This window comes from Nostoc sp. LEGE 06077, assembly GCF_015207705.1.
In the GTDB taxonomy this organism is placed as follows: domain Bacteria; phylum Cyanobacteriota; class Cyanobacteriia; order Cyanobacteriales; family Nostocaceae; genus Nostoc_B.
In genome coordinates this window covers 1-57,671 of the sequence record NZ_JADEWI010000022.1, presented here as the reverse complement: position 1 = coordinate 57,671, position 57,671 = coordinate 1, and the positions used below count along the sequence as shown (strand labels likewise).

The 57,671-nt window shown below is 41.5% G+C and carries 44 protein-coding genes and 1 tRNA gene (1 of these 45 running past the window's edge); 15 read left to right on the top strand and 30 right to left on the bottom strand.

All coding sequences use genetic code 11. From position 1 onward, the window contains the following. On the top strand, positions 1 to 1,713 hold the 3' portion of the coding sequence (locus IQ244_RS15925) for an AAA family ATPase (RefSeq protein ID WP_193895714.1). It extends 711 nt beyond the left edge of the window; the window shows 1,713 of its 2,424 coding nt (coding positions 712–2,424); the start codon falls outside the window, past its left edge; the stop codon is at positions 1,711 to 1,713. A gap of 518 nt (positions 1,714 to 2,231) precedes the next feature. On the opposite strand, the gene IQ244_RS15920 is transcribed toward IQ244_RS15925, so the two are convergent. Next, a complete protein-coding gene (locus IQ244_RS15920) occupies positions 2,232 to 3,920 on the bottom strand; it encodes an NAD-binding protein (RefSeq protein WP_193895712.1) in 1,689 nt (562 codons plus the stop codon). A 168-nt stretch (positions 3,921 to 4,088) separates the two neighbouring features. On the opposite strand from IQ244_RS15920, the gene IQ244_RS15915 reads away from it, so the two are divergent. Beyond that, a complete protein-coding gene (locus IQ244_RS15915; RefSeq protein ID WP_193895710.1) occupies positions 4,089 to 4,580 on the top strand; it encodes a hypothetical protein in 492 nt (163 codons plus the stop codon). Positions 4,581 to 4,752: 172 nt separating this feature from the next. On the opposite strand, the gene IQ244_RS15910 is transcribed toward IQ244_RS15915, so the two are convergent. The 7 genes from IQ244_RS15910 to IQ244_RS15880 form a co-directional block, all read right to left on the bottom strand. Beyond that, positions 4,753 to 5,937, bottom strand: a complete 1,185-nt coding sequence (locus tag IQ244_RS15910; RefSeq protein ID WP_193895708.1) for a low temperature requirement protein A — start codon at positions 5,935 to 5,937, stop codon at positions 4,753 to 4,755. A gap of 1,033 nt (positions 5,938 to 6,970) precedes the next feature. Beyond that, a complete protein-coding gene (locus tag IQ244_RS15905; protein WP_193895706.1) occupies positions 6,971 to 7,462 on the bottom strand; it encodes an orange carotenoid protein N-terminal domain-containing protein in 492 nt (163 codons plus the stop codon). A gap of 359 nt (positions 7,463 to 7,821) precedes the next feature. Continuing rightward, a complete protein-coding gene (locus IQ244_RS15900; RefSeq protein WP_193895704.1) occupies positions 7,822 to 10,620 on the bottom strand; it encodes a CHAT domain-containing protein in 2,799 nt (932 codons plus the stop codon). A gap of 131 nt (positions 10,621 to 10,751) precedes the next feature. Beyond that, the gene (locus tag IQ244_RS15895; RefSeq protein ID WP_193895702.1) at positions 10,752 to 12,548 is read right to left on the bottom strand and encodes a ShlB/FhaC/HecB family hemolysin secretion/activation protein; all 1,797 of its coding nucleotides are present in this window, start codon (positions 12,546 to 12,548) and stop codon (positions 10,752 to 10,754) included. An 828-nt stretch (positions 12,549 to 13,376) separates the two neighbouring features. Beyond that, positions 13,377 to 14,048: a tetratricopeptide repeat protein gene (locus IQ244_RS15890; protein WP_193895700.1), complete on the bottom strand. Its 672-nt coding sequence runs from the start codon at positions 14,046 to 14,048 to the stop codon at positions 13,377 to 13,379. 878 nt (positions 14,049 to 14,926) lie between these two features. Then, a complete protein-coding gene (locus tag IQ244_RS15885; protein ID WP_193895698.1) occupies positions 14,927 to 17,053 on the bottom strand; it encodes a CHASE2 domain-containing protein in 2,127 nt (708 codons plus the stop codon). 201 nt (positions 17,054 to 17,254) lie between these two features. Further along, complete coding sequence (locus IQ244_RS15880) at positions 17,255 to 17,821, bottom strand: superoxide dismutase family protein (protein ID WP_193895696.1); 567 nt, start codon at positions 17,819 to 17,821, stop codon at positions 17,255 to 17,257. Positions 17,822 to 17,892: 71 nt separating this feature from the next. On the opposite strand from IQ244_RS15880, the gene IQ244_RS15875 reads away from it, so the two are divergent. Further along, positions 17,893 to 18,879, top strand: coding sequence for a pentapeptide repeat-containing protein (locus IQ244_RS15875; protein WP_193895694.1), 987 nt, complete (start codon positions 17,893 to 17,895; stop codon positions 18,877 to 18,879). Between the two features lie 18 nt (positions 18,880 to 18,897). Here the strand turns inward: IQ244_RS15875 and IQ244_RS15870 are convergent, their stop codons facing one another. From IQ244_RS15870 to IQ244_RS15860, 3 genes are all read right to left on the bottom strand, one after another. Then, entirely contained in the window at positions 18,898 to 20,646 is a 1,749-nt protein-coding gene (locus IQ244_RS15870) for an FAD-binding oxidoreductase (protein WP_193895692.1), read from the bottom strand. Positions 20,647 to 20,816: 170 nt separating this feature from the next. Further along, complete coding sequence (locus IQ244_RS15865) at positions 20,817 to 24,143, bottom strand: FHA domain-containing protein (protein WP_193895690.1); 3,327 nt, start codon at positions 24,141 to 24,143, stop codon at positions 20,817 to 20,819. 384 nt (positions 24,144 to 24,527) lie between these two features. Continuing rightward, a complete protein-coding gene (locus IQ244_RS15860) occupies positions 24,528 to 25,445 on the bottom strand; it encodes a DUF928 domain-containing protein (RefSeq protein WP_193895688.1) in 918 nt (305 codons plus the stop codon). 491 nt (positions 25,446 to 25,936) lie between these two features. On the opposite strand from IQ244_RS15860, the gene IQ244_RS15855 reads away from it, so the two are divergent. After that, on the top strand, positions 25,937 to 27,508 hold the full coding sequence (locus IQ244_RS15855) for a metallophosphoesterase family protein (RefSeq protein ID WP_193895686.1): 1,572 nt from the start codon (positions 25,937 to 25,939) through the stop codon (positions 27,506 to 27,508). Between the two features lie 61 nt (positions 27,509 to 27,569). Here IQ244_RS15855 and IQ244_RS15850 read toward each other — a convergent pair whose 3' ends face one another. From IQ244_RS15850 to recN, 4 genes are all read right to left on the bottom strand, one after another. Next, positions 27,570 to 29,144 carry a mechanosensitive ion channel family protein gene (locus tag IQ244_RS15850; RefSeq protein WP_193895684.1) on the bottom strand — a complete coding sequence of 525 codons (1,575 nt, stop codon included), beginning with the start codon at positions 29,142 to 29,144 and terminating at the stop codon, positions 27,570 to 27,572. Between the two features lie 42 nt (positions 29,145 to 29,186). Further along, positions 29,187 to 30,617 (bottom strand): carotenoid oxygenase family protein, encoded by a 1,431-nt coding sequence (locus IQ244_RS15845; RefSeq protein ID WP_193895682.1) that lies wholly within the window; start codon positions 30,615 to 30,617, stop codon positions 29,187 to 29,189. A 240-nt stretch (positions 30,618 to 30,857) separates the two neighbouring features. Next, positions 30,858 to 31,349 (bottom strand): TerB family tellurite resistance protein, encoded by a 492-nt coding sequence (locus IQ244_RS15840; RefSeq protein ID WP_193895681.1) that lies wholly within the window; start codon positions 31,347 to 31,349, stop codon positions 30,858 to 30,860. A gap of 427 nt (positions 31,350 to 31,776) precedes the next feature. Next, a complete protein-coding gene (recN, locus tag IQ244_RS15835; protein ID WP_193895679.1) occupies positions 31,777 to 33,540 on the bottom strand; it encodes a DNA repair protein RecN in 1,764 nt (587 codons plus the stop codon). 387 nt (positions 33,541 to 33,927) lie between these two features. Here recN and IQ244_RS15830 point away from each other — a divergent pair, with 387 nt between their 5' ends. Further along, positions 33,928 to 35,955 (top strand): ABC1 kinase family protein, encoded by a 2,028-nt coding sequence (locus IQ244_RS15830; RefSeq protein ID WP_193895677.1) that lies wholly within the window; start codon positions 33,928 to 33,930, stop codon positions 35,953 to 35,955. 385 nt (positions 35,956 to 36,340) lie between these two features. Next, a complete protein-coding gene (locus IQ244_RS15825) occupies positions 36,341 to 37,261 on the top strand; it encodes a manganese catalase family protein (RefSeq protein ID WP_193895675.1) in 921 nt (306 codons plus the stop codon). Between the two features lie 57 nt (positions 37,262 to 37,318). Here the strand turns inward: IQ244_RS15825 and glmM are convergent, their stop codons facing one another. Continuing rightward, positions 37,319 to 38,788: a phosphoglucosamine mutase gene (gene glmM, locus IQ244_RS15820; RefSeq protein WP_193895672.1), complete on the bottom strand. Its 1,470-nt coding sequence runs from the start codon at positions 38,786 to 38,788 to the stop codon at positions 37,319 to 37,321. 473 nt (positions 38,789 to 39,261) lie between these two features. Between glmM and IQ244_RS15815 the strand changes: the two genes are divergently transcribed. The 3 genes from IQ244_RS15815 (at position 39,262) to IQ244_RS15805 (ending at position 41,851) form a co-directional block, all read left to right on the top strand. Further along, on the top strand, positions 39,262 to 39,978 hold the full coding sequence (locus IQ244_RS15815; protein WP_193895670.1) for a heme oxygenase (biliverdin-producing): 717 nt from the start codon (positions 39,262 to 39,264) through the stop codon (positions 39,976 to 39,978). A 144-nt stretch (positions 39,979 to 40,122) separates the two neighbouring features. Then, positions 40,123 to 41,163, top strand: a complete 1,041-nt coding sequence (cobW, locus tag IQ244_RS15810; protein WP_193895668.1) for a cobalamin biosynthesis protein CobW — start codon at positions 40,123 to 40,125, stop codon at positions 41,161 to 41,163. 205 nt (positions 41,164 to 41,368) lie between these two features. Further along, positions 41,369 to 41,851 (top strand): ABA4-like family protein, encoded by a 483-nt coding sequence (locus IQ244_RS15805; protein ID WP_193895666.1) that lies wholly within the window; start codon positions 41,369 to 41,371, stop codon positions 41,849 to 41,851. 143 nt (positions 41,852 to 41,994) lie between these two features. Here IQ244_RS15805 and IQ244_RS15800 read toward each other — a convergent pair whose 3' ends face one another. Then, complete coding sequence (locus tag IQ244_RS15800; RefSeq protein ID WP_193895664.1) at positions 41,995 to 42,276, bottom strand: hypothetical protein; 282 nt, start codon at positions 42,274 to 42,276, stop codon at positions 41,995 to 41,997. 47 nt (positions 42,277 to 42,323) lie between these two features. After that, on the bottom strand, positions 42,324 to 42,794 hold the full coding sequence (locus IQ244_RS15795; protein ID WP_193895662.1) for a VOC family protein: 471 nt from the start codon (positions 42,792 to 42,794) through the stop codon (positions 42,324 to 42,326). Between the two features lie 83 nt (positions 42,795 to 42,877). Here IQ244_RS15795 and IQ244_RS15790 point away from each other — a divergent pair, with 83 nt between their 5' ends. Continuing rightward, entirely contained in the window at positions 42,878 to 43,351 is a 474-nt protein-coding gene (locus IQ244_RS15790) for a DUF4385 domain-containing protein (RefSeq protein ID WP_193895660.1), read from the top strand. A 15-nt stretch (positions 43,352 to 43,366) separates the two neighbouring features. On the opposite strand, the gene IQ244_RS15785 is transcribed toward IQ244_RS15790, so the two are convergent. Both IQ244_RS15785 and petJ read right to left on the bottom strand, forming a co-directional pair. Next, positions 43,367 to 44,386 carry an aldo/keto reductase gene (locus tag IQ244_RS15785; RefSeq protein ID WP_193895658.1) on the bottom strand — a complete coding sequence of 340 codons (1,020 nt, stop codon included), beginning with the start codon at positions 44,384 to 44,386 and terminating at the stop codon, positions 43,367 to 43,369. A gap of 24 nt (positions 44,387 to 44,410) precedes the next feature. After that, complete coding sequence (gene petJ / locus IQ244_RS15780; RefSeq protein ID WP_416209780.1) at positions 44,411 to 44,734, bottom strand: cytochrome c6 PetJ; 324 nt, start codon at positions 44,732 to 44,734, stop codon at positions 44,411 to 44,413. 286 nt (positions 44,735 to 45,020) lie between these two features. On the opposite strand from petJ, the gene IQ244_RS15775 reads away from it, so the two are divergent. Next, entirely contained in the window at positions 45,021 to 45,803 is a 783-nt protein-coding gene (locus IQ244_RS15775) for a histidine kinase (protein WP_193895656.1), read from the top strand. Between the two features lie 90 nt (positions 45,804 to 45,893). Here the strand turns inward: IQ244_RS15775 and IQ244_RS15770 are convergent, their stop codons facing one another. The 8 genes from IQ244_RS15770 to IQ244_RS15735 all read right to left on the bottom strand — a co-directional run bounded on the left by IQ244_RS15770 (position 45,894) and on the right by IQ244_RS15735 (position 52,281). Next, the gene (locus tag IQ244_RS15770) at positions 45,894 to 46,409 is read right to left on the bottom strand and encodes a Uma2 family endonuclease (protein ID WP_228058947.1); all 516 of its coding nucleotides are present in this window, start codon (positions 46,407 to 46,409) and stop codon (positions 45,894 to 45,896) included. A 230-nt stretch (positions 46,410 to 46,639) separates the two neighbouring features. Next, a complete protein-coding gene (locus IQ244_RS15765) occupies positions 46,640 to 46,825 on the bottom strand; it encodes a YqaE/Pmp3 family membrane protein (protein ID WP_193895655.1) in 186 nt (61 codons plus the stop codon). Between the two features lie 120 nt (positions 46,826 to 46,945). After that, positions 46,946 to 47,353: a phage holin family protein gene (locus tag IQ244_RS15760; RefSeq protein ID WP_193895653.1), complete on the bottom strand. Its 408-nt coding sequence runs from the start codon at positions 47,351 to 47,353 to the stop codon at positions 46,946 to 46,948. 296 nt (positions 47,354 to 47,649) lie between these two features. Then, the gene (locus tag IQ244_RS15755; RefSeq protein ID WP_193895650.1) at positions 47,650 to 48,114 is read right to left on the bottom strand and encodes an SRPBCC family protein; all 465 of its coding nucleotides are present in this window, start codon (positions 48,112 to 48,114) and stop codon (positions 47,650 to 47,652) included. A gap of 78 nt (positions 48,115 to 48,192) precedes the next feature. Next, positions 48,193 to 48,384 carry a CPXCG motif-containing cysteine-rich protein gene (locus IQ244_RS15750; protein ID WP_193895648.1) on the bottom strand — a complete coding sequence of 64 codons (192 nt, stop codon included), beginning with the start codon at positions 48,382 to 48,384 and terminating at the stop codon, positions 48,193 to 48,195. Positions 48,385 to 48,395: 11 nt separating this feature from the next. Continuing rightward, a complete protein-coding gene (locus IQ244_RS15745; RefSeq protein WP_193895646.1) occupies positions 48,396 to 50,042 on the bottom strand; it encodes a B12-binding domain-containing radical SAM protein in 1,647 nt (548 codons plus the stop codon). 626 nt (positions 50,043 to 50,668) lie between these two features. Then, a complete protein-coding gene (locus IQ244_RS15740) occupies positions 50,669 to 50,902 on the bottom strand; it encodes an EF-hand domain-containing protein (RefSeq protein ID WP_193895644.1) in 234 nt (77 codons plus the stop codon). A gap of 290 nt (positions 50,903 to 51,192) precedes the next feature. Next, entirely contained in the window at positions 51,193 to 52,281 is a 1,089-nt protein-coding gene (locus IQ244_RS15735) for a glycoside hydrolase family 3 N-terminal domain-containing protein (protein ID WP_193895642.1), read from the bottom strand. Between the two features lie 286 nt (positions 52,282 to 52,567). Here IQ244_RS15735 and pds point away from each other — a divergent pair, with 286 nt between their 5' ends. The 4 genes from pds to IQ244_RS15715 all read left to right on the top strand — a co-directional run bounded on the left by pds (position 52,568) and on the right by IQ244_RS15715 (position 56,604). Beyond that, entirely contained in the window at positions 52,568 to 54,007 is a 1,440-nt protein-coding gene (pds, locus tag IQ244_RS15730) for a 15-cis-phytoene desaturase (protein WP_193895640.1), read from the top strand. After that, a complete protein-coding gene (crtB, locus tag IQ244_RS15725; protein ID WP_193895638.1) occupies positions 53,991 to 54,923 on the top strand; it encodes a 15-cis-phytoene synthase CrtB in 933 nt (310 codons plus the stop codon). The genes pds and crtB overlap by 17 nt, the downstream gene beginning before the upstream one ends. Positions 54,924 to 55,003: 80 nt before the next feature. After that, positions 55,004 to 55,095, top strand: a tRNA-Ser gene (locus tag IQ244_RS15720). A gap of 195 nt (positions 55,096 to 55,290) precedes the next feature. Then, positions 55,291 to 56,604, top strand: coding sequence for an ABC transporter substrate-binding protein (locus tag IQ244_RS15715; protein WP_193895636.1), 1,314 nt, complete (start codon positions 55,291 to 55,293; stop codon positions 56,602 to 56,604). A gap of 235 nt (positions 56,605 to 56,839) precedes the next feature. Here IQ244_RS15715 and IQ244_RS33240 read toward each other — a convergent pair whose 3' ends face one another. Continuing rightward, entirely contained in the window at positions 56,840 to 56,980 is a 141-nt protein-coding gene (locus IQ244_RS33240; protein WP_322746072.1) for a hypothetical protein, read from the bottom strand. A gap of 64 nt (positions 56,981 to 57,044) precedes the next feature. Further along, positions 57,045 to 57,539 (bottom strand): hypothetical protein, encoded by a 495-nt coding sequence (locus IQ244_RS15710; protein ID WP_322746071.1) that lies wholly within the window; start codon positions 57,537 to 57,539, stop codon positions 57,045 to 57,047. Positions 57,540 to 57,671 lie beyond the last annotated feature (132 nt).

Below are 57,671 nucleotides of genomic sequence, written 5' to 3'. Positions count from 1 at the left end.
GTGGCGGGAGGCGTGGCGTGGGTTTTTGGTGTACTCAGAGTTTACTTTTGGTTGCCGGAATTGGTTTGGATGTTGATTACTTTTTTTATTTCTCGGTGGAAAAGTTCAGGAAGTTATTTACAATATTTACCTCCTTGGTTTGATGAATTGATTATTTTACCTTTGCCTTTCATGGATTGGATGATTGTAGAGGCTTACGCAGAAAACCCCGTAATTGCTCGTAAAACTATTGATTATTTAATTACATCTACAAACAAACAAAAAGTTGCAACACAAGCAATCATCAAAATTGCTATAGATATTCTCACCCAATGCCGAAGATTAGGAGATATTGCCGATATCTCCTATCAACTAACATGGATTCCGTCACCACCTCCACCAGAAATTGGTACAATTCTGCCCCAATTGTTAGATATTAGCCAAGGCGTAAAAGCATCACAAGAGGCAACTACATCATATAGACAATATGAATTATTAAAACCTCCTATCAATGCTTTGAAGGAACTTAAAAACACTCTAACTTTTGCAAAAAACGCTGCATTGGCTACTCAATTTGGCAGCATTACAAACCGTTGGCTAACAATATTAGAAACAGCACAACGCACTTTAGCAGAAACAGCAAAACAATCACAAGAGATTCGGCAAGTTTACATTGCTGGTAATTCTTTAGACCCCGCCACAGCTACAAATCGCTTTAAAGGGCGAATTGATATATTTCGAGAAATTGAAACTTTAACACTTTCCGATCAGCCACCAGTTTTATTACTATACGGTGGGCGCAGAACTGGTAAAACCTCTGCACTAAAATATTTACCTGACAAAGTTGTTCCTAATATCGTTCCTTTGTTGGTAGATTTACAAGGTGCAGCTTCAGCCACAACACTTAAAGGATTCGCCGAAAATCTATCACAACAAATTATCAATACTGCACGCCGCTTACCCCGCAAAATACACTTACCAACTCCAGATGCTTATAAATTAGCGGAAGATCCATTTCCCGCATTGCAAACTTGGTTAGCAGAAATCGAACGTAGCAATTCTGGTAAGCGATTTCTTTTATGTTTAGACGAATATGAACGCTTGAGTGAGGTGGTTACAGCCACAAACAGCCGTGCGCCACTCAACTTTATTCGCAATTTGCTGCAACATCAAAAACAATGGATTTTGCTCTTTAGTGGTTCCCATTTGTTATCTGAACTTGAACCTTACTGGACTGATTATCTAATTAACACCCGCGCTTTGCGAATGAGTTATTTGCAAGAATCCGAAGCCCGTGAATTAATTACCCGTCCTATCGAAGATTTTTTTAATATTTATGAATCAAGTGCTGTAGATTTAATTATTCAACAAACTTGCTGTCAACCTTATCTTGTGCAGTTGATGTGTTATGAGTTAGTAGAATTTTTAAACAAGGATATTAGAGCGAATCGCCGAAAACGAGAGACAATCAAAGCCACCGCGCAGGATGTACAAGAAATTATTGCTATTGTGCTAGAGCGAGGCGATCAATATTTTCGGGAAATCTGGAATAATTTAACAGATAATGACCGCAATTTACTTCAGCGAATAATTCAAGGTCAAACTCCCACACCACAAGATAAAGGAACAGTACGAAGACTCATCCGCAAAGAAATTCTGACTCAAGAAGGTAATGCTTTTCAAGTGCCTTTAGTACAAAAATATATTGAACAATTACTAGAAGAAGAAAATTAGGAGTATTCATCGTACACATAAGTCTACAATTTGCAGTATGAAATCGCATCCCGCCTAGAACTAAAGTTCCAGGCTCATAGCCAAAGTCCACTTAAGTGGACTGGAATGAGGTTCGGGTTTAGTCCTCTTCAGAGGACTTGCGCTATGAGACTCGGAATTGATTCCGAGGCGGGATAGATGTACTTAACCCAAATTTATTTGTACACCTAAGAAGTGCTATATTTTACCCTTACAATAACAATGTGAGCGATCGCAATTCATCTTTTAACCCTCACAATCATAATGTGAGCGATCGCAATTCATCTTTCACCCTCACAATCACAATGTGAGCGATCGCAATTCTTATTTCAACCCTCGCAATTACAATGTGAGCGATCGCAATTCATCTTTCTACTCTCACAATAGCAATGAGAGCGATCGCATTTCATATTTTCACCATCACAATCATAATGAGAGCGATCGCAAAACTTACACCCTAACACCCCTACACCCCTTACACCCTAACACCCTTTCTTCTACTAACTCTTATGCGATACTCGTTCTTCCCGCCACAATTGATATAACCGATTTGCTGGCATTGTTAAATATAAAATATCTCCATCAGCCAGTTGTGTTGTCAATAATTCCCAACCTTGGATACGTTGAGTGTTAATTTCCACATATAGCGGTACAAAGTCAGCAGACATGGCTATTTCTTTGACCAATAAACCGCAAAAGGGATGTGATAGTGTAATTAGTGTGGCGAAGGCTACCCAAAGCTTATCAGCAGTGATGCCATTACCGAGAATGCGTCCCCCTAAAGCCGCCGCCGCAAAGGCTGGCGCTGCTAGTTCTGCGGGGCTGAGGACGGCTTCAAAATCAAATACTTGTTGCGCCATCCCGGCAAAATCTGGGTCAGCATAATGGACAATTACGGGAATTTTTGGGGCTAAACCTTTGGTTTTAAGGGCAATTTCTAGGTTAGTCGCATCGTTGTTAGTTACCGCTAACACCGCCGCCGCAGAGGTAACATTAATGGTTTGCAAAATGGTACGGAAACTAGCATCACCTTGAATTACTGGAATACCCAACCCGCGCACGGAGTTAACATATTTATTATTCGAGTCAGTTTCAATCACAATGACTTCATAACCACTGGTATGGAGTTGCTGGACAATTTTGCTGCCGATACCGCTTAAACCGCAGACAATATAATGATGGCGTTGGGGAATTCTCGCTGCATCCCAAAATTGCTTGAAGCGGTTCCCTAAGACAAAATCCGTTAGCATGGCGTACCAAATCCCAATCACCACTGCGCCAATTAGCATGATCACAATGGTGAATAACTTGATACTATTAGGGGCATTTTCTATAACTTTATCGTTACCGCCTGCGCCAGTAATCATACCAACAGAAAAATACAAAGCATCAATCACAGATAAACTCAGTTCTGTAGACCGATAAGTAAGTGTGGCGATCGCAATAATTACCATCAACACAATCGCACCAATCACCACTGACTTGCCATGTTGTTGAAACTGGCGCAGACTGGTACAAACCTTCAATACTTTTTTAATTAACGACCTGCGAATAGAACGAATCCGGGGTTGAATGGCGACAATTAAGCGATCGCCTACTTGTAATTCTTGCCCAGACAACACCCCATGTATTAAATTCATCTCCCCGTGCATGGGCAAATAATAAATCGGCATTCGTGCGGGTTCTTCCCACAAATCACTCAAATTCCACCCCAACCAAGGATGGTTTTCATCAATATATTCTTCTTGGACAGGCCAAGTTTGATCAAATAACTTGATTTGTCCGATGGCTTGATTACCTAAAGCCGCAAATGTAAATAATGGTGCGGCTAATCCCACAACACTCATACTCAAATGATCTGGAAGAGTTTGATCTAAACGCTCACCGAGATTTGTATTATAAAAGCGATTAATAATGCGAATTCGCGGATTTAATACCCGCGCCTGCATCAGAATTGACAAATTCAACGTATCTTCAGAACCAGCTATCACCAAAGTATGTGCTTGGTGAATTCCCGCAGCTGTTAGAGTAGCCGCCGCGTGTAAATTGCCAATAATTACATCTGGTGAACATTCGCCAGGGATTGGTTTGTGATGGATACCAATAACCGATGCGCCCTGCTGTCTCAGCAGACGAAAGATTTTATATCCAGTACGCCCTAAGCCGCAAACAATGATTCGAGGTTTCATGAGACAGCAGGTGGTATGAATGCGTAATTAACAATATTGTGGCGTTGTTTCTTAGGGTGTAACTGTAACTGAAAACACGTTAGCGATAAATCAAATTAATTAGGCACTTTTGCTACATTTGCCGAGTCAATTTATGAGTAATAGTTAGCATGACAAACATTCCCAGTTATGAATAAGTTGGCGAAATTGACAATTTTAGGTGGGATTTTATGCCCTTTAGTAGTAGCGAGTGCGATCGCCTCTACAGCGCAAGCACAACCTTCACAAAGTCCACTGGCTGAACCCAATGTGCAATTAAAAGTGCAACGTACAAGCGGAAGTTGTCCGCAAATAGTTGGTTTGTGGTGGTTAACGCTACCCTATGAAGGTGGTGCTGAACATACTGTAATTGCCGATACTAGAGCTTTTGCCGATACAACTAAATTAGTTCCATCAAAGAATCAACATTTTGTAGAATTTGTTTCACCTTTACGCAATAACTACGCTACTTGTGTAGGTCAAACCCAAGGTCAGGAATATCCTTTTTATAGTGTGCAATTCAAAAATAAACAGGCATATTTCCGTGTAGACTTGCGGAAAATTCCAGTACCAGACACTTTAATTAGTTACAAAACTGTAACAACTTCTCGTCCTTATGTGCGATGGGCGATCGCAGATTAGGTGATTTCCGACAAAGAAAATATCTGTGTTGGCGAGTTTCGACTTCGCTCAACTCTCGATATATCAGTTGGTTGAGCGAAGTCGAAACCAACGGCATCGGTATATTTATTCTTGTAAACCGCCTTAGCACTAATACTTGGTTCTTTTCCTCAACACTCAACACTCAGCACTTTTAAATTTCAGGATCAGCCAAGCGATTATTCGGACGACTCTGAGACAAATCTTGAATCACTTGTAAAGCAGAAACTAAGGCTACTAAAGCGATAACTGCAATAGGTAATAAACCTTTGCCAAAAAATGCGATCGCTAACAGCACAACTGCGCCACCCAAGCGATACAAAGAACGAATCTTACAATATCTAATCACGCCATATCTGTGGAGAATGCCCACTGCTAACGAGCATAATGCAACTGCACCACAAATTAGCCACCTTTGCGGATCTGCTAAAGCGACAGTTGGCTGACTGACCAAAATTTCTTCTACACCAACTCCAGTAGCTGCAATCCCAATCACTAATGGTAAATGAGTATAAAGCCAGACATTAACAGTCCCCACCTTTCCTTGTATGCGTGCGGTTTCAATTGGTGTTCCCCCTAAATTATCAAAATAAACCCACCACCAACTAAAGGCGATCATTAGCCCAAAAATCGCAGAAACAACAGTTAACACCTGCCATTTTTGCTCTGAGACACCGTTAACCACTGCAATAATCGCTTCTCCCAACACAATAATTGTGAACAGTCCAAAACGTTCTGGTAAATGGGAGGCGTGCGGAAGCATTCCCATTTGATGTTTACGGGCGGTTAACGGTGTGCCAAAATCAATCACAATTCCCACGCCCCAAAGCGCGAATCGCCAAGGAACTGGCAAAAATGCGGAACCTAACCAAATCAAAGATGCGATCGTAAAACCAATCGCATAGCGTGTTGTCAAAGGACGCGCTGAAGGAATATGAATTCCCGCCCGCACATACTCCACCACCAACACAGCCCGACCAAGTGCATAAGCCAAAGCAAAACCCGAAGAACTTTCCCCCAAGCCGTGGTGAATATTCACCGCCATCCCCGCCGCAGTTAACATTTGCACCCCAACCAGCAACCGATGTACAACATCATCGCTATCAAAGCGGTTAGCGTAGAATGTAGTCCCAATCCATGACCACCAAATCGGGATAAACAAAACGATAAATCCCAGTAATCCCAATAGGGAAATATCTTCTTTCAGATTGTGCGCTACTTGCGAGACTGCAACAACAAACACCAAATCATAAAAAAGTTCTAGCCAAGTGGCGCGTCTTTCTTCTGCACTATCTTCTTCACCAATGCGTAATCTTGGCGGCTGGAGAAAATTTGTCATAAAAGTTACTTGCAAATCGCTAATAGCTTTCTACCATTAGCAGTCCGCAATTGGCTATGTTTTTATTTGATTTGTCTCATTCTTGTACCATTATCAATAACCGTAGGGTGGGCAATGTCCACACGGTCAAAATTAGAGATGAAGCGACTCTTCTGCATTGCCCACCTGACTTTAATCTCTCAGGTGGGCATCTACTACTACATTCTATGTTGATAGAGAGGATTTACTTAAAATGCCCACCCTACTTATAGTTCTACCATTGATTTTAGTGTAATCTAAATGGCATTCTAGAAAATTATGACCATGACAGTCGAGAAGCTAAAAGTTATCTAAAACAATAAATAAAAAGTCCGCAAGTGCGGACTTTGGTTAGGCTTTCTGTCACTGTAACGGGCTACAATCATGTATCATGATGTTTTTATTCTTCCTTATTTGTTGTTAGCAATCAAGCTATTTTAATTACATCTTTGGACATAAAATCAGGAATTTTATCTTTAATTTTTCATACATTAAAGGCTTGAAAATTAAATGTTATGCTTTTTTATCCCATATTTCATTAGCATCATATATACTCCATGTTTTTCGATGTATTAACCAGCATTAAAATAATATTTTTGAGTTATTTTTTCAGACATAAGCTACATATTTAAGTCTATTGTAAACTCGCACTATGATTTTTTATAAATTATAAATAAAGTAAAGGTGGTCAGGTTACAAGCCCTAGGGTTTCCCAGTCCTAGGGTTTTACTTTTTTCTGGACATATTTCACATCTTTGATAAATCGATTAAAATTTTATTCCCTTATTAAAAACAAAATTTTTCAACCACTCGTCAGATAGATGAAACTTGTGAAGCGACAATTTAAAGTATGAGATATAAAACAAAGGGCGTTACAAATTTAGGGTGCAACTATCCTAATGAGCAACTAAAAAATTGCACAGAGTAAATATAATTTTTACTCTGTGCTTATCTGTGAGTCTAGATGCTAACTTCTAGAAAAAGAAAGTAAAGCTGTAGCTCAAAATGCTAGTTATTAAATTTCAGCACCACCTTTAGGTTCAGCACCCATTGGAGATACATAATCGCGGAAAAGATTAATCTGCTGTTCAAACGGTAATTCTTTAACTTGGTTTAGTAAGGTCTCTGCTTCTGAGGAAAGGCGATAACCAGCAGGTACAGGAATAATCACATTGCTATCCATCCCTTGAGATAGGCGATACCAAAATAGTAGCTTGGTGGTATCACCCAAAGAACCATATTCTCGTCCAATTTGGGTGTCTGCTTGATTAATCAAGTCCCGCTGAACTTGTAGTTGTTCTTCGTGGCTCAATTCTTTGACTTGATTAAATAAACCTTCGGCAATTTCTGGAGAAACAGTACTAGCCGCAGGAGCCGCAGGAGTCACAGACCCACCCATTTCTTTATAGATGAACCAGAATAAACCTAGTTGTTGATCTACATCTAATTGTCGCCAAGATTGGACATATTGACGGATAGTGGGATCACTAGTTTGAGTATAGGTCATAACGAATTTACTTGTGATTTATGTTGCCATTAGCCACGTTATCAAACATACATTTGGTGTTTAACCCTACTGAAGACAGATGTAGTGGAACCAAAGAGAATAATAAATTTGTATGAGAATTTAAAAGTTATAATTCAGTAATCAGAGTTAAAAAAATCTATAATTATAGCAATAGTAATAATATGAGGATTCAAATTCTCAGCCAATCATCATAATAAAAAATATACTGTGGATAGTTATTTAAATTTAGAGAAAATTTCATGAGTTCCACCAATAGATAGATGTTGCACAATTAACTTAGAAATAACCCTGTTTTTTTTACGAAAGAATCAGGGTGATTTCAAAAAAATCAATTTGATTTATAACCAGTTGCCTACTAAAACGTAAGGGGCCCAATAGTAAGGATGCTTATATTCAGGGTCTGTCAAGAGCAATAGTTGAGCGCGTTTTAATGCTTCTGCTTTACTCTCTTTGGTATTAGCGAATTGTTTATAAAATTCACCCATTATCTTTGCAGTAGCTTGATCATCTACACTCCACAATGTTGCCAGTGTACTACGCGCTCCAGAACGCAGAGCAAATCCCGCAATTCCTAAGCCAGCACGTTTATCACCGCTCGCAGTTTGGCAAGCACTTAAAACCAATAACTCGATCGCATTTTTTTGGCTTGTCTCTCGGCTTTGTAATAAAGAACTCAATTCGTTGACGTTAACGCGATCGCTTGATAAGGCTGGGTCTTTCTCATCAGAATTTTTCCAAGTCAAAATGTAGGTGTCTTCGGCATTGGAAGCAAACTGACCGTGGGTTGCGAGGTGAACTACAGGTGCAGGAAATGACTTGATAGCTTTTTCTAAAGCTATTTTCGTAAATTGACTGTCTAGCAGCACTCGCGTTGGAACTTCTTGTTGAATGGTATTAATTTCGTTTTTGACACTGGGTAGTCCCTCAAAGGTTCCTAGGGCTTCTGTAATTCCCGCAGCAATGGTACGCGGTTTTTGTCTGGTTAAGGAACGGTTCGGTAACAGGTGTAACCCTGGTGTCAGTGCAATGTTATACCCCTTTTGAATTAAATATTGTTTGCCATCATACAGGGCAGCCATCGGCACACTCCGCAGTGTTCCATCTAAGACAAACACCAAGTTCTGCACTTTGTATGCTTGCAACTGAGGTTCGATATCTTTAATTAACCAGTTATAAACTTTTTGGGAAACCGGCAAAAAGTCACGAGTTGAGCGTGTCACCAATGTTGCTCGGAGTTCTTGAATAGTCTTTTCTACTTCTGTTTGCGAAACAGGAATTGGTTTGGGGCGTAATAACAAGTTTTGTTTTTGGTTCTTTAACTTGTTGGGTAAAGAAACAATCACCTCCAAGCGATCGCTCAAAATAATCGGATAAATCACTGCGGCTGTACGATCAATTTCATCAATCTGCACAGGTTTAGCATCTAAACAAGCTTTGCGAAAGAAGTTGTCTAATTCTGCTAATTGCAATGACTCAATTACATCCCTGGCAGTTTTGAGATTTTGCTGGCTGGCTTCAGAATTGTCTTGATATGGCGAATTTTGCAGCAGTAAACTCACTAGTTCTCGATAAACAGGCTCAACCCCTTCTTGAAAGGAAAACTGCACTTCGCGGTTAATGGCGACTAAATCACTCCGCAACAACTTGAGAATATTCACGGCTTTGGTGTAAGAAGCGATCGCCCCTTGTTCGTTACGTTGGGGGTTATCTTGCGCTTTGAGAATTCGGCCTAATTGCCAATGCCAACGATAGGCAATATCAGCTGCACCAATCCCTTCAGCCAATTTTAAGGCTTGTTGGGTCAGTTGTTGCGCTTCTGACCACTGGTGAGTTTGCTCATACAAATTACCTAATGTCCCTAAAGCATAAGCTTCTGCCCGCATATCTTTCAGGGTTTTGGCTTGATCAACGGCGACAGCAATAATTTGGGCGATCGCTTTCCATTCCACATTTGCCCCGTCTAAGCTTTTCACATGACTCAAACTAGCATCTGCTACTAGCTCATTTTTGGGACAATTAGCATTGATTCCCATCCGGGAAGGTTCAGTTAACTGTTTAAAGCAAGTTAAACTCTGAGCAAAGTTAATCCGGGCATAAATTGTTTTGCGGCTTGCTGGTGCTGCGTTTAGTTGTTGCTGAATTTCTGGCCACAAACTTTGTACTTGCTGCCATTTTTGCTCATCCATTAACAAGCGCATCTGATTAAGTTGTGCCTGTACCCTAGTTAACGGTGATTTAGTAACGGCAGCTTTTTGGTAATAATCTAAAGCTTGAGTAATTCTGCGACTTTTCTCTTCGGGGCTTTTACCTAAACTCAAGGCTTGGGCAGTGTTTCCTAAACTCAAATGAATTTCGGGAATTAATTGGGGATATACTTGTTCGGCAATGGATAAACTTTGCTCTAACACTTGCACAGAGCCAAGTTTGTCTATATCTTTGACAGTAATATCTTCTTGACTTAAATCACCCACTAACCGCAAAGTATTACCTAAATTCAGCAGTCCTGTGGCTTTTAACGGAGAGACTGGTTGTTTTTGCAGAATTTGATTGACTTGAATTAAGGTAATTTTGGCGCGGCGATACAGCCCTAATGCTTGCAATGCCTGAGTTTGATTGAGTTGGCTACCAATTTTACCTGCATCATCACCCATTTTGCTATATATAGCTGTGGCTTGTTCCCAGCTGGTTAATGCTTCTTGGGAATGTCCTGATGCTAGTTGTACTTGTCCTTGAGTGTTCAGAGCTTGGGCAAGTATCGATAAATACTCACGAGAATCTTTTTGTCTAGCAATTTTTAATAATGCTAAACTCTCGGCGATCGCCTTCTGAGCCTGGGGTAATTGTCCTACTTGCTGATTAGCTAATGCCAGATAGTTTAATGCTAGGGCTTGATTAAGATGATCTCCTTGAGCTTGAAAGCTCCCAGCTGCATTTTGGAATAACTTCACAGCTTCCGTAAATTTTTCTGATTGGTAAATTTGAATCCCTTGTTCTAAAATTTGTTGCGGACTTTTCGATAGCAGGGTATCTGTTATGGGTGCAGTGATATTTTGAATTGCAACTTGGTAAGAGTTGGGAATCAGGGCAACTGGGTGAGTAATTTGTGATATTGTGGCTAAAAAAAGAAGTGCAGACATAGGATAAGTGGCTCCCACTGGCAAAGGCAGGTAATTGAATTCGTAATTTGGCTTGGCGGAAAAAAGTTTTGCTAAAAGTGGTTGATTTTGTAATGGCAGAACTCTGTTTGATTATTCAGACTTCAGGCTTTTTAAAATGGTTGAGTATAAACAAGGGAAAAATACAGCCCATTTTCTTGCAAGGTGTTATTGCGGGAATTTGCATCAATTAAGGGAATACCCCAATCAAACCGAGCATTGATGCGATCGCTTTGCCACAATAAACCCAATCCCACGGAAGCTAGGCTATTGGGGTCAGGATCGGCGCGGTTAGAACTGTTGTAAGTAGTTCCATAATCAATAAATGGTGTTAGTTGTAATACACCTCCTAATTGGGGGGCGCGGAGGATGGGATAGCGTAACTCGGCAGATACAAAAAAAGCATTATCTGTCAAGAGTAAATCTTGACGATAGCCCCGCACAGTTTGTTGACCACCTAAACCAAACTGTTCTAGGGGTACTAATGCTCTATCAGCTAATTGAGCATCAGCACGGAGTAAGAGTAAGGTATCGGGTGCGAGTAGGCGTACCCACTGAGCTTGTCCCCGCCACGAGAAAAACCTACTATCTGGTGGTGCGCCGCTGTTGGTAGTATCAAAGGCATCTAGACCAAAACTAAATTGCGATCGCGCAGCAAATACTTCTCGGCTATTGCGTTGTGTCCAATCTTGAAAAAATCGCAGCACCGAGAGGCGTGTTTGTCCATCAACAGCACCTGGTGAAGGAAACGGAATACGTTCACCAACCAGAGATTCTAAATAGCCAATATCACTGTTGCGCCGATTGGCTGTAATTCCCAACGCAAATTCTGTAGTTGGGGTTTGAATCAGTGGTTGGCGAAATGTCACGGCAAAGTCTTGGGATCTACCTTCAATATCTAAAACATCAAAGGGTTCTTCTACTACATTGCTAGAGGTGTAATTATATTGAAACTGCACAGTTCCATTGTAGGCATTGACTGGTAATGTATAGCTGACATCAACATCATTACTACCATCGGTGTTGGCATAAGCAATGGAAAGTCCATCACCTAATCCTAATAAATTGGCTTGAGTAAGTTGAATTTGTCGTTGAAAACTACCGATACTAGGAACGCGATTATTATTTAAGCTAACTTGGGCGCTAAAGGTTTTGGCTTCTGATACCTTGATATCAATCACGCTACTTCCAGGACTAGAACCCGCAGCCAACTCCGCCGAAATATTTTTAATTAAGGGGTTAAGTTGTAGTAGTTGCAGTGCTTGCAGTAACTTATTCACGTTGAGGGGTTGGCCTGTGGCTACGGCGATGCGACTACGCACATAATCTGGGTTGAGCCGTTGGAGTCCTCTAATTTCTATACTTTCAACCTTACCTTCAATTACATTGATTTTGACTACACCACCTCTGGCTTTGAAGGTTTGATCAGCGGGAATAAATGCCCCAGAAGAAATGTACCCTTTGTCTGTATAGAGTTTTGTCACAGCATCACTCACCCGCAGTAGTTCAGCAAAGGTGATGGGTTTACCAGTAAATTCTTTAGTGACCGCAGCTAATTCTTCAGGGCTAAATACAGTACTACCAATTACTTCAAAGCGGTCTACGCGAATTGTGTCTAATCCACCACTGGGGACTGTTTCTGGAGTCGGAGTAGTTTCGTTGGGTGTGCGGAATAAATCTTCTGGAGGTGGTAGGGTGGGAGTCTCTGGTGGCGTAGGTTGCGGTAGTTGTGGTCTGGGTAAAGTTTCTGGTGCTGGCAGATTAGTCCTAGTTTGAGCTACTAGATTAATATTCCTCGTCTGCGCTTTCACCGGACTGGGAGATAAATTGCCCAGAAATAAGGATAGGAGGATCAGCAAATTGAGCGATCGCTTCTGATATTTCAGACTCAAAAAATATTCAGCAGGCATGGTATGTAGATAGAGACCAAGATATGTTAAATGTTGTTGTGGAAGGAATGGGTAATCGGTTTGACTGCGCCTTTGTTGTTGAATATCCAGCTAGTAGCAGGAATCTTGCCTGAGTATCGGCCTAAAAACTACTCAGATTTATGCTCAAGTATGGGCGTATATGCATAAGCGATCGCCCCAAATCCATACACACCCAAAATATATTTCCGATAAATTTATCTACTGATTTTACCAGTATATTTGCGTAGGTAATATTTCTATTTGATGAATTTTCCCGATTGGCTAAGAGATGACGAATCTTGAGAACTCCGGGTAAGTTAGCTAGTATTCCAGGCTATAGAAGTTTACCTCAAAGCAATTTACGTATCATCGGATACTGATTTCGCGTATTTATACAATAATTACCCTGTCAGCATTCTTGAACAATGCGGCACTGTGATTTGGCACAGCAAATTTATGTTGAAGAAGAATTCAGGAGTTAGAACAGTCTTACACCCGCTTGTTCAGATATATGTAGACTCGCTACCACTGCGCTATCCCCCAGTCACACAGAATTCAATTGGAAAATTCTGGCGACTGACTCCTGAATTCTGTTTTGACAACTGGGGAATAAAACTACTTTATATCTCTTCAGAATATGGTTGTAGTTTTCTCAGTAATTAAAACTACAGTAGTTGCAAATTTCTGACTACCAGATACAAGCGGTTACACCATATTCATGGTTTGTAAAAATTTTTAACTATTAATAATTAATTAAATTCTACTTGCAGAGCGATCGCTAATTAATGTAGCGGTTTGATGGAATTTATTTAGCAATTATCTAGATAATTATTCTCTAATGTTGGTAGCACTATGGAAAGAGTGATACATCGTATTTTCTGGAGCGAGACGCAGCGCTGTATTGTAGTCTTCCATAGCTTTTTTCTGTTCGCCCAGGTCATTATAAGCCTGGCTGCGCCAAAGATAGAAGAGAGCGTTTTGCGGATGGATGCCAATTGCTTTGCTATAGTCATCAATCGCTCCTTGCTTGTCGCCAAGATTCTTACGCCGAAAATTAGCTCTTTCACCATAAAGATAAGCATTCTGGGGATTGACACCAATAGCATGATTGAATTCCTCAATTGCTCTGGGAGTATCCCCTTGTTTGAAATGGCTATAGGCTCGTTTAATATATGTGGCAATATCTGTAGTTTGTGTAGTGTTATGAAGTTCTTCTTGAAGAGTTGTATCCTTCGAGATCGGTACTTCTGGGGCGACACTTTCGGCTAAATTTATTTTCTGAACAGAAAGTTTGCTCAAAACCGATTTGTTATTTTTGATAACTAGCCAACCAAAGACTCCACTACCAGCAATTACAAGCATTAGAGACAATTGTTGTCCAATACCATTTTGATTAGAACTAGAACTAATGGCGGCCAACTGATTAAGGTTACTTCTGTAGGTTTGACTAGCAGTTGCGGGTTTGATTTTACCTAAAGACGTAAACCATGTTATTGTCATTAGTGCTGTAACAGTGAGGAGTCTGTGCTTCATAAATTAGCTCGATTCGACATAAGGAGGGTGTACAGCTAAACTTTGATTCAAGTCATTAACTAAATAAGAATTCATTGACCTTGCTGTGATCATTACCAGCCAGATTAATTTTTTATCTTATCCAGGGATTTAAATTAGGAACTTTTATTGCTTCTAATTGTCCCAAAGTTATTCATTCTTGACTTCTGTGTTAGTACTTACCGAGTATGGTAGCAATCCTTATCGATAAAAATATCTATTTTGCAGTAGATATCAGCCTTTTGCATACAATCATCCTTTAGGTAGTACAGTAATATCTATTACCAAATTTTACAATATTCAAGATATAGATAATACAGCAGATAACTGTGGCGATCGCCTATTTCGGAAGTAAGAAAAAATCAAGTAGGTGGCGATCAGATTTTATTTTCTATTTTTAGTATCTCATCAACAAAGTGCTACTGAGAAATTAGCTCATAATTTATTCAAAATTATGAAAAAATGGCTTTGCTGAATTAAGGAATGAACTATTCAGATACTCAAGTAGAAAACTCCTCATCTTCTCTGCACCTCTGAGTGAGATCATTGATCCCTGATTGTTTATACCACATCGAAAAAACGAACCGCCAAAGAGAGGTAGTGCGTTGGGCTGGAAGTATTGTTCTACTTATCAAGTTTGCTTGAGTAGCTATAGCAAAAGTCAAAAGTGAAATGCTGGCAGTGAATTGGTTTTGGCATTTTAGGATATTCTAAGCTGTGTGGCTACGGCTATATTATCAGGGTACATCTGTGCAAAAACTACTATACCCCCCCTGAGCGTATTCCTTGGCGTAGCCTCTCGTAGGGAAGGGAGTCGAAGTATACTGCTAGAGCTTATCTAGATCCTCAAGCACTTCTTTAACAGTTTGATATCTTCTCAGATAATCAAAAGAAGTCATCCGTTCTAATATTGCAGCTAACCCATCGGACGCTTGTGCCTTATCTCGCCACATTAGCACGGTTGTTAGTGGATCACGCTCAATTTCTTTAGCATTTTTTCCAGTTAAAGCTTGAACTCCAATCATTCCCAGCGCATGAATATCACTGTTCAACCTTGGCTGACCCATGAGTTGTTCCGGTGACGCATAACCAAGAGTACCCACCGCCACTGTCAAGCTTTCCTCTTCTTGCTGGGGTTGAATTTGTTTGACTGCACCAAAGTCAATTAGTACTATCCTATTATCTGTTTCCCGACGCATCAAATTACTGGGTTTGATATCTCGATGGATGACATTATGATCGTGGACAAATAATAGTACCTTCAAAACATCCGTTAAGATTTTGATCACCTCAGCTTCTTCCAGACGCTTACCAGCAATTAATTCATCTTGTAAGCAATGCCCTTTGATATACTCCTGCACCAAGTAAAATTGCTGGTTTTCTTCAAAGTAAGCCAGTAATTGAGGAATTCGCTTGTGTTGTCCCAAAATTTCGAGAATTTCTGCCTCAACACGAAATAAACGCCTAGCAACTTCCAGAAATCTAGGGTCTTTCTGTGCTGGTTGTAAATGCTTGACAACACACTTTGGGGAGCCAGGACGCTTGGTATCGTCGGCTAAGTAAGTATAACCAAAACCCCCAGAACCTAATACTTGTGCAACCTTGTAGCGGTTGTTCAGTAATTGACCGCTTTGGGGTTGGCTATCAACCGGTGATTTGGCTTCGTTAGCAGCAGGGCCACCTTCTCGTAATAGCGATTTCAATAGGTCTATAGTTTTTTCTTGTTCTTGAATCTGATTGGCAATTTTGTCTCGCTGTAACTTTTCAGAATACGCAGTGTAAACAACTACGCTACCAGCTGCTGCAATTAATCCGATTACAGGCTGTGCTATTGGTACCCATCCAGCTTGGTTAAAGATGATAAAACCACCACCTACCAAGAAAATCAAAGCTCCTCCACCAGCTAATCCTAGAAGCAGTGGATGCTTAATTTTCCATCCGATCAACGCACCTATTAAAGTCCAGCCCCAAAGCCAAGTTATTTCTCCCCATTCGGGGAAGAACCAAAATATTGGTCTTTGGTCAATCACTGCACTGAGAATTTCACTGACAATATGTGCATGAATGACAATTCCTGGCATCTTCCCAGCGTTATCTTGTCTACCAGTAGAGTAAGGAGTGTTGCGAATATCCTGCTTACTAGGTGCTGTGGCTCCAATTAAAACGATTTTGCCCTTGACCCAATCAGGATTGACTTTATTGTTGAGTACGTCTGTAAAACTGACTGTTCGGGCAACATTATGAAAAGAACGGTAGTTGAGCAAGATTTGAAAACCACCGTTATCTGCTTCTATATAACCGCCAGCATTTTGTGGTAGACGGTTAAATAAGGTTTTACCCAATTTTAATTGTAATGCGCCACCTATTTGGGTAATTTGTGGTTGAATGTTGGCTGTGTCTGCTAGATATTTAAATGCGGCTCCAACTGCCAAAGACTGCTGGCTTTGACATGGTGTTTTTGGTTCAGGATTGACAAATAGCAGGGCGCGGCGAATAACTGCATCGGGGTCTTCTGGCAGATCGGCAAAGCCAACATTATTTGCATCTAATCCCGGCGGAGGGGGCGTTGTCGTGCTACAAATTGGAATAATTTTCTTGTTTGTTTGCAAGCGGTTCAGCAGTTGGGTGTGACCAGGTTCTATCGGTACATCTCGAAAGAAGTCTAAAGCAATGACACGGGCTTGGTTACTTTCTAATTTGCCTAGGAGCCTGTCTAGTTCTTCATCTGTAGGTGTTATGTGCTTGAGTTCTTGGATATCCTCCTCTGTAAATCCCACAATTAAAAGGCGAGGGTCGGGAGGTAAATCTGCACGCCTTTGCATCATCTGGTCAAAAACCTTCAGTTCAAAGTATTCTAATAGTCTGAGCCTTTGAACCCCAACCAAAATTAGTGTAACTAGCACGCTAGTAACTATTACTGGCTGTGTGAATAATTTTTTCGCCCCTGCAAACATAGTCTTACGAAAGTTGGATCTTTATGGTAGGTCAACTACGTTAAAGTACACAACTTTGGCGTTAGTTTAGCCATACACATTAAGAGTAATTGTAGATTGATCACTGAAACTTTCAATGTTATGTATCGGAACTGGAACAAAAGTAATCAAATCTCTAGAAGTAGGGAGAATCATATTTGATTTTCCCTACGCCCATTTAAACTAGTTCGCTTTGGCGATCGCACCGCAAGCTAGACGACCACCACCAGCTTCATCTGCTGTACCTCCAGCCTTCTTTTGATCTTGGAGTTTATGCACAATTACAGCACTACCATCACCATCAAATAGACTGGTTGGACTATCGGAAAGACTTACACTGCTAACAAATGCTTCTAAACGACCTTGACCTAGGGGATTAATTTTAATATTTGGTAAATCCCCTAGATGATAAGGATGGTTCTTTTCCACAGGCTTTGATGAACCAAAGGGGCCTGGGTCAAAGTGTCCACCAGCAGAACTAAAAGGCTTTTCAGTGCCTGCTTCACAAGCACCTGTTTCATGGATGTGAACACCATGTAATCCCGGAGTCAAGATTTTCGGATCACCTTTGAGTTCCACCGCCACCCAAACAAAACCATTCTCAGTTTGTGTTGCTTTAAGCGTACCCTCAATACCAGGGCCAATTATTGGGGCTTGCGCTTTTAGCTGTGGCCCAGCACCGTTGGTCGGCGAGGTACAAGCTGTTAGTAGTAGTAGACAAGCAATAACGATGTAAGAGATAAATTTCATAATTAAGATTCTCAAAACTCAATCAACACTGGTTTTGTTATTCAATATCTTGACAACAAGAGGAAGCAAAAATGCGCGAACGTTTACGTAAATGGATACAAGACTTTCAAGAGTGGATCATTTTCGCTTTGATATTTGTTTTGTCAATAGTAGTGATTCGGGTTTTTGAAGATAAACCTCCCTTTAAAAGTATTGTGGAATCATTGATGAGTTCTAAATTTATTAGTACTCTGCAAGACTTGAGTATTTTAGCGGCGGTTATTCTTTACTTCCGAGAAACTCCTTCCCGAAAAAAACAGGAGCATTACGAAGCGTGGCGTGTGATTAACTCCGCTTATGGACAACGAGCCAGTGGGGGTAGACTTCAAGCATTACAAGATTTGAACAACGATGGGATTAGCTTGGCGGGACTCACAGCTGATAAAGCTTATTTAGCTGGGATTAACTTAAAAGGAGCCGACTTGCGAGATGCAAACCTGGAAGGGACTAACCTGAAAAATGCTTGTTTGCAGGAGATTGATTTGCGAAATGCGAATCTTCAACAAGCTGATTTGCGATATGCCAACCTTGAGGGAGCAAATTTAAGAAATGCTAATCTTCAAGGACAAAGTACTAACCTCAGTTACACCAATTTCCAGAATGCTTACTTAAGTCATGCCAATTTTCAATTAGCCTACCTTTGGAGTGCCAATCTTCAAGGTGCTGATTTAAGTTATGCCAATCTTCAAGAAGCTGATTTAAGTTATGCCAATTTGCAAGGGGCTAATCTCAAATATGCCAATTTTCAAGGTGCAGACCTCAGTCCCACCAATCTTGACAAAGCCAACTTTCAAGGTGCAGACTTGCAAAATGCTGATCTCCGAGATGCTCAAAACTTGAATCCAGAGCAAGTTAAATTAGCCAGGAATTGGGAACACGCCAGATATGACGAGGCTTTACGGATGCAACTAGGGTTAAGTCCATTTAGCCAAAATATTGCAGTTATTCAGCCAGAAAACTCTGGTGAGGACGACAATTTATTCAATACTCAGCAATCCCAACTCCCCGACGATTTTTAACGGTTATGGATTGTGTAACTAAGCATCAATCACGACTCTACCGACAGGATAAGCCACACAAGTTAAGATATAGCCTTCTTTAATTTCACTTTCTTCTAAGGCTTCTGAATCATAGCCTTCCATTTTGACAGTTCCTTCTAACTTACGTTTTTTGCAAGTACCACAAACCCCAGAACGGCAACTACTGCGGATTTTCACTCCGCTTTGGTCAGCCATATCTAGGATGCTTTCTTCGCCATCACAAGGTACTTCTTTGCTTGATTTCGAGAAAACTAATAGTGTTTGACTAGAAGATGCTGGTGCGGGAGAGATGGGAGTTGGAGCTGCTAATGGGGTTGTCGCCACACGCGCTACGGCATCTTGAACTGGTGCTGTTTCTGTGGAGATTTTGCCCAACATCTGGCGCAGTCCTAAATTACCCACAGGAGTAGGAGCAACTTCTACCTGAACAGCAGGCGCTGGGGCTTTTTTCGCTTTTTTCCGAGGTGGGCCAAAGCTTTCTTCGTAGTAGTTTTGCATCGGGAAGTCGATGCTTTCGAGCAAGTCATTGACCGATTCCATAAATGGGTTCGGCCCACATACATAGACTGTGCGTTCTTTATAATCTGGTGCAATTAGTTTTAACATTGCCGGATCAAGTCTCCCGGTGAAACTCATCCAACTTTGACCGGGTTCACGACGGGTAATGCTAATTGCCAAATTAAAACTGGGATGATTCGCTGCCATCCAATCTAGTTCCTGCCGATAAATGATATCTCTAGGACTACGGGCGCAGTGGAAAAACACGACATCAACGTTAGAGGCGGTGTCATACAACCAGCGGGACATGGACATCATCGGTGTGATCCCACTACCAGCGGAGATCAGCAACAGTTTTGGTGAAGGATTTGCAAAGCAGGTAAATTTACCTGTTGGGCCATTGAGTTTGAGTGTGCTACCAACCTTGAGGTTGTCGTGCAACCAGTTGGAAACTAACCCGCGTGGAACATCTGAGCCAGCATCTGTTGGTGCCGGGACGCGTTTAACGGTAATTTCTAAGGTATGGGGACGGGAGGGTGTGGATGAGATGGAGTAGGAACGCAACACCTGTTCGCCATTGATTTCTAGATCGAGGGTGACAAACTGACCTGGTTTATAGGTGAAGAGCATTGGTGGGTCTGCCACGAAGCGAAAGGTTTTGACATCATTGGTTTCATCAATGATCTGGATACATTTGACGGTTAAATCTCCTTTCAACCAACGTTCAATTTGGCTGTGATCTACCGTCGCTAGTGGCATATACTCTTGGGGAGCTTTGGCAACGGCGGCTGAAATTATTTGTGGTTCAGGAATTGGCGGTGGGGCGACAGGGGCGATCGCTATTTCTTGTTGTACAGCCTGACCGTTGCTGGGCGTAATCACGTTAGTAACGTTTATATTCAGATCAATCATGGTCGGCTCACTGCTGGATATTACGCCAACCACCATCAAAAAGAACCGCCCAATCTGCATCATATCTCCCATTTTCAGGGGATAATCCTGATTGATTTGGATCTGCTCGGCATTTAACCGCGAACCAGCACGACTTGCCAAATCAGTGTAATAATAATTACCATTTTTGAGAGAAATTTTGCCGTGCATCCGACTGACTTCGGCACTATCTAAAACCACATTACAGTTGGGATAGCGACCAATTAGACACTCGTGATTGAGCATGGTGTCTAAGTTGAGGTCTAGTTCTTTGAGTTCGTTGGGCTGCTGTGGGTCAATGATTCTGAGTTTAAGCATATTAATTACCTAATATGTCAATTCCTATGTGTTTCTACTGCCAAAATCAGGGAAATTGTTTACATTTTATGTTGTAATCATTACCTAAACTCAACGGAGGTAATGAGGAGTGCCAAAAAACTGGCGCTGATCGGTTTAACTGGGATGGCAGTACCATCCCAGTTAAAGGGCTAGAGTTGCGTTATGGAACAAGCTTGTCCCAAACTTGCTTGCAAACGATTACTCAAAAGCTCCAAGATATTTCTGGCTAGTAATGTGTCTTGGGCCAGCACTGCCTCAAAATTCTCGGCATTGATTCTTAATGTCTTAGTTCGGGTACCAGATGCTACTATGGTCGCTGCATAATTGGTATGGTTTAATACTTCCAATTCACCAATAGTTTGTCCCGGTAAGACCACTGACATATCTTGATTACCCATGCTTTGGCTGACTCTGGCCTCACCATCAATTAAAACGATTAGGTCATGAGCCACTGTACCCATCCGGCAAATTTCCTCTTCTGGACGATAAACCCGAATATGGCTATTTTTCGCCAAATCAATTAAGACGTTTGCTTTGAGTCCTGAGAAGAAGCTGCTCTTATACAGCCATAACAACTTTTCTAAGGTTCCTAAAGCTTCCGCCAGGGTATCTCCTTGTTGGGCTTGCATTTCCCACTGCACCAGAATCACGATATCGTCGCCACTGCTGAAGCGGACAACATCACCCTGTTTGAGTTGTGCTTGCTGATCAAGGATTTGTGTTTTACCAATCCGCAGACCGTTACTACTACCTAAATCTTTGACGCTTACGCCTTTTTCATCTATGTAGAAGATGGCGTGCTGACGCGAAACGCGGTTATCGGAAATGATGATGTCGTTGCCAACTTCCCGTCCGACGAGAACTGTGGATTGTTGAAAGACTCGTCTTTCCACACGTCCCATGATTTTGATTTGAGCAATCATGGTCGGTACGGTACTTTTAGCGTGGGTTTGTCCTTGACCGAGAATGCGTTCGGCGGTTTCAATCACCAGTTGATCTTTAGTGGACTTTGTATCTAACAACTGACGAGCTTGTTGGAAACCAAGGCTAGGATCGCTCTGATGTAGCGCATAAAGACTGGCGGCTTGGACTAAGGGATCGATATCTTGCAACATTTGCATTAAGACATCAATAATCACATCAGAACGGAGTGCTGGTTCTGGGATTTGGGTGGGCGCGACAATTGAACTCCAAGTAGAGTTTGTGGGTGGCGCAGAGTTCTGTAGGGAATTGGGCGCGTCGATTCGCGTATCAGCCAGCCCAGGATTTATGTCTGTGGCTATGCCAACTGACTGAGTTACGAGGTCTTTGGCTTGGCGTAAGGAGGCAATGACTCTCATACTGAGCCGAGATATCCATTTCGACTGCTCTTCATTTGACCGCAGAATATCTCCGAGGATATTGGCTGCTAGTACACCTATGGAACGAGCAATGTCGAGGGCTTCTGGGGTATCTCCTAAAATTTCTAGGATGCTGAGTAATTGGGTGACAATCAGTTTTTGTTTTTCTTGGACTGCTTGTCGTAGTAGGACGTAAACCGGGGCGTGGGGGTTGGGAACTAAGTTTTGTAGTGCTTGATAGCGAACAGCTAAGTCTTGTAACTGAGACAATAAATTCTCTGCTGTCCTTAGTAATGCGCCATCTTGGTTAAACATTTCTGCCAAGACTTGTTCTTGTTCGGCAGATGTGATGGCATATTCTTGCCGCAAGCTCATAATTTGCTTTTGTTTGCGCTCGAAGGCATCTGATAAGGGAGTGCCTGTTTCTACTAGTTCTTGGATGACTAATTCGAGGGCGCGGCGATAGCTATCAATCCGCAGTTGGTTTTCGCGGCTGAGTTGTCTTTGAGGATCGAGTAGGGCGGGGTCTTCGACACCTAGTTCTGCGAGTACGGAGTAGTGTTCTTCATCGCTGATGTTCAGTTCTTTGCGGACATCTTTGAGAACTTCTAAGCTGTCGGCAGATTGAACGTTACCTTCTTGGAGAGATTCTTGCAATACGCCTTTATAGACGCGCAGTCTGTCAGCACGGCTAAAACCGGGTAGGACTTTAGCCAGAACATAGACTTCGTTGGGTAGTAGATCTTGGAGTGATCGCCCTTCGAGGAATTTGCTCCAATCTACTGCTAGTTTGTTCAACTGACGACGCAAACTACTAGCCAAACTCTCACGGGAATAATTTTCTTTGCTCCGCGCTAAACTTCTATGTAGCCATAAACTACTGACCAATACGACAAAGGCATTAAGTACCAAAACCCCCCAAGTGGGAAACAAACTAATGTTGGGACGACCACCGAAGGAGAAGAAGACGTTAAAAGAGATAAATGTACACAAGACAAAGCAAGTGTGCATAATATCTTCGTCACTAATATTTCTGCCTTTGCGTTTGAGGAAGGCGCGATAAACTTTTTCTAAGCTGGAACAAATCAAGTAACTCAGACCAGCACACACGGCGATGGTAATAGGAGCTGCGATGATTTTGGGAATGGGTATCGCTTGTCCAAAGAAATAAAAACCGGGATTGAATAGGGTACTTAACTGCCCTTCTTCATGTGTCCAAGCTCCGGAGTAGTAGTAGTCCCAGTTCCCAGCGTACACGTAATAGAAGAAGTAGAAACCAAACATCAGCCCAAAATAGGTGTAAAACACTAGTTTTTGGTCTGGTCTGGTAATTCCTTCCCAGTAGGAGCGTTCTGAGTCAATGTCAATACAAGGAGATTGACAACTAACGCAAGCACTTTTTTCGTTACCACTAGTATCGACACTGCGACACATGGATTGAGTGATGCTTTGGGGTGGTTTGAGGTGAGCATCACTGCCTAACAATCCTCTGGGGCCTGTGTAAAACATCTGCACGGGAGCCATTGGGCAGAAGTATTGACACCAACTTCTCCCTTTGAAGAGAAAGCCTACGCCAATGGAAGAAGCGATGGTGAACAACAAGAATGCAGCCATTGCTGTGCGATCGCTGTTCACAAATAAAATGCGGATGTTCAATCCCAAATAGAAAAGGAACATTTGCAGGTATAGGTAATTGCGCCCTAACCACGATTCCTTTTCTACCCCAGCTAATTCGTACCGAATGTTGCCTGTATCTGGGTTAACGACTTTGCGTTTGCGCTGAATCCCTAAGGCGCGGGGAATTTGGGAGAAGAAATACAACGGGCAAATCCGCCGCCAAAATTCATGCCCAAATAACAGCAAAACCATGATCCCAATGGGCAATACCATCGCCCAAAAAATCCGCGCTCCCATAGGATAGGGTTGCTCTGGTAAACATACACCCTGAACGGCTACGCAATCATCTGGGTCAAGATATCTCTCTGGATGGAGATGGAAAGGACTTGCTGTATTACTTGGGTCAGTTAACCATGCCGAAAGTGGATCATAAAATAAAGAAAAAATTAATGTCAGCCAGCCGATAGCAAGCAGCCACCTGACAATGTGCATCTTTTTTTCTGAGACTTGACTAATCATTGTTTGCAGTTGCTATAAAGTTAGAGTTCTAGTATGTATTAGTGGATAAAATTCCCTAGACTGAGTAAAAGTTCATAGAAAAACTATCAGCTACTACTGCCTTGTTAGTTAACAGATAAATGGTTTGTCTGAGATCCAAGGAAATTTAGCTGTACAAACAACTTGATATTTGATTGCTTGTATTTTTATGTGAAGTCTAGTGATTATACAAATTGATGGGTGTTGTGATTGGTGAAGTTATGTTTACTATTAATACTCCTGTTATACGTACGTATGATGTTATAAGGTTTTGCGTGCAGGAAATTAAAAGTTTTTCTTAATCATTGTTTCACCACGGTAAAGTTTCTGCTTATTGGTGATAAGGTAATTTTGACAAGTAGAGGACTACTGGATGGTGCAGCAAGGCACAAGAGGTTCTTGAGTAATTTCTTCTAAGCCTCCAGAGCGTAATAAATCTTCCCAATCATTTTTAATGGTGAGATTGTTAGGGCTAGATTTACGCAATTCACTCAGAATTGCTAAAGAATCTTCCCAAAATCCAGATAAGGCATAAATGGCTGCTTGTTCTTCTGGTTTGACTTTCTCTAATTGAGTCGTCAATTCAGCATCTGGGGCAATACGTGCAATGGAGCCAGAAACGGTATAGTCTAGCTGCCGATCGCTGCGATCGCAAATTATCGAAAAGTCCCAGCGATAAGTTTGACCAACTTTTAAACTTGGCGCATTTGAATTTTCGGGCAAGTTCAGGCTGACGATACCAGCTTTAGTTGGTGTTTGCAAGGTCTTTTGATACACAATATTGTCTTGATCATCTGACAAAACCAGTTCCATTACTGGTGCAGATGTTTGCGGTACATAAAATAAGAAAGAGGGATTCGCGGCGGTAGTTCTTTGCATTGGATCAAAGGTTGGTGTCAGCGCCATTAAGCGTTTTTTACCGGGAATGCAAACAGCCCCAGTTTCGCTAAGACGTTGCCCGCCACGGGTTCCCCCCTGCACTTGCCGCGCTGGTTTGCCCAAGTTTGTGGGAATATAGGTAACGTAGGTTTGACGCTTGTTGCCATTGCGGCGATCGCGTGATACATAAATTTGGATATTATTCACCGCTGTGGTAGCGTAGCGATCGCCAGGCCTTGCTTGAAGTGCTTGTTTAAAATAATTTAAAGCAGCTGAGTAATTACGCTGGCGGGTAGCATTATAACCCCACTGCATATATTGGTTGTAGTTCGAGTGATATTGAGCTAAGTCGGAAGGCACGGCTGCTACTTTATCTGAACTAACAGGTAAGAGAGAGCCAAGCACTAAGGTTACACAGACGCATCTTATCAGGAAAAACGGTTTCATAGCCAATCCCTTCACTTGGGCTTTACTGTATGTTCATACAACATAGATAGGTTGTATTTCGCAGATCTATGCAAAATTTTATCTAGTCTTCGTGACAATTTTCTGTGTTATCTGTGAAACTATGGAGTTGATTGAATTAAGTTAATTAAGTATCTCCCTGCTGCGAAAGACTACAAATAAACTATCTCATCAGTAATAAACTACAGTTTTTAGGTGTTAATGTTACTTAGCGATTTGTGGTGTTGGTTCTTCCGTAAAACTACTATAATCCAGTTACAACTTGCTTGTACATATTTTTATGTTCAAGATTAGTAACAAATAAGTAAGATATTTATCAAAACAAAACGCACAATTGTGTTCTGTATGAGTGGCGGGTGTGAATCCTCCACTGATTAATTACTAAAACAACTCGCTACAATTGGGATGCGGTAGGAAAGCATTGTTAAAGTATGAGATTGATTTCTGAACCACCAATTCCTGTAAAAATTCAAAAAATGAAGGAGCGGGTACGCTGGAAACATCCCAGTATGGCACAGTACGGCATCGATCAAACCAGTATGGTGATTGACGATGGCAAAGATGAGCATCCCGAATTTTCGTTTTTGGTGATTGGGGATAGTGGGACAAAATCTCATTACGGACACCACCCGCAACGGGAAGTAGCTGAATTAATGCTGGCGCATAAAGATGATTGCCGTTTTGTGCTACACACTGGCGATGTGATTTATGTTGTGGGTTCCCATGAATATTACCCAGCCAACTTTATTGAACCTTACCGCGAGTTTTTAATGGGTGGCGAGAACCCAAGAAACATTGCTTACGATCGCATGACTTTTAACTTACCGTTTTTACCAGTCTTAGGCAATCATGATTATTATGATGTGCCGTTGATGTATCGTTTAATTACTGGTAGTACATTGCGGCTGCGACGAATGCTGCGGTACAAAGATTTTGAAATTGGTTGGCATGGTTCAAATCAAGGCGATGCTTATGCCAGAGCTTTTCTCGATTATCTAGCAGGTATTCACTCCCAAGAAGAGTTGCAGCATCATTTAGACCAACACTACACCGGAAAAACTGACGCTGGTCGTTGTTTGCGTTACGTTCCCGGAGAGTTTACTCGTGTACCCAATCGTTATTACACATTTCGGTATAGTGGTATAGATTTTTTCGCGCTTGATTCTAATACTTTTAATATGCCATCGCCTTTACCGACAACTCAAGCCGGAGATCATTACCGTCGGGAATTACAAAAGCGCCGCCAGGAAATAGATAGAGAAGAAGAGCAGATTTTGGCAATGAGCGATCGCCTCAATCCTGACAACCCAACCGATGCGGAACAACTCGACGACCTCAGTGCCAAATTAGACCAAATTAACGAAATCAAACTCGACATTGAAAAACAATTATCATCCCACCAATCGCTAACAATTGACTTTGAACAACTAGAATGGTTGCGCGACAAACTCATTGAATCTTGGCATACCTCAGAAGTCCGCGGGCGGATTCTGTTTTTTCACCATCCCCCCTACGTCACCGAAGCCACAAAATGGAGTCAAGCGCAAACTTTAGCAGTACGTCACCGTTTGCGGTGGGTATTAGAACAAGTCAAAGAAAATCTTGGTTCCCTTACAGAAGGCCGTCCCATAGTTGATTTAATCTTCAACGGCCACGCCCACTGTTTAGAATATCTCCGCATAGCTGATACAGGATACGCTGATTCTCATATCCCTTGTATTATCTCTGGTGGTAGTGGCCGCCGTCCCCGCCCTCAGCGTAGAGAAGGAACAGAATTGTTAGAGGCTTTTACCGAACTTCCCGGTAGTCCGATTCGCAAAGTCGCAGATTCCCTACTTTATGTCGGTAGACATGGTTACGCTTCTCAAACACGCTTACCTTATTCCTGCGTGCGAGTTGATGTCCAAGATGGTTATCCACTTAAATTTATTGTCCGACCTTTAATAGCTGAACGCATTGATCAACAATGGCATCAGTATGAAATGGAATCATATAAAGTATGAAGTACGATTTTTCTAGAATCATGCGATCGCAGAGCAGCTTCATCAAACCTATTAGCTCATATCAATTCTTATTAAAACCACAGATTTCAATTTCTTCCCGATTAAAATTATCCATCAATATTTTACGCAAAATGCGCTGAATATGTAGGTGCTTTCCTGGCTTAACTTTTGTCAGCGTCAGCAGTAATAGATTACTCTCACCAAAATGTTCTATTCCCGCTACTCGTGTAGGTTCTATCACATCTTGTTCATCCAATTTTAACTGCTGTCCTACTTTTTCAACCACTCTATATACATGATCTAAATTAGAGTTGTAAGAAACACTAACTTCTACCCTGGCATATATATATTGCTTGGAAAAGTTGATAATTGAACCTATATCTCCATTACGAATAATTTGCAATTGACCATCAGGATGGCGGACATGAGTGGTTCGCAGTTCAATGGCTTCAACAATTCCTTCTACATTTCTCTCTTCCATTTTCCCCGCTTCAACATAGTCTCCTACCAAGTAATAGTTTTCAAATAAAATCAAAAATCCACAAACAACATCATTAATTAGGTTTTGCGCCCCCAGCCCAACTGCTATACCCACAATTCCTGCACCTGCTAAGATAGGTGCAGGGTCAATACCAATCAGTTTGAGTATAGTTACTCCGCCAGTAAAATAGATAAAATATTTGGCAAAACTCCGAATTAAGGGAATGAGTGTTAGCCGTTTCTGCCGTTGTGAATCGTTACTATCTGTAGTTCTTAAATAGAACTCATCCAGAATAAAGTAAGTGACTTCTATTAAAACGTTGCTAATAAAGAAAACTCCAATAATCTGCACAATTCTAGGAGTATAAGCACTTATCCAAGCAATTGGTTCTATTTCTGGAAGAACAAGATTAACTATACCTACATAGAGAACATATTCCAAACATTTTTTGAATAAAGGAATTAAGTGGCGTAAACGTTCATATAAACGCAGTAAATTGTTAGAATTAGAAAACTTTAAACTGAGGGCATCCAGAGTATCAACAATAGTAGCAACTGCTTTGACAATGAGTAAACCAACTGAGATAGTGAGATAAATTTTTAACGCAATAAAAAGATATTTAGTAACAACTGCCGATAGGTACAAGAAATTAGCACATAAAATAGCAGAATATATCCAGATACTATGAATAATAATTCTTTTTAACGTTTGGAAAAAAGCCTCAACGCTCTCATCATTAGCTTTGATTTGATCAACTTTCTTGGCGTAGTCGCAAATCCAGTCTATCCCTCGGCTTAAAGGTGGTACGGTAAATTTAACTAGCAATAGCAAAGTGATGGTTTTTAAACTGGCAGTAAATAAATTAACCCAAAATTGAGTGGGAAGGCTGCGAATCAGATTAAGTTGAAATTCTTGAACGTTTCCACCGCGATAAATTATTATTCCATTGACACTAACTAATGCTAGACATAGCACCACAGCAATCAGGATGAAAATTCTGCTCATACTCCGGCGCAAGAAAATTATATTTTCAGTTTTTCCTTGCATCCAAGAAACTTTAGCCACTTGCTTGAAGATGATGCCAATTAGCCAGTTAAACAGCGAGAAAATGACGATTAAAAATATGATTTCACCCAGGATAATTAGTATATTCATCTCTTAAATATCAATTGTTCGCTGTTCTTTGTTCTGACTTCGTTAAGCTGGATTCCAAGTGCCGTGGAAACTAGGCGGAATAACACTTGGTAATCTAAGTTTGCACACAGGTTCTTCGTCCAAGCGATCGCTATCAAAAATCCAAACTTCACTAGTATGAGAATTACCATCGTAGACAACTGTCATTACCCAACTTTGCTCAGGGTTTTGGGTATCTTGAGCAGGTAGTGGTTCTGAAGGATAGAGATTTTCTGGTAGTTTCGCTTCGGTCAGAATTTCAGTGTGGTGATCAAAGCGGGCGATCGCATTTAATAGTTCTTGGCTAATATCTGTGCCTTGTTGGTATGAGGCAAAATATGTATATCGAGAGAATTGCCCGACACTTTGCTGTGGTACATTGGGGAACTCGCAATGTCTGTCTAGCACCTGCTCAATGGTTGTAACTTTGCCCGTTTGAGGCTGAAGATGTATTCTTGTGAGTGTACTTTTAGCAGCAGTGTGAGTTTTACCTGTAGATACTTCCTTCAGATATTGGTTGGTTTGAAAGTCTTTGTATTGAGCAATATCTACAATCACTGAACCACTAGCATCTAAATAACCGTTGGCAAAATGCCATTGATACCACGGTTCGGTTTCACTACGACTCACCAGAGATAATGTCTGACGATCAAAAACTAAAATTTGAGTTCCTAGTTGAGGTTGCCACTCTAGTGCATCACTATAGCTTGTTCCTAGCAGTACAGGCAAAATATTCAGCCGCACTGGCGGAATGCAAAACACAAGATATTGCCCTGATAACACAAAATCATGCAATATTGGGATTCCATCAAGAGAGTATGTTGCTTTTTGAATAATTTTCCCAGTGAAATCGCTCTTGTAAAGATTTAGTTTGGCATTTAATCCGGGAGTGACACCAAAGTTAAAAATTTCCCCGGTTTGTTTGTCACGCTTATAGTGTGCAGAATAGCTGAATCCTTGATTTAACCCTCCTAAATCATCTTCGCCGTGGGTTTCTAAAGTTTGCAAATCTAAGGCGTAGGGTTTACCACCTTCCCACAGCGCTAAAAGTTTATCAGGAAGGGCTAACACCGAAGTATTGGCAGTGTTTTTCACTGGTTTGAGCCATTGATTCCAAAAGGCTCCTGGTGCAGTCATACCATAGTTACCATAAAGCAGTTTAGCGGCTGCGGTTTCTTCTTGATAACCAGAGGTTTGTACGTAACGATAAACGGCGCTGGCTCCTGCATCGGTAAAATGAACAGCGAGAATGGCTCCATCTCCATCAAACCAATGTCCCATAACCTTTTTACCACGTTCTAGCCGCGCGGGTCCATTACGGTAGAGTGTCCCGCGTAAGCCATTGGGGATTTTACCAGAGATAACGGGCAATTGGGTCAGCGGAAATTCTGTTGCCGGTTGAGCGATCGCACTAGACCAAGCTTTTGTTGTTGATTTTTGACTGATGGTAGGCATATTAAATTTAGCGAGAGAACCAGAACTTAATGAATATTACGTCATATAAAGGCTGGTTTACATCCATATATGAAAATAGTTTCGGGCTGACAAATCCTTTTGTGAAAAATAGCCCGAAACCTGGATTATAGGTGTAATCTCAAAGTTATTAAGTAATACAGATATCTTGAACTATTCTCAATAACTGTAAGTACAACAACTGGAAAAACCAAACTATATAAAAGAACCAAATCTTTTTGATTAAGCTAAAACTTCAGTTTGTAATAGCGCTTTACGTAGTGCAGTTACAGCTTCTTCTGTTTCGATTAATCTATTAATAGCAAGCGCAATATCATCTTCAACTTTTAGCAGTTTAGCTGCTTTTTTTACAGCCTTTTGCTCTTCCATTGAGTAATTGTTATCCGCACGAGACATTTGAATTGCATGATACAACAATGACCTTGATTTAGACCAAGTAGAAACATCAACTGAAATCTTGCTCAGGATACTTTCTAAATCAGCATTTTTGTAGGCAAATGTTTTGTATTTTGCTATTACTTCTTCTGGCGCACCAGCCAATCGTTGATGATTTTCTAACCAATTAAGTTCGGCTTCGGAAACTTCTCCATCGGCTCCAGCAATAGTGAGTAGCGCATATCCGTAATTAACATATGCTTCAAAGGGAGCTTCGGAAATACCTAAGTTTTTTTTCAAAAATTCTGAAGCAGGTAGTATTTCTTCCACATTAGTCATAACATTACCTTTTGAGGTTTGTTGTGGTTGTTACTTGAAAAGTCTGGGAAAAGGTAACACTCACTTGATATTTTTTAATGTCTCCGACTTCTAATAAGAATGCAAGGACAGTTAAGACAGTTAAGATAGTGAAGATTCTTGATAATAAAACTAAATGTAATTTAGATTTTTATATGTATATTGCTTATTTGAGTATTTCTGGGTTGAGTAAAGTACATCTTGAAAGAGTGCAAGAGGATGCATTTACTTTCGGTAAATAGATACAGCAGGGGATGGGTAACAGAGTTGACTGCAAATTTAAATGATTTTGGTGACTTTATTCCAAACTATCGTAGCGATCGCAGTCAAGCTTACAGTTATCATAAATCCACTAGAAATAAGTTTATAGTGTCAAAATTTTAGGTGTATAGTCTAGCCGTAAAATCACTTATAAGTCTTCTGAGGAGATGCTTTCGCGGCTACGGTGGTTGGCGGCTTGTAATAACAAAGACTCAGCAAATGCGATCGCTTCTATTGCAGATTTACCCCCGGCTAATTGCGCTAGTTCTTCCCGGCGAGTATTGATATTGTCTAAATAAGTGACTCGAACAACGGTACGCTGTTCTGTACTGCCGTTGTTTGTTTTTTTACCTTTACCTTGAGTAATAGTTTGCTTATCAACCCGGAAATGACGGTCAGCCATCGCAGCTACTAAAGGTTGGTGTGTGACACATAATACTTGATGGTTTTGACCGAGTTGGTGTAATTTTTCGGCGATCGCTTGGGCGACTCTCCCAGATACGCCAACGTCAATTTCATCAAATACCAATGTCTCGGCGGAGTCTGCTTGGGAAAAACAAGCTTTCAGCGCGAGTAAAAAGCGGCTCATTTCTCCGCCGGAAGCGATTTCTGTCAATGGTTGCAATGGTTCCCCAGGGTTAGGACTGAACACAAAGGTGATTTTATCTGCACCCGCCGCCGTGGGGACGATGGGGACTATCTCAACTTGGAATTGTACTTTTTCCATCGCCAGTGGTTTCAGTTCGGCGATCAACCGAGTTTCTAAGTTATTCGCCGTTTGACGGCGCAATTTAGTTAACTTTTGGCAAGCTTGGGTGAGTTTATCAAAACAAGTTTTTTCTTGCTGTTCCAGGCTTTCAATCGATTGTTCACTATCGTTGAGGTCGGCTAATTCTTGTTGGATGCGTTGGTAGTAGGCGATCGCTTCTGTGAGTGTCGGCCCGTACTTGCGGCAAATTTGCTTTAATTCTCGAATTCGTTCTTCTACTTCTTCTAATCGTTGCGGATCGGCTTCTAAACTGTCCCCGTAGGCGTTAATCTGTCGTCCTACTTCTACAACTGCGGTTTGGGCATCTCTCACCAGTTCTAATAATGATTGCAGTTGGCTATCATATTCCACCATGTCATTTAAGGTGGCTTCGCTATCTCCCAATAAGTCGGCGGCTGCTGGCGTATCCCCGTCGTTTTGATACAAAGCCTGATAAACTTTGTAACTCATCTGTTGTAAATCAACGACGTGATTTAAACGTTCCCGTTCTTGTGTGAGTTGTTCTAATTCTTGCGGTTCGCTGAGGTTGGCGGTTGTTAACTCTTGCACTTGATAAGTGAGCAAGTCAAGTTGTTGTAGGCGTTCCCGTTCGGAGGTGCGGCGTTTCTCTAAGGCGAGGTGGGCTTGTTGGTAAGCATGATAAGCTGTAGCAATGACTTGACGTTGTTTGATTAAAGCATCCCCACCATATACATCCAACCATTCCCGGACTTGGGCAGATTGTCCTACTTGGACAGTTTGACCTTGGGCTGTAATTTCTACGAGGCGATCGCGCAATCCTACCATGAGTTGCCGATTTACTAACACACCATTCACCCGCGATCGGCTGCGAATATTACTACCTGTGGCTGTAATTTCTCTACTGATAATTACTGAGTTATCGTCAATTAAATCTATTTCCTGCTCAGTTAACCAAGCGGTTAAAGGCTGATGAGATTGAAAAGTAGCTTCTACCATTGCGCGGCTTGTCCCAGTCCGAATTACTCGGCTAGAGACTTTACCACCCAAAGCCGCATCAATCGCATCTAAGATAATCGACTTTCCCGCGCCGGTTTCACCTGTTAAGACATTTAGCCCAACGCCAAATTCTAGTTCCAGTTGGTCAATCAGGGCAAAGTTTTCAATTCGCAAACTAAGCAGCATCAAGCTTCTCCCTTTTTAGTGCTGAGTGCTGAGTGCTGAGTGCTGAGTATGTTACTAGTAGTCAAAAGAATCTTAAAGTAAGTAGTGCCGTAGGCACTCATTGTCCTGACTCAGCAACGCCACTTGCTGCAACGGAGGGAACCTCCGCAACGCAGTGGCTCCTCAGCACTTTCTAATCAGCACTTACAATGGAACTAGTACGTCCACTTCAGTGTAGCAAACCTAGCTATTGCCTCTCCTGGTGTAAATAAATATTTTAAGCAGTAGTAGCCACAACATTCTTGTGCGGAAAATGCTAATTAAGCTGATCCCCAATATTAGGGATGTTGATAGCTAAACATATTGTTACAATACTTAACAAGTTCCATTCGACTGGTAGCTTTCTTCATGATGGTTAAGACACTTCCCCAAACTTCCCAAACGATTGAGGGCGAACTGCATAAAACTGAAGTCGTATCAGACAATGGTACACAAGCTTTGGTTGTGTATAAGAGTAGCCCGTCGTCCACTTCCCCAAGTCAGTTAATCAAAAACGCTGAGTACGAAGCCATAAAGTACAATCCTTTAGATGTGGCGGCGCATTATCAAAAGAGACCGCTACAAGTTTTGCAGCGAATTGCTACGGTATTGCAACCAACTTTAGCCTTTGCTTTTGGGGTGTGGTGGGACAGTAAACGGGGAAAAGTTGTTAAAAATGACCGTCGCCGTTCTGTGCAACTCAGAGAATTGTTGACACGACTGGGGCCTGCTTACATCAAAATAGGTCAAGCATTATCTACCAGGCCAGATTTAGTCCCGCCTGTTTATTTAGAAGAGTTAACTAAGTTACAAGACCAGTTACCGCCCTTCCCGAATGAAATTGCTTACCAGTTTATTGAAGAAGAACTAGGCGCACCACCAGAAGAAATTTATACCGAACTTTCAGTTGAACCAATTGCGGCGGCTTCCTTGGGACAAGTTTATAAAGGTAAACTCAAAACAGGTGAAGAAGTTGCCGTTAAAGTGCAGCGACCTGATTTAAGAGAAAAAATTACGATTGACTTATATATTTTGCGCCGCATCGCTGGTTGGGTACAGCAAAATTTCAAGCGGGTGCGGAGTGATTTAGTTGGAATTTTAGATGAATTAGGCGATCGCATTTTTGAAGAAATGGATTATATCCATGAAGGTGAAAATGCCGAGCGCTTTTTCCAATTATACGGTCATATTAAAGATATCTACGTACCGAAAATTTATTGGGAATATACCCATCGTCGCGTATTGACGATGGAATGGATTAACGGGACAAAATTAACCCAGACAGCCGAAATTACCGCCCAAGGGATAGATGCACGTTATTTAATTGAAGTAGGGGTGCAGTGTTCTCTGCGACAGCTATTAGAACATGGATTTTTCCACGCCGACCCGCACCCAGGTAATTTATTAGCCACACCGGATGGGAAATTAGCTTATCTCGACTTTGGGATGATGAGCGAGATTCAGCCGCCCCAACGATATGGTTTAATTGAGGCGATTGTCCACGTAGTTAACCGTGATTTTGAAGGTTTAGCGCAAGATTACGTCAAACTCGACTTTTTAACACCAGACACAGACCTTACACCAATTATCCCCGCATTTGCCAGAGTATTTGCTGATGCCCAAGGCGCTAGTGTAGCGGAACTCAACATTAAAAGCATCACCGATGAACTCTCAGCGTTGATGTATGAATATCCCTTCCGCGTTCCGCCTTACTACGCTTTAATTATTCGCTCTCTGGTAACACTCGAAGGAATTGCAATCTTTATCGATCCTAACTTCAAAGTTCTCAGCGAAGCTTACCCTTACGTTTCCAAAAGGTTACTAACTGACCCAGCGCCCCAATTAAGAACATCACTACGAGATTTACTGTTTAAAGAAGGCAAATTCCGCTGGAATCGCTTAGAAAATTTGTTACGCAACGCCCGTAATAATGAAGACTACGACTTGAACTTAGTCTTAAATCAAGGTTTAGATTTTCTCTCTTCCGAACGTGGTGCATTTATTCGTGACAGATTAGTCGATGAATTCGTCAACGGAGTTAATGCTTTAAGTAAAAATGTGCTGCACAACTTCACCTATTTACTACGAGAACGGGTAGGTTTAACAGCAGTCAACGAAACGCCAGCCGCAACAGTAGAACAACAACAAACCTTAGAACATATCAAGCAAATTTTGCAAATACTTCAAGAAACCCGTGGTTTTGACACCATGCAATTAGCTCCTCAATTAGCCCAATTGTTGGTTAATCCTGGTGTGCAGCGTTTGGGTCAGCAAATTGGGACGCGTTTATTACAGAAGTCTTTAGCACATCTAATTCGGGAGTTATTAGCAGCAGAAGATATTGATCAAATTAGGAAGCCAAGAGAAAGAGAAGGAGTTATTGTGCCAACTACTTGATGGCGATTAAAGTCAGGTGGGCAATACTGAAAAATCGATTAAGTCCTGATTTTTTATTTGTGATATTGCCCACTTGACAATTATTTAAAATGTGCAGAATAGCCAGTAGATTCAATTTTTTAATTTAAATTAGTATCGCACCAAGTGAGTTAATCACTTTATTCTTCCGATCTTGCGAGTAGTGCAGACTTCGCTTGTTTTGTGTAGTAACGCATTATATTCTCGTTGCCAAACGAGCTAGTGTATCTCTGTTAATTTGTATTCATCTATAGTGCTAAATTATTGGGAATTTCTCCGGTTTTTTTATCAAACCACAGGCTGATGTAGATACAAGATTTACTGAGTTTCCTAGTAGGTAAAGGTAACAAAAACTTTAGGAGACGCAATGTTTTACCACACCAAAAAATTACAGTATTTCAAACCCCCAGAAAAGCCTGATGCAGTCTACGCTATGAAGATTCAAGAACTGATTGGTGGCACTTTTGGTGAAATGACTGTGATGATGCAGTATCTGTTTCAGGGTTGGAACTGTCGCGGCCCAGCAAAATACAGAGATATGTTACTAGATGTGGGTACGGAAGAAATTGGTCACATCGAAATGTTAGCAACGATGATTGCCCACCTACTAGACAAAGCACCAGTTAAAGTCCAAGAAGAAGGCGCACAAGATGCTGTAGTGGGTGCGGTGATGGGTGGTACCAATCCACGCGAGGTGATTATGAACGCGGCGATGAACCCCCAGCACGCTATTGTTTCTGGTTTGGGTGCTACGCCATCTGATAGCGTTGGCTATCCCTGGAATGGTCGTTTTATCGTTTCTAGCGGCAATCTCTTGGCAGATTTCCGTTCTAATCTCCACGCCGAAAGTCAAGGACGTTTGCAAGCGGTACGATTGTACGAAATGTCAAACGACCCTGGTGTAAGAGATACCTTGAGTTTTATGATTGCTCGTGACACCATGCACCAAAATTTGTGGTTAGCAGCAATTGAAGATTTAGAAGCCTCTGGACTCGAAACTACTCCAGTACCTAGTTCTTTCCCTCTAGAACTAGAGAAACGCGAGTTTGCCTATCAGTTTTGGAATCACTCAGAAGGTACGGAAAGTTCTGAAGGTCGTTGGGCAAAAGGTGCTTCAATGGATGGCAAAGGAGAATTCCACTATGTTGCTCATCCCCAACCTCTAGGCCCAGAACCACAACCACCACAGCCAGATGTAATATTACACGGTACGCTCAAAACTCAATCTACACAAGGTAATGGTGCTAGTGGGGTTTCTGTAGTTGATACCACAGTGATCAAACGTTAGCGGAATTTTTCTAGGTTGAGTTACGCAAAGCGTAACTCAACCTACTTCTATGATTTCTTACGCTAAATGTTGCTGTACTTTAGCAACTAATTCATTTGTCCAATGTTGGGTAAGTTCGGCATCAGCGGCTTCAACCATGACTCTAATTACTGGTTCTGTACCGGAGGCGCGGACTAAGATTCTCCCAGTATCACCCATTGCGGCTTCGGCTAAGGCGATCGCATCTTGAACAGGTTGACAATCTTTCCAGCCCAAACGGCGATCGCGATCTACTACTCGTACATTCTTCAATAATTGGGGATAAGTCTGGAAGCTTTGGTCAACTAATTCGCTTAGAGAAACACCAGATTGTTTAACTAAGTTGGCGATATGCAAAGCTGTTAATAAGCCATCGCCAGTAAAGCCATAATGTCTACACAAAATATGCCCAGATTGTTCGCCGCCTAGCATTCCTCCAGTCCGCAGCATTTCGGCTTGCACATATTGATCACCGACAGCGGTACGAATTAATTTACCACCTTGTTGTTGCCATGCCCGTTCAAATCCTAAGTTGGCCATAACGGTGGAAACTATCAAGTTATCTGGTAGTTGTTGCTGTTGTTGCAGCTGGCGACCCCAGAGGTAAAGAATATAGTCGCCATTGATTTGTCTACCTGTATTATCTACAGCTAACACGCGATCGGCATCACCATCAAAGGCAAATCCGACATCAGCGTGATGTTCTTTGACTGCGGCTTGCAGAATATCCAGGTGGGTGGAACCACACTCAACGTTAATGCGATCGCCATCAGCTGCATTATGTAAGCAGATAACTTCTGCGCCCATTTCCATCAATACTTGTGGTGCTAACCCAACGGCTGCACCCCAAGCCAAATCTAAAACTATTTTCATTCCTTGCAGATTTCCGTTATTCTGCAAGGGTTGTTTCAATGCTTGGCTGTAATCTTCTACTAATTGCGGACGAGAATAATGTCTACCGCAACCCATCCCACCTGTAACTGCTAACTTACCACGCAATCCGGCTTCAATTTCTGCTTGTAAGGCTTGTGGTAACTTCGCACCATCCGCACCAAAAACTTTAATCCCGTTGTCTTCCGGTGGATTATGACTGGCAGAAATCATCACCCCCCCGATCGCCTCACTCATGCTGGTAAGATAGGCAACGCAAGGTGTAGGACATAACCCTAAATACCAAACTTCGATACCAGCTGCTGTTAGCCCAGCACTCAAAGCCATTGCCAACATATCGCTAGAATTACGAGAATCTTGCCCTAGAATTACTGGTCGTGTTTCACCTGCATGATTCCGTAAAACTACACCTGTCCAAAAACCTATTTGTAAAGCTAAAGGCGCATTCAGTAATTCTCCTACCTTTCCCCGAATCCCATCTGTACCAAACAGAGGCGTTGATGGTAATGATATCAAGCTAAATGCCAAATTCTCATCCAGTCCTGTTTCACAACTATGAGATTCTGTAACCGAAAGACCTCTTATATTGCCTTGAGTTCTAGTTATTGATGAAACCATAATATTAAATACCCCACACCGTAACACCAGAAAATATTACTTTACTCTTTAATTCAACCAATTCAAGTAGCCGTCATGAACATAGAGGCTAGAGTTTAGAGGTTAGTTCTTTACTCAGCACTCAACACCCAGAACTTTTATCTGTACTATATACTCGTTTTTCTTTGCAGGAATCTATTACCAATAGACTGGATTAAGTAAAAATCTCTAAAATTTTTCTGAGGTTTGTAAATTTTTTATACAGAAACTCCAGTAATCATCATCTTCGCCATAAATTTTACCCTTGGTCATGAGTGGAGTAGTTACTTTCCCGGAGTTCCATCCAGCTTTACAAAAGTAAACAATCTAATTGCTTAAAAATTTTTAATATAAATTCTCATCAAATAGTTCTAATGTAACTTTTTAATGACCTTTCTTAGCCGTTCGTAAATACGGAACCTCGGTATATCCTTTTAAAGGTGAAAAATTTTAGTATGAGCAGCAATTTAGCCAGCAAGTTGCGTGTCGGGACAAAAAAAGCCCACACAATGGCAGAAAATGTAGGTTTTGTCAAGTGCTTCTTAAAAGGAGTGGTAGAGAAGAATTCCTATCGGAAGCTAGTGGCTAACTTTTACTTCGTCTACTCGGCAATGGAAGAGGAGATGGACAAGCACCGCCAGCACCCAATTATTTCTAAAATTAATTTTCCCCAACTGCACCGCAAGCGAACTCTAGAGCAAGACCTGAGCTTTTATTATGGTGCTAACTGGCGCGAGCAAATCAAACTATCGCCAGCAGGTGAAGCTTATGTACAACGCATCCGCGAAATCTCGGCGACAGAACCAGAATTATTAATTGCTCATTCTTACACCCGTTATTTAGGTGACTTATCCGGAGGACAGATTCTCAAAAACATTGCTGTCACAGCGATGAATCTGCACGATAGCCAAGGAACAGCCTTCTATGAATTTGCCGACATTCCTGATGAAAAGGCATTCAAAGCTAATTATCGGCAAACATTAGATGAGTTACCCATTGATGATGCTACAGGCGATCGCATCGTGGAGGAAGCTAACGCTGCCTTTGGTACCAACATGAAAATGTTCCAAGAATTAGAAGGGAACTTGATTAAAGCGATCGGTATGATGTTATACAATAGCCTCACCCGCCGTCGCGCTCGTGGCAGCACCGAACTAGCAACAGCTGAGTAAATTTCTGTAAACTAATTTTAGTTACTTCTAGGGGCAATTTCCCTGGGGTCATCTTATCAAGGTAAGGCGATCGCAAGGAAGTTGCCCCTACTGCTGTCTGGAAATAGTGCTGAGTAAAAAGTCGTAAGGCTAAATGATTGAACAATGGCTAACAAAATTCCCGTTACTGTAATTACAGGCTTCTTAGGTAGTGGTAAAACCAGCCTAATTCGTCACCTGCTGCAAAACAACCAAGGTCGTCGCATCGCCGTTTTAGTCAACGAATTTGGCGAACTGGGTATTGATGGCGAACTGTTGAAATCTTGTCAAATCTGCCCCGAAGATGAAGATGGCGGGAGTAATATCTTTGAGTTAACCAATGGCTGTCTCTGCTGCACTGTGCAGGAAGAGTTTTATCCCACAATGCAAGAGTTAATCAAACGCCGAGATAGCATTGACTGTATTGTCATAGAAACTTCGGGTTTGGCTTTACCTAAACCCCTAATTAAAGCCTTTCGTTGGCAAGAAATTCGCAACGCTGCAACCGTAGATGCAGTAATTACCGTGGTAGATTGTGCAGCCGTCGCCGCTGGCACATTTGCCAGTGATTTAGAAGCGATCGCCACCCAACGCCAAGCAGATGATAGCCTAGAACACGAAACACCATTGCAAGAGTTATTTGAAGACCAACTCGCCTGTGCAGACTTAGTGGTATTGAGTAAAACTGACTTAGTAGATGCAGCCGCGAAAGCCCAAGTCGAAGAATTAGTCAAACAAGAACTGCCCAGAGTGGTAAAAATGGTAGAGAGCGATCGCGGTCAAATCGATCCATCTGTATTATTAGGATTACAAGCCGCCGTCGAAGACAACTTAGATAGCCGTCCCAGCCATCACGACAGCGAAGAAGACCACGACCACGACGACGAAATCACCTCAACCCACGTCATTTTAGACCGCGCCTTTGACCCAGAACAACTCCAACAACAGTTGCAAAATCTCGTCAACCAACAAGAAATTTACCGCATTAAAGGCTTTGTCTCAGTTCCCAATAAACCCATGCGCCTAGTTATGCAAGGCGTAGGAAACCGCTTTGATAAATTTTATGACCGTCCTTGGCAAGCAACAGAAGCCAGACAAACCCGCTTAGTGTTTATCGGTCGTGATTTGAACTCAACAGAAATAGAATCCCAACTTGTCGCTTTGTAGGTTATTCTACTTTTGCTATTGATAAGGCGTTGCACTTTGAACTTGCATAACGTAGGCGGTCAAGATGCCCACTCACAAGAGTTTAATCTAATTTAGATATGCAAACTAACCGTTTTTTAGCTGAGTAAACCAAGGTTATTAGGACATCAGTAAATGATCAAACCTATAACCTGCAATCTGTAACCTATCACCTGCTATTCTTTTTATGACAATCTCGCAATTATTTGACATTGCCAATCTATTTGTTTTACCTTTTTGGGCGTTGATTATTCTCCTGCCTAACTGGAAAGTTACCCGGCGAATTATGGAATCATACATTCCATTTTTGCCCTTAGCTGGAGCATATTTGTATTTATTCATTACCAGTATCACTCCAGAAAATGCCCAAGCTTTATCTAATCCTCAACTAGCGGATATTGCGCGATTTTTTGCCGATGAAACAGCCGCAGCAACAGGTTGGATTCATTTTTTAGTGATGGATTTGTTTGTTGGCAGATTTATCTATTGGGAAGGTCAAAAAACCGGAGTTTGGACAATTCATTCCCTATTTCTTTGTTTGTTTGCTGGGCCGATGGGACTACTTTCTCACATCCTAACTTACTGGATTACCAAAGCAATTTCTCCCAACTTTCCAGCTAGTGAAGCAGCTAAATTACCAGAACAAGCTGTCTCATCTCCTGGTAATTAATGAGAATTTAAATAATATTGATTGATAGGTAATCTACAAGTAATCCTTGCTCTTGGAGTCCTAAATCATTCGTGAATAACAAGATACCCGACTTATTAAATAAGTCGGGTATTTGGGCTAATTGATTATGCAAAATTAAATTATCAAGATGATGTAGGGGGAATTAATTGAGTAGTTTTAGCAACACTGTCCCACACTATCCAAGCGCAGGAACTATCTACATCATCTGCATTATTTGTCACCTTAAAATAGATTTTTTCTCCACCTTTGATTTCAATGGCAAAATCAGCATTTTGAGCATAAACAACTTTGAAGCCTCTGTCACGTAAGCAATACATTGCCCAAGCTTTCAAAGATTGCTTATATGGTTCGTGGGGAATAGGTGGTTTAGTAAGTGTGGCTTCAATGAGTTGAAATATCTGCATTGCCATAGAAGAAGGAAATATCAGGAGAATAAATTTTAGAGACGAACTCAGTAATTAGCACTCGGTACTTTCCTTTCAGGTTGAGGATCACAACGAATTTCAATCATAAAACCATCGGGGTCATAAAAGTACACACCTTTACCTGTAGGACGAGTAACTGGGCCATGAGCGATCGCTATTTTATTTTCCTCCAAAACAGCTAGTGCTGTCTCAAATAATCGCGCATCTATATCAAAAGCTAGATGATACGCTCTTGTAAAACTCTGTTCTGGGTCTGGGTGGGGTGGATTGAGATCAGGTGTCCAAAATAAGTCTAAAATTACGCCGTCGGGAGTCACAAAGTTGGCGACTTTCCCTTCAGCGACAAGTTCCACTAGGGTTGCGGGTACTTGCTTACCTGTCAATTCATGCAAGCCTAAAACAATACCATAAAAGTGACGCGAAGCCTGCATATCTTTGACATTGAGAGCAATGTGATGCACTTTCCGCAAATGTCCAGGAGCAAGGATACTTTTCATACAGCAGTTAGATAAAAGGGCAGAATAAATTTCCTTACTAAGATAGAAGTTGAACTCTTAAACAGAGTTTATTGTAAATTATTATGGCTTTTGATTATTCTTTAGCATTTACCAAAATAGATTTTCGCCAACACCCTGAATTATATCGCGTTGGTAAAGGTGAACAGGGTGTACTTTTGGTAGAACCCTATAAATCAGAAATTCTCCCCTATTGGCGCTTCAAAACACCAGAAATTGCTAGAGAGTCGAGTGAAAAAATCTATCAGCTTTTTCTAGGGTATTTAGAACAGGAAGATTTTGTGGGAGCAGATATGGCGCGGAAGTTTATCCAGATGGGTTATACTCGTTCTCGCCGTTACGCTAATCATAAAAGCGGACGAAAATACAAACAAACTTCCAAAGAAGGAAGTTCTGAAAAAGAAATATTACCATTCGATGTAGACCCAATCAAAGCAGAATCAGCCGCTATTTTTAAAACTAAATGGGTTGAAGCAAAGACAAATCCCAAATATCTCCAGCTTTTAGCCAAGCATAAACAAATGTATGAAACTTGCTAGATGACAAACTATAAATTATCTGCGATATTCGTCGCCACAGTCGCCAATTATCTGATATAGATCGCGGGATTTTTGGGAGATTTGATCAAGGCGATCGCAGTCTTGTTGCTCTAAACTAAAATTAAATACTTTGGCGTTATTTTCAATATGTTCCGATACACCTAGTCTTGCGCCAACAATCACACCTCCCACTGCTGGTTTAGCTAAAATGTAACGTACCGCCACATTAGGAATACTGACACTATATTTATCAGCAATTTCTTTGAGTGTCGCCAGCAATTCCTGAAATAATCGCCAACCACCCCAAGCATCAATCATATTTTTGTATTTGCGTAAGCTGGCTGTGGCTAAATCAAAGTTTTTTGGTTCCGGCTGACCTAAATATTTTTCTGATAAGAAACCGCCACAAACTGTACCATAAGTAAATAGTTTAATATCATGCTGCTGGCAAAATTCCACCATTCCCACTTCTGGACGACGGTCAACTACAGAAAATTGCACTTGATTAGAAACAATTTTAATCCCTGCATTGACGATAATTTGTAAGTGTTTGGTGTCAAAATTCGTCAAAGCTAAATGCTTAATTTTTCCCTCAGTTTGCAATTCAGCCATAAATTGGAGAGCATCTAGATAATTTTTATCTTCATACTCCCACCAATGGAATTGCATTAAATCTAATGATTCAACATTCATTCGCCGCAAAGCAATATTAATATTGTCCTCAACCACTTTTTTCGTCATTTTGCGAGGACGGGGAACCCATTTTGTGAAAGCTTGTAAGTTAGCTAAAGCTGCTTGACCTCTATTCGCAAGTAGTTGATGGCGAAATTCACCAATAAAGTCTTCCGCCGGGCCATAATGGTCGGCTAAATCCCAGGTAGTAAAACCTGCATCCATATATTGAAACATGGCGGGAATTGCGGTTTTAGGATTAATCTGTCCATGTGCGCCAGATACTTGCCACATTCCGTTTAATATCCGACAAATGTTTAAATCAGGAGTAAGTTGAAGACGACTGTCTGTAGGTAGCACCATATAGTTTAATTTTGAGTTATTTATTTAACGCCAGTCTTTTGCAGCTTGTTCCAGAACGTAAGCCGCAACATCTTGAATTTGTTGTTCAGTGAGGCGGTCTTTATAAGCAGACATATTACTTTTACCATTGGTGACAATGGATGTAATTGCCTCAATAGAATCCATATTATATTTCTTCAGTGCTTGCTTTTTTAAATTCTTGCCCCGTCTGATGATATTACTACCATTGATATGACAGCCAGCACAATGGACGCTAAATATTTCTGAGCCATTAGATATTTCGTTTGCACTAGCCGGTAAGGTAAAAGTGGTGGTAGATAACAAGAGAATTAAACATACTAATTGCATGATTTTTAGCAAGTTAATTCTTATGAGCCGGATTTGTGCTTTAGCGTTAATCATTTTTCTATCTTAACTAGAAATTAAAACTCATCTTCTCACAAGAATGTACATAGTGATACACGATATTTTCTATGTAAATAAAAGCGCCGCTGTCCGCAGATAAATGCCCCCATGTTTTATTTTCTATCTAAAGGAAGTGCCTATTCCTCATGAAATAGGTCACAATTTTAAGTGTGGCATCATACTTAAACTAAATAATTTATCCAAATTAGCTAAATACCCAGAGTTGAAAATGGTTAGAAATATCAAAGAACAAATTCAAACTGACTTGAAACAAGCTAAAGAAACTGGTCAGTTACGGACTGAACGAGTTAGAGAAATTGTCAAAGCAGCAGTTTCGCAAGTTGGTTCTGAGTTTAAAGAAGGTTCCATCGAACTGCGTGGACTTGTCAGAGATGCGGTTTCTGCTGTTATTGAAAGCCTTCAAGAAAGAGGTGGCGAAATTAAAGAAGAAGTGACAGCTTCTATTGAAGGTGCTTTAGAAGGTGCTAATCGGAAAAGACACGAAAATATTATTCAAACTCAATCAGAACTCCAAAGGTTGCAAGCTCAACTAGATAGTGAAGAAGAAAAGCTTCAGCAAGATGTAGATGGGATATTAGCAGAAATTCAAGAACCAGGTGTAGGAAAAACTACTGACACCACCAGCATCATTGACTCGGCTGTTACCGCCATCAAAGATAGTGATGAAGTTTCTTTGTTAAAAAAACGTTATGCACAATTGCAAGCACAATTAGCCATTGTCCGAGCTAATTTAGCTGCGCGTTATGGCGGACGTTCGGAAGAAGTGCAAAATTATCTCAATGATGCCAAAACTTGGTATAACCAAGCTCGTCCCCAAGCGGAAGTTTTAGCGACACAGGTATCACAGAAGCGATCGCAGTTAGAAGATAAACTAGGAGAAGCAGGTACAGCGATAGCTCGCAAAGAACTCCAACTCAAACAAACCTTACGCGAGTTACTCCTCGCAACTGCTGATTTGTTTAAAGACAAAGAACCAGCAGATAAAAACTAATCATTCCTGAATAATCAAAATACCCGATTTATTCAATAAGTCGGGTATCTGAGCGAGCAAAATTTCGTTAGCAACATACTCATACAGTAGCTATTTTCCCTTAGTCATATCCATAACAGCATTCACTGTAAGTTCAGGGAGAATACCTAAACTTGGTAGCAAGTCTACTCCGGCAAAGACTATTGGTAGGTCATCTCCTTGCCAAACCCATATTTGCTGACGAGTAATATCGATTAACCAAGCTAGTTGCGTTCCATTACTGAGACAATGGAGAATCTTGTTTTGTAAGTCTAAAGTGCTTTGGTCAGGTGAGCGAATTTCAATTAACCAATCTGGCGCTCCATTAAATGGCCCATCCTCATCGCCAAGGCGCTCGCCAGCAATGATAGCAATATCTGGGACTGGTGAGTAAGGTGGTACAATGCAACGTAGCTCCTGCACCGCTTCAAATTTATCAGTGCGATCGTTAATATAATTGACTAGATTACGTTGCAGTCGGGAGTGAAACAGAGTTGGCATTGTTTTTTGAACAACTCGCCCATCAATTAATTCCCACGCAGGCGAAGCCTCAATCTTAGGTTGAGCCAAAAACTCTGCCAGTGACATCCTCGTAACTGACTGGGGCATATCTTTTGACAAACTTTATTCTGCACGGACTCTGATTATATTGCATATTTTATGTGCAATCAACATAATTTACTACGGCTATATAAACATTAATCAAAAACATAATAAAAAGGGTAGATTATATAAATCTACCCTTAATTTTTTGTCCTTATTGAGAGAGGTTTATGCCGAATTTGTGTCAAATCCCTTGCCTAAGTTAAAGCCTAGTTTTAGTAAGTTCCACTATTCAATGCTTCTTCTCTCTTAGCCACTACCCAAAGTGCATGAATACTACCAGGAAGCCAACCAAGTAAGGTGAGCAGAATATTAATTACTAAAGTAGGGCCAACACCAACTGTCATAAAAACGCCTAAAGGAGGCACGACAAGAGCTAGAAGAAAACGAAATAATTTCATAGATTTGCTGTTACTTTTTCAATTTGATTAATTCACATTGTCCAGAATTAACTTAACTACCAACTCTGTCCCAGGCATTATGTTAATTCTGTATGACTTTTCCAAAGGATAATACTTGTACTATTGCTGAGGATTGCCTTGAGGTAATTCACCTGGAGTTGAAGTGTTACCAGTTAAAGCCACGTTTCTTTCAGCAAAATAGTTGCCAATGAAGGTGTTAGCCAAAGATAGAACAACTGGGCCGAGAATAAAAGCGAGAATTCCATGAGCGCTAAACCCAGGTACTAAAAATGCTGCTAATGCAAAACAGATACCGTTAACAACCAGAGAAAATGCGCCGAAGGTGACAAGGTTTAAAGGTAAAGATAGAGTAGAGAGAACTGGCTTTACTGAACTATTAATTAAGCCAATTGCTAAAGCAGCAATTAAAGCAGAGGGAAAATTTGCAATATTCACACCAGGCACAACTAAATCAACAATTAGTAAGCTTAGTGCTGTAGCTAGAGTTATCAGAAATGTTCCCAACATTTTTTTTACCTAAAATTTCAGTGATAGTTTGTTTGAATGTCTTTCTACTATCATGAACAATGTGGGAAGATTTACCCTCTCTTGCAAGATAGATTCTGCTTCTACCAATTGACCTATTTTGCCAGAACTTCAAGCAATTAGCTGAAAATTTATGAGAGGATAGTTTTATTTGAGACTTGTATATTCCCCTCAATATAAGCCACTTTCACCCTACTGTTATGGAGAATGGTACAAGATATCTTCAGACTTCACACTTTATACTTTAGCCTTGTTGTCCTAGCCCCTAATCCCTATTTTTACCACCAGTTACTGCCTTTGCCCTCACATTGTTGCTTTGTTACATAATGACGGTAGCGAAACATCGCTTCTAGTTGAGTTTGAATTAGCCAACCACTGACAAATTCAACCGTATCTCCCCCTGGCATAGAGTAAGAAATCGCATCTGTTAATCTAGTTTTGCCATCTTCTAGCTGAAATTCGTGCCGATGTACCCAAGTTTCAAAGGGGCCGGATATCTGTTCATCCACAAATAGGCGATATTGTTCACATTCTGTGTGACGCGCTAACCAAGTTAAAGGTACTAACCCTAGAAACAAACGAAACTCTGTGATAGCACCTACTTGCAGTCCTCCCTCCCGCCGAATTACTTTGACTGGTTGCCAAGGTGGAGTTAGCATTTGCAGAATATCTGGCCTTTCATGAAATTGCCAAACTACTTCTATTGGCGCATTAATTAACGATGAATGGTTGAAGTGCAGCATGAACAGCAATAAAAAATGATGGAAACAGATAGATTGACACAACTTAAATGCAGAAAGCTATTCTAAATCCAAATAGTATTAGCCTTCGTCGTATTCGGTATCAATTTCAATATCTAGAGTATCTTCATCAATCCGCACATACAAAATATTGGGGTTACAGCAAACTTGACAGTCTTCAACATAAGATTGTTGTCCCCCAGCACTCCAGTCAATAAAAGTTAAGTTCGGTTCGCCGCAAAAGGCGCAGTAATACTCAGCAGTTGTTTGCATTCAATTTTTGGCTAGGAATTTAAGGGCTGTAGTTCTTTGGGGGCTGAACGGAAATGACTGGTAGCCTCATCCAAATGCTTTAGTAGTGTAGACTGCGGTAGCGGCCCTTGCAAGTGGCTCCAAGGCAAGACTTGAGATGTTGACCAAGTATTATGGACGTAGAAATCTAAATTGGGGATTTGCCCTTTAAGTTGCTTGAAAGCACGTTTGTAACTACCCAAGGAGTCGCCAAAGTCGCGGGTAAGTTCCAAAAGTTGAGATAATCGGCGATCGCCTCTGGATAACAAAGCCTGTATGATAGACCAGTTATAACTTTCTGGACGAAAATCTATCCCCTGGGGTTTGAGTTGTTTTTGTAAAAGCTGCAACCGTTTTTCTGCTTGACGATTTACCCCAAACCATTGAAATGGTGTATGGGATTTGGGGACAAAAGTACTACAGCCAAAGCTTAATCGCAGTCCTAGCGCAGCTTTTTTGATACTCCGCATCATCGCCACAGTCGCCTCTAAATCTTCCGCCTCTTCACCGGGAATACCCACCATCCCGTAGAGTTTTAAGGCTGAGAGTCCGCCAGCTTTGGCATTTATCGCCGCTTGGATGATTTCATCATTTTGCAACTTTTTGTTGATGATTTGCCGCAGTTGATCGGAACCACTTTCTACAGCAATGGTAAGCGATCGCGTGTCACGTTTTGCCAAAGTTTCTGCCAACTGCACCGTTACCGTATTAGTTCTCACAGAAGCAATACTCAACCGTACATCATCATATTTCGGCTGACTAAGATAATTTAATAACTCCTCAAATTCAGGATGTTGTGTCACAGAAGCGCCCAATAATCCTAGGCGATTTGTTACTTTTAACCCGCGTTCAATCGCTGGCATTAATGAACCTTCGAGGCTGGCTGTTCTAAATGGTAAAGTCAGATAACTTGCCAAACAAAAGCGGCACATTTCTGGACAACTCCGCACCACCTCCACCATATAAATATTTTCCCAAGCAGCCTTTTCTGTGACAACTGTTGAGGCTGATAAAGTATTTCCACGATAAGTTTGCTTCTGCACAATAGCCGGAATTTCTGAATCAATCGGCTTAATTGACTTTACTTCACCATCTGGTGTGTGATATTCCACCACATACAAACTTGGAACATAAATCCCCGGTACTTGTGCCAATCTTTTTAGCTGAGTTTGTCTATCAGCATTTCTTACTTCTTTGTAAGCTGCAATAAAATCACCCAGCAGATTTTCCCCATCTCCTAACAAAATGACATCAAAAAAATCAGCAAAAGGTTCAGGATTAGCTGTCAGCACTGGGCCGCCACCAAAAATGATAGGCTGATTCTCAGCACGCAAATTTGCCCTAATTGGAATATCCAAAGATTCCAGCAAATTTAAAATATTCACATAATCCAATTCCCAAGAAATCGAAAACCCCACAATTTCCGGCTGTCTAGGAAGTTGTTCATGAATATCAGTAAATAGACGACTCACCTGCACATCATCGCGCATTGCTAAAGTTGCCCAAACCACCTGATAGCCAAGGCTAGTAATACCCACACTGTACTCATTAGGAAAAGCAAAAATTAAAGGTATCGCATCAGTATCAGGAGTAGTAGGAGTAAATAAAAGACGTTCCGCAGCAAATACAGATGATGTCATTGCAAAATAATTCGTAATTGTTGATTTTTGATAATTTCTTTAAGATTTACTGCTTGATGATTAATCAGTTTCATCTATATTTTTAGAGCCGAAAATTGAACAAAGACTCTGCCTAACTTTGTTTTGAAAAGTTTGCTCAACAGCGGGAACCCGACGACATTTGCTACAAGTAGGCAAAGCCGCCCAAAGCAGTGGCTCAACTTTTTGCTGTCTTTACCTCTGCGTTTAAAAGTAAATTTCTCAGAGGATATTTGAAAAGTCCCTGGCAATGTATCAAATACTTTTAGATCCCCCTAAGTCCCCCTTAAAAAGGGGGATTTTAATTCAGTTCCCCCCTTTTTTAAGGGGGGTTAGGGGGGATAAATAAGTGCTTAAAATTACAGCTAACTACTTTTAAAACAACCTCTAAGCCTTATCTAGTATAACCTAACAAAATCTAGCAATTAATTCCTCACCAGTAGTTTCTGTGCGATGCCTCCGGCAACCTGATACGGCAACGCAAAAGGAGTCAGTTTTTCCGAAATAGTCACATTTAAATAAGTCTTGAGAAAATTGAGCGAGAAATGGCAAATCCCTCTTAGCTTGGGTGCTAAGAGGGATTGTGGGGATTGGGGATTTTTTGAGTGCTAGGTTAAATTACTTGCTTTCTTAACTGCTTGCTTTAACTCTTCAAATGTAATACTACCGTCTTCGTCTGAATCATACTGTACTATCAACTCTTGGGGGCTACTGGTATTTGTTTGTGATGAGATGACTGCACTTAAGCCAGGACTTAAAAAAAGCTCATTAATGGAGACTTTGCCATCTTGATCGCGATCTAAAGTATTAAAAAGAGATTGAAGCTCTTGCTCGGTTGTCATAAGTTTCTATCTGAATTAATCTTTTATTTTAAGATTTCCAAATTAAACAAACTTATATCTTGAGAGTTAGAAATAGGTATCGCTGGGGCTGAGATTAGTGGAATGGTGTGCATGGTGTCTTGCCCCGGCTGAACGAGTGCAGGAGTTATTGCATCAACTATGTGCGATCCTCTATGCTATTTTATTCCGCGATCGCCCGTACTGTATTATGTACTTTATCAAAATCCTGACAAGCTGGATTATCGTAACAGGACTTACGCAACGCCGATATTGTGATTGCCTGAAATGCTTTATGGGAAAGAACAAGCGATCGCTAACTCCGCGTGTTGTAGTAATGTAGCTTTATCTAAAGCATGGACAATATATTGCGGTGTCTGTGCTAGTAGATTTTCAATTCTCTGCCTAGCTGCGGTCACTACCTCTTTCTTTAAGTTACCGTTACTGAGAGCATCAGCAAAATCTCCCGCCATGTAATAAGTGCGTTCCAAAGACGATGAATTGATATTCCGCGACAAAATAAACAAGTCACACCCAGCATTAAAGGCGCGGGCGACGGTTCCGCTTTGGGTAAACCTATCGGAGATTGCTTTCATATCCAAGTCATCAGAGACAACTACACCCTCAAACCCTAGTTCATCACGAAGGATATTTTTCAGAATCGGTTGCGAAATAGTCGCCGGTACATCTGGGTCAATTTGGGGAAATAAAATGTGAGTTGTCATAATTAAGGGAATTTGAGCATCAATCAAAGCTTTGAAAGGTATCAGTTCCCGATCGCGCAAATCTTGTACAGTTAAATTCAGTACTGGTAATTCAAAATGAGAATCTGTACTGGTGTCTCCATGTCCTGGAAAATGCTTGGCGCATCCTAAAATACCGGAATCTTGCAGCCCTAAATAATATGCCAACGCTCCTTTTGCTGCGGTTTCTGGTGTGTTACCAAAGGCACGCGGCCCAATTACCGGGTTATGCGGATTAGAGTAAATATCAGCAGCAGGCGACCAAGATACGTTAATGCCCAGTGATTTTAACTCTCTGGCTGTGGCTTTTGCTACTTCCCTAGCTTGCGATCGCAACAACGCTGCATAGGGAAATCTCGTAATTGGTAAGGGTGTACGGACTACACGCCCACCTTCATGATCTAAAGTCATGAACATCGAATCGCGTTCTGCATATTCACGAATTTGGTCTATGAGTTCTTGAAAGCTGGCTAACCAAACCTGATAAGGAACACCATCTATAAAGTTTTTCGCAAAAAATATCACCCCAACTGGTTTTAATTCACTGAGCGCCCGTTTATCATCATCACTTAATTTTGTGCCGGAAATACCGAGAATCAGATGATTTCCGAATAGTTCTAGCTCCCGTGATACTGGCATAATTTATTACCTATAGTTATTGTTTAAATTTGCTCATAGAGGCTAGAGAATAGATGTTTTGATTGTCTCATGGTTATCTAGATTGATAGCTAATTACTTAGTCAGAAAAATTACTTTTTTGTTTCTATTTTCTAGTCCCTTTTTGTTCCTAGTCTCTAGTCCCTAAATCCCTTCTAGCAGAAGTTTTTAGGTAAGCGATCGCACAATTACTGCCAAATGTAACGGTTTGCAACGTATAATGAGAACGGCAAAACCATTAAGAAATATTGAACAACAGTAGGTGTAAATGCGAGTAGCGATCGCTGGCGCTGGTCTAGCAGGACTTTCCTGCGCGAAATATCTTATAGACGCAGGTCACACTCCCATTGTCTTAGAGCGTCGGGACGTATTGGGTGGCCTTGTAGCGGCATGGAAAGACTCTGACGGCGACTGGTACGAAACCGGGTTACACGCCTTCTTTGGGGCATACCCCAATATGCTGCAATTGCTCAAGGAGTTAGGCATTCAAGACCGCCTCCAGTGGAAAGAGCATACACTAATTTTTAATCAACCAGAAAAACCCGGAACACTCTCACGGTTTGATGTTCCCGATATTCCCTCTCCGTTTAACATTATTGCCTCGATTCTTCGCAACAACGATATGTTGACTTGGGAGCAAAAAATTAGGTTCGCTATCGGCCTGCTTCCAGCCATTGTGCGCGGTCAAAAATATGTCGAGGAGATGGACAAGTACAGCTTTGCCGAGTGGTTGAAAAGACAAGGTATTGGGGAACGAGTAGCCAGTGACGTATTTATTGCTGCTTCTAAAGCCCTCACCTTTATCAACCCCGATGAAGTATCATCCACAATTTTATTAACTGCCTTAAATCGCTTTTTGCAAGAGCGATATGGCTCCAAAATCGCCTTTTTGGATGGTTCACCCACCGAAAGATTATGTCAACCAATCGTTGATTACATTACCGCAGGTGGCGGCCAAGTGCGGCTAAACGCGCCCCTAAAACAAATTGTCCTCAACCCCGATGGGACAGTCAAAGAATTTTTGCTGCGCGGGTTAAATGGCGAACCAGATGAAGTTGTGACGGCAGACTTTTACGTATCAGCCATGTCAGTTGATGCCTTAAAAGTTATGTTGCCAGAACCTTGGCAGCAAATAGACTGCTTCCAAAAGCTAGAAGGCTTAGAAGGTGTGCCGGTAATTAACCTCCATCTCTGGTTTGATCGAAAATTAACCGACATTGATCAACTACTTTTTTCGCGATCGCCCCTCCTCAGCGTTTATGCTGATATGAGCAACACTTGTCGAGAATATGCTAACCCAGATCGCTCAATGCTGGAATTAGTTCTGGCTCCTGCTAAAGATTGGATTAGCAAATCTGACGAGGAAATTATTGCTGCAACTATGACAGAGTTGGAAAAACTCTTACCCGAACACTTTGGGCAAGAGAATCCAGCCAAACTGTTGAAATCTCATGTAGTGAAAACGCCGCGTTCAGTTTACAAAGCGACTCCTGGTCGCCAACAGTACCGTCCTCCCCAAAAAACTCCCATCGCCAATTTCTTTCTCAGCGGGAGTTACACCATGCAACGCTATCTAGGCAGTATGGAAGGGGCCGTACTTTCTGGTAAGCTAACAGCGCAGGCGATTTGTGAATCGCTGCCAGAGGCCAGTGCCTCAAACCTACAAACGCTAACCCGAACGCCTGCAACGAATGCTGCAACTGCCTGATTCCCCCCCGCGCATGAAAACGCTGGTCTCTGTAGACGAGTCATACAAACTTTGTCGGCAACTTATCGCCAAGTACTCCGCAACTTTCTACCTGAGTACTTTGCTTTTGAGTAAAGAAAAACGCCCTGCTGTTTGGGCTATTTATGCTTGGTGTCGCCGTACAGATGAACTAGTGGATGGCCCTGCATCTGCTCTTACCACACCAGAAACCCTAGATCAATGGGAGCAGCAGCTAGAATCAATTTTTGCTGGACACCCAGTCGAAAATTATGATGTAGCTTTGGTTGATACGGTGCAACGCTTTCCGATGGACATTCAGCCCTTTCGGGACATGATTGCTGGACAACGAATGGACTTATACCGCAGTCGCTACGAAACTTTTGAGGAATTGTACCTCTATTGTTATCGGGTGGCTGGGACTGTCGGTTTGATGTCAACTGCAATTATGGGGTTGGATAACACCAGCAATACAGCACCGTGGAACCGTGAACAACCCTGTTATATTCCCACTCAAGAAGAAATTGCTCTAGGAATCGCTAAACAACTGACCAACATCTTAAGAGATGTGGGAGAAGATGCCAGGCGGGGGCGAATTTATCTGCCGTTAGAAGACTTGGCAAGATTTAACTACACCGAACAAGACTTGCTCCAGGGTGTCATAGATGACCGCTGGCGTTCTCTCATGCGCTTTCAAATTGCACGGGCAGAACAATTTTATCGCAAGGCAGAAAGAGGTATTGCTTATCTATCTCCTGATGCGCGGTTGCCAGTTTGGGCAGCATTGATGCACTACAGCGGCATTTTAAATGTCATTGAACGCAACGATTATGATGTGTTCAATCAGCGAGCCTACGTCCCCCAATGGCGAAAGTTATCTACTTTACCTGTGGCATGGATGCGATCGCAAGTTCTGTAAAATTTAGTCAATAGTCAACAGCAAAATTAATAACTATTGACTATTGATGAAAAACTGCTAATATAGATATTCGTGACCCTGGAGAGGTGGCTGAGTGGTCGAAAGCGGCAGATTGCTAATCTGTTGTACGGCAGGCAACTCCGTACCGAGGGTTCGAATCCCTCCCTCTCCGTTTTCCATCAGTACATTCCACTCAGTACTGAAAATCATTAAACAAATATTAATATCAATGTCGGCATTAACACAGATACTCCTCATGGTAGATGTTATCATTTAACATTTGGAGTCTGTTAAGATCAAGCTAACCTGAAACATAGTTTGAATCCTACTTTCAGACTCCTGAATATCAGAGGAGTGAAAGTAAATTATGCCAAGAATTACTACTGCCCTAGCCTTGAGTGTAGCTACCATAGCCACAGGCTTTTTCACCGCAGCTTGCAATAATACCAACACTAGCAATACCACCAGTACTAATTCCCCAGCAGCGACCTCAACCACTACAACCAGTAGTACTGATGGGTTAAAAATTGGAACGCTACTACCAACAACTGGTGACTTAGCTTCCATCGGACAGCAAATGGTAGGATCTGTACCTTTGCTAGTGGATACCGTTAACGCCTGTGGTGGAGTCAATGGTAAAAACGTCACACTCGTACAAGTAGACGACCAAACCGACCCCAAAGCTGGTGCGGCTGGGATGACTAAACTGGCAACACTAGATAAAGTTGGAGGAGTAGTTGGCTCTTTTGCTAGTAGTGTTTCCACAGCAGCGGTTTCTGTGGCTGTACCTAATAAAGTTATGTTGGTGTCTCCTGGTAGCACCAGTCCCGTATTTACAGATAAAGCGAAAAAAGGCGACTTTAAAGGCTTTTGGGCGCGGACTGCACCCCCAGATACGTATCAAGCACTGGCGTTAGCTCAATTAGCTAATAAAAAAGGTTTTAAACGCGTCTCCACAGTTGTCATTAACAACGATTATGGTGTGGGTTTTGAAAAAGCATTTGTCGAAACTTTTGAAAAATTAGGCGGTACTGTAGTTAATAAAAATAACCCAGTGCGTTATGACCCCAAAGCCCAGACCTTTGACACCGAAGCCGCAGCGGCATTTGCGGGTAAGCCAGATGCCGTAGTCGCTGTACTTTATGCTGAAACAGGTAGTCTCCTGTTAAAAGCTGCCTATCAACAAGGTTTGACCAAGGGAGTACAAGTTCTGCTCACTGATGGCGTGAAATCACCCACCTTCCCAGAACAAGTAGGTAAAGGTAGCGATGGCAAATTTATCTTAACCGGGGCGCTAGGTACTGTACCTGGTTCCGATGGTAAAGCTTTAGAAGCTTTTAACAAGTTGTGGAAGGAGAAAAAAGGTGGTTCACCTGGAGAATACGCACCCCAAGCCTGGGATGCTGCTGCATTGCTAGTCTTGGCAGCACAAGCCGCTAAAGACAACACAGGTGTGGGCATTTCCAGTAAAATTCGGGAAGTTGCGGCTGGCTCAGGTACAGAAGTTACTGATGTCTGTGAAGGGTTAAAGTTACTCCAAGAAGGTAAAACGATTAACTACCAAGGTGCTAGTGGCAACGTAGATGTTGATGCTAACGGTGATGTCCTTGGTGTCTATGATGTTTGGAGTGTAGGAGATGATGGCAAGATTAGCGTGATAGATAAAGTTACACCTAAATAGCAAAGTGCTGTTAGCGGTAGCGGGGCGTTCAGCCCGTGCTGAGATGCGTAGGTTGGGTAGAACGAAGTGAAACCCAACATCTACAAGGTTTTAAGGCGTTGGGTTTCGTCCCTCAACCCAACCTACATCTGTAGCGATCATTCTTCAAATTGGTATAAGCTCAGTGACTACGGCTATAAAAAGGCAAAAGAAAAAATTCTTTTGCCTTTTGCGTTTGTACTTTTAACTTCAGTAATCAGAAGCCGCTGAAGTTGTAACCAACTCCTACCAATAAACCCACCTCAGTTCGGTCAAAAAATCCTGCATTTACAGATGCTGTGGCTGTAAATTGAGTGTTGAGGGGTACATCAATCCCACCAGATACTAAGAAAGCCACTTGTGAATCATCGCCAGTGTTAATAGCTGCACCAACACCTAAATAGGGCGCTATGGGTAAAGGCTCAGTAAATTCGTCTTGTTTGTTGTAAAGAAAAATCGTAGGTGACGGGAATCAAAATTGTCGTGTTGTCGCCAAATATGGCTGAAGGTCTAATAGAGAAGGCATTTGTGAATCCAATCTTACTCAGAACGGCAAAGTTGCCATCACCTAAAGATGTATCACCGCCACTTAAGCCAATATTAGCGCCAATACCAATATAACCTCTACCGCCACGAGTGCGTCTACCAACATTCACAACATTTGATTGGGCAACTTTTTTGACCTCTGGCGGTTGAGTCGTAACTTCAACAGACTGATGTAAGAGTGCGGCTGATGAGGTGGCGACTGTTCCCGGAATCGGCGTGAGGATTGAACTAGTAGATTCCTGGGTGTCAGCACTGGCAAACTGTTGAGATGTAGTTGATTCTGAGGATATTGTGATGATAGAAGAATCCGTGAACTGTTGAGTATTTGCCGTGTCTATTGTCTGGGCTATAGCCGAAAAACTACAAGTCAAGACAGTAAGTAGAACGAGGCGAAAAAACCAAACTATGTAAAGATAAGTAAATACGTACAATGCGTCTACAAAGGTAACAGCAATATGGGTAGCCGTTTAAGGGTATTTCTGACTAGAGAGCAAGATAAAACT

Coding starts and splice junctions, on each gene's coding strand:
- IQ244_RS15920 (WP_193895712.1), bottom strand. CDS start 3,920: ATGAAACCTCGAATCATTGTTTGCGGCTTAGGGCGTACTGGATATAAA.
- IQ244_RS15915 (WP_193895710.1), top strand. CDS start 4,089: ATGAATAAGTTGGCGAAATTGACAATTTTAGGTGGGATTTTATGCCCT.
- IQ244_RS15910 (WP_193895708.1), bottom strand. CDS start 5,937: ATGACAAATTTTCTCCAGCCGCCAAGATTACGCATTGGTGAAGAAGAT.
- IQ244_RS15905 (WP_193895706.1), bottom strand. CDS start 7,462: ATGACCTATACTCAAACTAGTGATCCCACTATCCGTCAATATGTCCAA.
- IQ244_RS15900 (WP_193895704.1), bottom strand. CDS start 10,620: ATGTCTGCACTTCTTTTTTTAGCCACAATATCACAAATTACTCACCCA.
- IQ244_RS15895 (WP_193895702.1), bottom strand. CDS start 12,548: ATGCCTGCTGAATATTTTTTGAGTCTGAAATATCAGAAGCGATCGCTC.
- IQ244_RS15890 (WP_193895700.1), bottom strand. CDS start 14,048: ATGACAATAACATGGTTTACGTCTTTAGGTAAAATCAAACCCGCAACT.
- IQ244_RS15885 (WP_193895698.1), bottom strand. CDS start 17,053: ATGTTTGCAGGGGCGAAAAAATTATTCACACAGCCAGTAATAGTTACT.
- IQ244_RS15880 (WP_193895696.1), bottom strand. CDS start 17,821: ATGAAATTTATCTCTTACATCGTTATTGCTTGTCTACTACTACTAACA.
- IQ244_RS15875 (WP_193895694.1), top strand. CDS start 17,893: ATGCGCGAACGTTTACGTAAATGGATACAAGACTTTCAAGAGTGGATC.
- IQ244_RS15870 (WP_193895692.1), bottom strand. CDS start 20,646: ATGCTTAAACTCAGAATCATTGACCCACAGCAGCCCAACGAACTCAAA.
- IQ244_RS15865 (WP_193895690.1), bottom strand. CDS start 24,143: ATGATTAGTCAAGTCTCAGAAAAAAAGATGCACATTGTCAGGTGGCTG.
- IQ244_RS15855 (WP_193895686.1), top strand. CDS start 25,937: ATGAGATTGATTTCTGAACCACCAATTCCTGTAAAAATTCAAAAAATG.
- IQ244_RS15850 (WP_193895684.1), bottom strand. CDS start 29,144: ATGAATATACTAATTATCCTGGGTGAAATCATATTTTTAATCGTCATT.
- IQ244_RS15845 (WP_193895682.1), bottom strand. CDS start 30,617: ATGCCTACCATCAGTCAAAAATCAACAACAAAAGCTTGGTCTAGTGCG.
- IQ244_RS15840 (WP_193895681.1), bottom strand. CDS start 31,349: ATGACTAATGTGGAAGAAATACTACCTGCTTCAGAATTTTTGAAAAAA.
- recN (WP_193895679.1), bottom strand. CDS start 33,540: ATGCTGCTTAGTTTGCGAATTGAAAACTTTGCCCTGATTGACCAACTG.
- IQ244_RS15830 (WP_193895677.1), top strand. CDS start 33,928: ATGATGGTTAAGACACTTCCCCAAACTTCCCAAACGATTGAGGGCGAA.
- IQ244_RS15825 (WP_193895675.1), top strand. CDS start 36,341: ATGTTTTACCACACCAAAAAATTACAGTATTTCAAACCCCCAGAAAAG.
- glmM (WP_193895672.1), bottom strand. CDS start 38,788: ATGGTTTCATCAATAACTAGAACTCAAGGCAATATAAGAGGTCTTTCG.
- IQ244_RS15815 (WP_193895670.1), top strand. CDS start 39,262: ATGAGCAGCAATTTAGCCAGCAAGTTGCGTGTCGGGACAAAAAAAGCC.
- cobW (WP_193895668.1), top strand. CDS start 40,123: ATGGCTAACAAAATTCCCGTTACTGTAATTACAGGCTTCTTAGGTAGT.
- IQ244_RS15805 (WP_193895666.1), top strand. CDS start 41,369: ATGACAATCTCGCAATTATTTGACATTGCCAATCTATTTGTTTTACCT.
- IQ244_RS15800 (WP_193895664.1), bottom strand. CDS start 42,276: ATGCAGATATTTCAACTCATTGAAGCCACACTTACTAAACCACCTATT.
- IQ244_RS15795 (WP_193895662.1), bottom strand. CDS start 42,794: ATGAAAAGTATCCTTGCTCCTGGACATTTGCGGAAAGTGCATCACATT.
- IQ244_RS15790 (WP_193895660.1), top strand. CDS start 42,878: ATGGCTTTTGATTATTCTTTAGCATTTACCAAAATAGATTTTCGCCAA.
- IQ244_RS15785 (WP_193895658.1), bottom strand. CDS start 44,386: ATGGTGCTACCTACAGACAGTCGTCTTCAACTTACTCCTGATTTAAAC.
- petJ (WP_416209780.1), bottom strand. CDS start 44,734: ATGCAATTAGTATGTTTAATTCTCTTGTTATCTACCACCACTTTTACC.
- IQ244_RS15775 (WP_193895656.1), top strand. CDS start 45,021: ATGGTTAGAAATATCAAAGAACAAATTCAAACTGACTTGAAACAAGCT.
- IQ244_RS15770 (WP_228058947.1), bottom strand. CDS start 46,409: ATGTCACTGGCAGAGTTTTTGGCTCAACCTAAGATTGAGGCTTCGCCT.
- IQ244_RS15765 (WP_193895655.1), bottom strand. CDS start 46,825: ATGAAATTATTTCGTTTTCTTCTAGCTCTTGTCGTGCCTCCTTTAGGC.
- IQ244_RS15760 (WP_193895653.1), bottom strand. CDS start 47,353: ATGTTGGGAACATTTCTGATAACTCTAGCTACAGCACTAAGCTTACTA.
- IQ244_RS15755 (WP_193895650.1), bottom strand. CDS start 48,114: ATGCTGCACTTCAACCATTCATCGTTAATTAATGCGCCAATAGAAGTA.
- IQ244_RS15750 (WP_193895648.1), bottom strand. CDS start 48,384: ATGCAAACAACTGCTGAGTATTACTGCGCCTTTTGCGGCGAACCGAAC.
- IQ244_RS15745 (WP_193895646.1), bottom strand. CDS start 50,042: ATGACATCATCTGTATTTGCTGCGGAACGTCTTTTATTTACTCCTACT.
- IQ244_RS15740 (WP_193895644.1), bottom strand. CDS start 50,902: ATGACAACCGAGCAAGAGCTTCAATCTCTTTTTAATACTTTAGATCGC.
- IQ244_RS15735 (WP_193895642.1), bottom strand. CDS start 52,281: ATGCCAGTATCACGGGAGCTAGAACTATTCGGAAATCATCTGATTCTC.
- pds (WP_193895640.1), top strand. CDS start 52,568: ATGCGAGTAGCGATCGCTGGCGCTGGTCTAGCAGGACTTTCCTGCGCG.
- crtB (WP_193895638.1), top strand. CDS start 53,991: ATGCTGCAACTGCCTGATTCCCCCCCGCGCATGAAAACGCTGGTCTCT.
- IQ244_RS15715 (WP_193895636.1), top strand. CDS start 55,291: ATGCCAAGAATTACTACTGCCCTAGCCTTGAGTGTAGCTACCATAGCC.